General features: G+C 71.9%; 47 protein-coding genes and 2 tRNA genes (1 of these 49 cut by a window edge). 8 read left to right on the forward strand and 41 right to left on the reverse strand.

The window, feature by feature from the left end; genetic code table 11:
• The 10 genes from AB0927_RS17085 to AB0927_RS17130 form a co-directional block, all read right to left on the reverse strand.
• On the reverse strand, positions 1–404 hold the 5' end (the start) of the coding sequence (locus AB0927_RS17085) for an AAA family ATPase (protein ID WP_366668392.1). Its footprint begins 589 nt before the window's first position; only the first 404 of its 993 coding nucleotides appear in the window; its start codon is at positions 402–404; its stop codon lies off the left edge, out of view.
• A 161-nt stretch (positions 405–565) separates the two neighbouring features.
• Positions 566–1657, reverse strand: coding sequence for a 3-dehydroquinate synthase (aroB, locus tag AB0927_RS17090; RefSeq protein WP_366668393.1), 1092 nt, complete (start codon positions 1655–1657; stop codon positions 566–568).
• Positions 1654–2169 (reverse strand): shikimate kinase, encoded by a 516-nt coding sequence (locus tag AB0927_RS17095; RefSeq protein WP_366668394.1) that lies wholly within the window; start codon positions 2167–2169, stop codon positions 1654–1656. The genes aroB and AB0927_RS17095 overlap by 4 nt, the downstream gene beginning before the upstream one ends.
• The gene (gene aroC, locus AB0927_RS17100; protein WP_366668395.1) at positions 2166–3350 is read right to left on the reverse strand and encodes a chorismate synthase; all 1185 of its coding nucleotides are present in this window, start codon (positions 3348–3350) and stop codon (positions 2166–2168) included. Before aroC ends, AB0927_RS17095 begins: the two co-directional genes overlap by 4 nt.
• Before the next feature lie 184 nt (positions 3351–3534).
• On the reverse strand, positions 3535–4374 hold the full coding sequence (locus AB0927_RS17105) for a shikimate dehydrogenase (protein ID WP_366668396.1): 840 nt from the start codon (positions 4372–4374) through the stop codon (positions 3535–3537).
• A complete protein-coding gene (gene mltG, locus AB0927_RS17110) occupies positions 4355–6064 on the reverse strand; it encodes an endolytic transglycosylase MltG (protein ID WP_366668397.1) in 1710 nt (569 codons plus the stop codon). Before mltG ends, AB0927_RS17105 begins: the two co-directional genes overlap by 20 nt.
• Positions 6065–6185: 121 nt before the next feature.
• Positions 6186–6650 carry a Holliday junction resolvase RuvX gene (gene ruvX / locus AB0927_RS17115; RefSeq protein WP_366668398.1) on the reverse strand — a complete coding sequence of 155 codons (465 nt, stop codon included), beginning with the start codon at positions 6648–6650 and terminating at the stop codon, positions 6186–6188.
• Positions 6651–6675: 25 nt separating this feature from the next.
• Positions 6676–9348 (reverse strand): alanine--tRNA ligase, encoded by a 2673-nt coding sequence (alaS, locus tag AB0927_RS17120; RefSeq protein WP_366668399.1) that lies wholly within the window; start codon positions 9346–9348, stop codon positions 6676–6678.
• Complete coding sequence (locus AB0927_RS17125; protein WP_366668400.1) at positions 9348–9710, reverse strand: hypothetical protein; 363 nt, start codon at positions 9708–9710, stop codon at positions 9348–9350. Before AB0927_RS17125 ends, alaS begins: the two co-directional genes overlap by 1 nt.
• A 9-nt stretch (positions 9711–9719) precedes the next feature.
• Positions 9720–10175, reverse strand: coding sequence for a DUF948 domain-containing protein (locus AB0927_RS17130; RefSeq protein ID WP_366668438.1), 456 nt, complete (start codon positions 10173–10175; stop codon positions 9720–9722).
• 161 nt (positions 10176–10336) lie between these two features.
• Here AB0927_RS17130 and AB0927_RS17135 point away from each other — a divergent pair, with 161 nt between their 5' ends.
• Positions 10337–12472 (forward strand): AAA family ATPase, encoded by a 2136-nt coding sequence (locus AB0927_RS17135; protein ID WP_366668401.1) that lies wholly within the window; start codon positions 10337–10339, stop codon positions 12470–12472.
• Between the two features lie 102 nt (positions 12473–12574).
• On the opposite strand, the gene rpsD is transcribed toward AB0927_RS17135, so the two are convergent.
• The 5 genes from rpsD to AB0927_RS17160 form a co-directional block, all read right to left on the reverse strand.
• Positions 12575–13189, reverse strand: a complete 615-nt coding sequence (gene rpsD / locus AB0927_RS17140; protein WP_366668402.1) for a 30S ribosomal protein S4 — start codon at positions 13187–13189, stop codon at positions 12575–12577.
• 305 nt (positions 13190–13494) lie between these two features.
• Entirely contained in the window at positions 13495–14850 is a 1356-nt protein-coding gene (locus AB0927_RS17145; protein ID WP_366668403.1) for a replication-associated recombination protein A, read from the reverse strand.
• Between the two features lie 107 nt (positions 14851–14957).
• The gene (locus AB0927_RS17150) at positions 14958–15611 is read right to left on the reverse strand and encodes a vitamin K epoxide reductase family protein (protein WP_366668404.1); all 654 of its coding nucleotides are present in this window, start codon (positions 15609–15611) and stop codon (positions 14958–14960) included.
• 169 nt (positions 15612–15780) lie between these two features.
• Complete coding sequence (gene hisS, locus AB0927_RS17155) at positions 15781–17043, reverse strand: histidine--tRNA ligase (protein ID WP_366668405.1); 1263 nt, start codon at positions 17041–17043, stop codon at positions 15781–15783.
• Positions 17044–17056: 13 nt separating this feature from the next.
• The gene (locus AB0927_RS17160) at positions 17057–17764 is read right to left on the reverse strand and encodes an MBL fold metallo-hydrolase (RefSeq protein ID WP_366668406.1); all 708 of its coding nucleotides are present in this window, start codon (positions 17762–17764) and stop codon (positions 17057–17059) included.
• A gap of 181 nt (positions 17765–17945) precedes the next feature.
• Between AB0927_RS17160 and AB0927_RS17165 the strand changes: the two genes are divergently transcribed.
• Together AB0927_RS17165 and AB0927_RS17170 are read left to right on the forward strand one after the other, a co-directional pair.
• Positions 17946–18770, forward strand: a complete 825-nt coding sequence (locus AB0927_RS17165; protein WP_366668407.1) for a peptidylprolyl isomerase — start codon at positions 17946–17948, stop codon at positions 18768–18770.
• Positions 18771–18913: 143 nt separating this feature from the next.
• On the forward strand, positions 18914–20143 hold the full coding sequence (locus AB0927_RS17170) for a DUF349 domain-containing protein (RefSeq protein WP_366668408.1): 1230 nt from the start codon (positions 18914–18916) through the stop codon (positions 20141–20143).
• Positions 20144–20218: 75 nt separating this feature from the next.
• Here the strand turns inward: AB0927_RS17170 and AB0927_RS17175 are convergent, their stop codons facing one another.
• The 15 genes from AB0927_RS17175 to pgsA form a co-directional block, all read right to left on the reverse strand.
• Positions 20219–22756, reverse strand: coding sequence for a bifunctional (p)ppGpp synthetase/guanosine-3',5'-bis(diphosphate) 3'-pyrophosphohydrolase (locus AB0927_RS17175; RefSeq protein WP_366668409.1), 2538 nt, complete (start codon positions 22754–22756; stop codon positions 20219–20221).
• A 1027-nt stretch (positions 22757–23783) separates the two neighbouring features.
• Positions 23784–24323, reverse strand: a complete 540-nt coding sequence (locus AB0927_RS17180) for an adenine phosphoribosyltransferase (RefSeq protein ID WP_366668410.1) — start codon at positions 24321–24323, stop codon at positions 23784–23786.
• A complete protein-coding gene (gene secF, locus AB0927_RS17185; protein ID WP_366668411.1) occupies positions 24320–25417 on the reverse strand; it encodes a protein translocase subunit SecF in 1098 nt (365 codons plus the stop codon). Before secF ends, AB0927_RS17180 begins: the two co-directional genes overlap by 4 nt.
• Before the next feature lie 3 nt (positions 25418–25420).
• Positions 25421–27214, reverse strand: coding sequence for a protein translocase subunit SecD (gene secD / locus AB0927_RS17190; RefSeq protein ID WP_366668412.1), 1794 nt, complete (start codon positions 27212–27214; stop codon positions 25421–25423).
• A gap of 142 nt (positions 27215–27356) precedes the next feature.
• Positions 27357–27854 (reverse strand): preprotein translocase subunit YajC, encoded by a 498-nt coding sequence (yajC, locus tag AB0927_RS17195; RefSeq protein WP_366668413.1) that lies wholly within the window; start codon positions 27852–27854, stop codon positions 27357–27359.
• 192 nt (positions 27855–28046) lie between these two features.
• Positions 28047–29117: a Holliday junction branch migration DNA helicase RuvB gene (ruvB, locus tag AB0927_RS17200; RefSeq protein WP_366668414.1), complete on the reverse strand. Its 1071-nt coding sequence runs from the start codon at positions 29115–29117 to the stop codon at positions 28047–28049.
• 25 nt (positions 29118–29142) lie between these two features.
• Positions 29143–29751 (reverse strand): Holliday junction branch migration protein RuvA, encoded by a 609-nt coding sequence (gene ruvA / locus AB0927_RS17205; protein WP_366668415.1) that lies wholly within the window; start codon positions 29749–29751, stop codon positions 29143–29145.
• On the reverse strand, positions 29748–30287 hold the full coding sequence (ruvC, locus tag AB0927_RS17210; protein WP_366668416.1) for a crossover junction endodeoxyribonuclease RuvC: 540 nt from the start codon (positions 30285–30287) through the stop codon (positions 29748–29750). Before ruvC ends, ruvA begins: the two co-directional genes overlap by 4 nt.
• Before the next feature lie 190 nt (positions 30288–30477).
• Positions 30478–31230, reverse strand: a complete 753-nt coding sequence (locus AB0927_RS17215; RefSeq protein WP_145483963.1) for a YebC/PmpR family DNA-binding transcriptional regulator — start codon at positions 31228–31230, stop codon at positions 30478–30480.
• A 48-nt stretch (positions 31231–31278) separates the two neighbouring features.
• On the reverse strand, positions 31279–31884 hold the full coding sequence (gene pdxT, locus AB0927_RS17220; RefSeq protein ID WP_366668417.1) for a pyridoxal 5'-phosphate synthase glutaminase subunit PdxT: 606 nt from the start codon (positions 31882–31884) through the stop codon (positions 31279–31281).
• 27 nt (positions 31885–31911) lie between these two features.
• Complete coding sequence (pdxS, locus tag AB0927_RS17225; protein ID WP_037651067.1) at positions 31912–32817, reverse strand: pyridoxal 5'-phosphate synthase lyase subunit PdxS; 906 nt, start codon at positions 32815–32817, stop codon at positions 31912–31914.
• A gap of 125 nt (positions 32818–32942) precedes the next feature.
• Positions 32943–33485, reverse strand: coding sequence for a hypothetical protein (locus AB0927_RS17230; RefSeq protein ID WP_366668418.1), 543 nt, complete (start codon positions 33483–33485; stop codon positions 32943–32945).
• Between the two features lie 65 nt (positions 33486–33550).
• Positions 33551–34714: a glycosyltransferase family 4 protein gene (locus AB0927_RS17235; protein WP_366668419.1), complete on the reverse strand. Its 1164-nt coding sequence runs from the start codon at positions 34712–34714 to the stop codon at positions 33551–33553.
• On the reverse strand, positions 34711–35619 hold the full coding sequence (locus tag AB0927_RS17240; protein ID WP_366668420.1) for a phosphatidylinositol mannoside acyltransferase: 909 nt from the start codon (positions 35617–35619) through the stop codon (positions 34711–34713). The genes AB0927_RS17235 and AB0927_RS17240 overlap by 4 nt, the downstream gene beginning before the upstream one ends.
• Positions 35616–36332, reverse strand: coding sequence for a phosphatidylinositol phosphate synthase (pgsA, locus tag AB0927_RS17245; protein ID WP_366668439.1), 717 nt, complete (start codon positions 36330–36332; stop codon positions 35616–35618). Before pgsA ends, AB0927_RS17240 begins: the two co-directional genes overlap by 4 nt.
• A 261-nt stretch (positions 36333–36593) precedes the next feature.
• Between pgsA and AB0927_RS17250 the strand changes: the two genes are divergently transcribed.
• Both AB0927_RS17250 and AB0927_RS17255 read left to right on the forward strand, forming a co-directional pair.
• A complete protein-coding gene (locus AB0927_RS17250) occupies positions 36594–38792 on the forward strand; it encodes an elongation factor G-like protein EF-G2 (protein ID WP_366668421.1) in 2199 nt (732 codons plus the stop codon).
• Between the two features lie 189 nt (positions 38793–38981).
• Positions 38982–40628 carry a hypothetical protein gene (locus AB0927_RS17255; RefSeq protein WP_366668422.1) on the forward strand — a complete coding sequence of 549 codons (1647 nt, stop codon included), beginning with the start codon at positions 38982–38984 and terminating at the stop codon, positions 40626–40628.
• A gap of 62 nt (positions 40629–40690) precedes the next feature.
• Here AB0927_RS17255 and AB0927_RS17260 read toward each other — a convergent pair whose 3' ends face one another.
• From AB0927_RS17260 to AB0927_RS17275, 4 genes are all read right to left on the reverse strand, one after another.
• On the reverse strand, positions 40691–41248 hold the full coding sequence (locus AB0927_RS17260; protein ID WP_366668423.1) for an HIT domain-containing protein: 558 nt from the start codon (positions 41246–41248) through the stop codon (positions 40691–40693).
• A gap of 72 nt (positions 41249–41320) precedes the next feature.
• On the reverse strand, positions 41321–43297 hold the full coding sequence (gene thrS, locus AB0927_RS17265) for a threonine--tRNA ligase (RefSeq protein ID WP_366668424.1): 1977 nt from the start codon (positions 43295–43297) through the stop codon (positions 41321–41323).
• Positions 43298–43410: 113 nt separating this feature from the next.
• Positions 43411–44622, reverse strand: coding sequence for a hypothetical protein (locus AB0927_RS17270; RefSeq protein WP_366668425.1), 1212 nt, complete (start codon positions 44620–44622; stop codon positions 43411–43413).
• Positions 44619–45185, reverse strand: coding sequence for a DUF4365 domain-containing protein (locus AB0927_RS17275; protein ID WP_366668426.1), 567 nt, complete (start codon positions 45183–45185; stop codon positions 44619–44621). The genes AB0927_RS17270 and AB0927_RS17275 overlap by 4 nt, the downstream gene beginning before the upstream one ends.
• Before the next feature lie 168 nt (positions 45186–45353).
• On the opposite strand from AB0927_RS17275, the gene AB0927_RS17280 reads away from it, so the two are divergent.
• Positions 45354–46079 carry a 3'-5' exonuclease gene (locus AB0927_RS17280; RefSeq protein ID WP_366668427.1) on the forward strand — a complete coding sequence of 242 codons (726 nt, stop codon included), beginning with the start codon at positions 45354–45356 and terminating at the stop codon, positions 46077–46079.
• Between the two features lie 35 nt (positions 46080–46114).
• On the opposite strand, the gene AB0927_RS17285 is transcribed toward AB0927_RS17280, so the two are convergent.
• The 5 genes from AB0927_RS17285 to AB0927_RS17305 form a co-directional block, all read right to left on the reverse strand.
• Positions 46115–47920, reverse strand: a complete 1806-nt coding sequence (locus AB0927_RS17285; RefSeq protein ID WP_366668428.1) for a DUF2207 domain-containing protein — start codon at positions 47918–47920, stop codon at positions 46115–46117.
• A 57-nt stretch (positions 47921–47977) separates the two neighbouring features.
• Positions 47978–48049, reverse strand: a tRNA-Val gene (locus tag AB0927_RS17290).
• A gap of 39 nt (positions 48050–48088) precedes the next feature.
• Positions 48089–48535 (reverse strand): SRPBCC family protein, encoded by a 447-nt coding sequence (locus AB0927_RS17295; RefSeq protein ID WP_366668429.1) that lies wholly within the window; start codon positions 48533–48535, stop codon positions 48089–48091.
• Positions 48536–48803: 268 nt separating this feature from the next.
• A tRNA-Val gene (locus tag AB0927_RS17300) sits at positions 48804–48875 on the reverse strand.
• 84 nt (positions 48876–48959) lie between these two features.
• The gene (locus AB0927_RS17305) at positions 48960–49355 is read right to left on the reverse strand and encodes a TIGR02611 family protein (RefSeq protein WP_366668430.1); all 396 of its coding nucleotides are present in this window, start codon (positions 49353–49355) and stop codon (positions 48960–48962) included.
• Between the two features lie 190 nt (positions 49356–49545).
• Here AB0927_RS17305 and AB0927_RS17310 point away from each other — a divergent pair, with 190 nt between their 5' ends.
• Entirely contained in the window at positions 49546–49959 is a 414-nt protein-coding gene (locus AB0927_RS17310) for an SsgA family sporulation/cell division regulator (RefSeq protein ID WP_004002642.1), read from the forward strand.
• A gap of 302 nt (positions 49960–50261) precedes the next feature.
• A complete protein-coding gene (locus AB0927_RS17315) occupies positions 50262–50822 on the forward strand; it encodes a CGNR zinc finger domain-containing protein (protein WP_366668431.1) in 561 nt (186 codons plus the stop codon).
• Positions 50823–50913: 91 nt separating this feature from the next.
• On the opposite strand, the gene AB0927_RS17320 is transcribed toward AB0927_RS17315, so the two are convergent.
• On the reverse strand, positions 50914–51084 hold the full coding sequence (locus tag AB0927_RS17320) for a hypothetical protein (RefSeq protein ID WP_366668432.1): 171 nt from the start codon (positions 51082–51084) through the stop codon (positions 50914–50916).
• Between the two features lie 164 nt (positions 51085–51248).
• The gene (locus AB0927_RS17325; RefSeq protein ID WP_366668433.1) at positions 51249–51683 is read right to left on the reverse strand and encodes a hypothetical protein; all 435 of its coding nucleotides are present in this window, start codon (positions 51681–51683) and stop codon (positions 51249–51251) included.
• Between the last annotated feature and the right edge of the window lie 308 nt (positions 51684–51991).

The following is a 51991-nucleotide window of genomic DNA, read 5'->3' on the forward strand; positions in this document are numbered from 1 at the left end:
GTCGGCACACCGAACGGTCCGCCGGGCGGCAGGTGCACATGGCCGGTGCTGTCGGGGGCCGCGGGCGCGGGCATCCGCTGCCGGACGGGCACCTGCGGCGGCATCGGCCCGGAGGGAGCGGGCGGCTGCGGATGCCCCGGCGGCACGGGGCCCGTGGGAGCGGGCGGACGCGCGGGGCCGGAACCGGCCGGCGGACGCGGGTGCCCCGACGGCGCCGGGGCGGGCGGGGCCGGTGGCCGCGGCTGCCCCGGAGGGACGGGCGGGAAGGCCGGCGGCGGGGAAGCGGAGCCCTGGGCGGGGCCCGGTCGGCCGCCCGGTTGGGGGGCGGCCGGCGGCCAGCCGGTGTGCGGCCGGTGCCCCGGCTGGTGGGGCGGCGGCAGCGGAGAACCCACTGCGTGCTGCATCCTTTGCCACTCCGTCTCGTACAGGCAGTTGGGGGTGCAGGCGGGCGGGGGTGGACCCCGCTCCTTCCCGAACGGTACCGTCCCCGGTCGTCGTCCGGTGAAACGGCCGGGGGCGGCCCGAAGTGCCCGACACGCCGGGAGGACGCCGCGGCCCGCGGAGACTACTCGCCGACTTCCCCGTAGGCGGCCAGCAGGACGGCCGGGTCGGGGCCCTCCAGGACCGTCGGCTTGGCCAGGCCGTCGAGGACGATGAAGCGCAGCAGGTCGCCGCGGGACTTCTTGTCGACCTTCATGTTCTCGACCAGCTTGGGCCACTGGTCGTAGCGGTAGTGCAGCGGCAGACCCACGGATTCGAGGATCGCCCGGTGCCGGTCGGCCGTCGCGTCGTCCAACCGGCCCGCGAGGCGGCCGAGTTCGGCGGCGAAGTGCATGCCGACCGCGACCGCGGCGCCGTGCCGCCACTTGTAGCGCTCGTTCTTCTCGATGGCGTGGCCGAGCGTGTGGCCGTAGTTCAGGATCTCGCGGCGGCCGGACTCCTTCAGGTCCGAGGAGACGACCTCGGCCTTCACCCGGATCGAGCGCTCGATCAGCTCGGCCGTGTGCGGTCCCCGCGGGCTGCGCGCGGCCTCGGCGTCGGCCTCGATCAGGTCGAGGATCACCGGGTCGGCGACGAAGCCGGCCTTGATGATCTCGGCGAGCCCGGAGACGTAGTCGTTGACCGGCAGGGAGTCCAGCGCGGCCAGGTCGCACAGCACGCCGGCCGGCGGGTGGAAGGCGCCCACCAGGTTCTTGCCCTCGGCCGTGTTGATGCCGGTCTTGCCGCCGACCGCGGCGTCCACCATGGCGAGCACCGTGGTCGGTACGGCGATCCAGCGCACCCCGCGCAGCCAGGTCGCGGCCACGAAGCCGGCCAGGTCCGTGGTCGCGCCGCCGCCCACGCCGACGATGACGTCGGTGCGGGTGAAGTTCGACTGGCCGAGTGCCTTCCAGCAGTAGGCGGCGACCTCGGCGGTCTTGGCCTCCTCGGCGTTGGGCACCTGGATGGCGATCGCCTCGTAGCCCTGCTCGGCCAGGTCGGCGCGGAGCGCGTCCCCGGTCTCGGCCAGCGCCTCGGGGTGGATCACCGCCACGCGCTTGGTCTTCGGGCCGACCAGCCCGGCCAGTTCGCCCAGGAGCTGACGGCCGACCAGCACCTCGTACGGGTCGGTGCCCGCGGTGCCCGCGACCTGGATCCGGGTGACTGCCTCGCTCATGCCTTCTTCAACTCCAGTGCGTCCAACGCTGCTTGGGTGACCTCTTCGGGGGTGCGGCCGTCGGTGGCGACGACGGCGGTGGCGACCTCCTCGTACAGATGGCGCCGGGCCTCCATCAGCTCCCGCCACTGCTTGCGCGGGTTGACCGTGAGCAGCGGGCGGGCCACGTTCAGGCCGGTGCGCCGGACCGCCTCGTCCACGTCCATGGAGAGGTAGACGACCGGGTGCCGCGCGAGCAGCGCGCGGGTGTCCGCGTCGAGGACCGCGCCGCCGCCGAGGGCGAGGACGCCCTCGTGCTCGGCGAGCGCGGCGGCCACGGCCGCCTTCTCCAGCGCCCGGAAGTGCTCCTCGCCGTCGTCCACGAAGATCTCGGAGATCTCCCGGCCCTCGGCGGCCACGATGTCGTCGTCGGTGTCCCGGTAGCCGGTGCCCAACCGCTCGGCCAGCAGCCGGCCCACGGTGGACTTGCCGACGCCCATGGGGCCGACGAGGACGAGACGCGGCCCGCTCATCGGATGCGGAGGTTGTCGAGGTACGACCGCACGTTACGGCGGGTCTCGTCCACCGAGTCGCCGCCGAACTTCTCCGCGACCGCGTCCGCCAGCACCAGCGCGACCATGGCCTCGGCCACGATGCCCGCGGCCGGCACGGCCGACACGTCGGAGCGCTGGTGGTGGGCCTGCGCGGCCTCACCGGTGGTCACGTCCACGGTCCGCAGGGCGCGCGGCACGGTCGCGATCGGCTTCATCGCGGCCCGCACCCGCAGCAGCTCACCGGTGGACAGACCGCCCTCGGTGCCGCCCGCGCGGCCGGAGACGCGCCGGATGCCCTCCGGGGTGCTCACGATCTCGTCGTGCGCCTGGGAACCGGGCACCCGGGCCAGCTCGAAGCCGTCACCGATCTCCACGCCCTTGATCGCCTGGATGCCCATCAGCGCGCCGGCGAGCCGCGCGTCCAGCTTGCGGTCCCAGTGCACATGAGAGCCCAGGCCGACCGGGACGCCGTACGCCAGCACCTCGACCACGCCGCCGAGGGTGTCGCCGTCCTTGTGGGCCTGGTCGACCTCCGCGACCATCGCCTTCGACGCGTCCGCGTCCAGACAGCGCAGCGGGTCCGCGTCCAGCCTCTCCACGTCGGCCGGCGTCGGGTACACCCCGGCCGGGGCCTTGACCGAGCACAGCTCGACCACGTGCGAGACGATCTCGATGCCGGCCGTCTCCTTCAGGTACGACCGGGCCACCGCGCCCAGCGCCACCCGGGCGGCCGTCTCACGGGCGGAGGCGCGCTCCAGGATCGGGCGGGCCTCGTCGAAGCCGTACTTCTGCATGCCCGCGAGGTCCGCGTGGCCGGGCCGCGGCCGGGTCAGCGGCGCGTTGCGGGCGAGCCCGTCGAGGATCTCGGCGTCGACCGGGTCGGCCGACATGACCTGCTCCCACTTCGGCCACTCGGTGTTGCCCACCATGACCGCGACCGGGGAGCCGAGGGTCAGTCCGTGCCGGACACCACCCAGAAAGGTGACCTCGTCCCGCTCGAACTTCATCCGCGCACCGCGGCCATAGCCGAGCCGCCGCCGCGCGAGGTGGTCCGCCACCATCTCCGTGGTGATCGGCACGCCGGCGGGAAGGCCCTCCAGCGTCGCCACAAGTGCGGGACCGTGGGACTCCCCAGCGGTCAGCCAACGCAGCCTGCTCAACGGTGCTCCTCAGTGTTCGCGCCCGGTACCGCCCGGCGCACGCGTGTCCTCGCGGGCGCCGACGGCGCGACCGGATGCGCGGCGCCGGTCCGCCACCTCCGATCCTCCCACGTCCGGGGCGGGTGCCCGGTGCCCGGTCCAGCAAGCGGACGGGGCGTGGACGGCGGCGGACGCGGCGCGGCGGTCAGCGGACGGCGAGCGCCTGTTCCCCGGCCCGGCGCATGGCCTCCAGCGGTGCGGGCGCCCGGCCGGTCATCTGTTCGACCTGGAGGACGGCCTGGTGGACCAGCAGGTCGAGGCCGCTGACGACGGCGCCGCCGTACATGGACCAGCGGGCCGCCAGCTCGGTGGGCCAGGGCTCGTAGAGCACGTCGAAGAGGGTGGCGGGGCGTTCGGGCACGGCGGCGGCGAGGGCGTCGGTGGTGCCGGCCGGGGTGGTGGCGATCACCAGCGGGGCGCGCAGGGCCTCGGCCGCGTCCGCCCAGTCGGCGGTGCGGACGTCCACGTCGAGGCGGCGGCCCCACTGGCGCATCTCCTCGGCGCGGGGCTCGCTGCGCACATAGGCGACGACCTCGCCGGTGCAGACGCGGGAGAGGGCGGCGAGCGCGGAGGAGGCGGTGGCACCGGCACCGAGGATCGCGGCGGACTCCACCTGTTCGATGCCGTGTTCGCGCAGCGCGGCCACCATGCCCGGGATATCGGTGTTGTCCCCGCGCTTGCGGCCGTCCGCGCCGAACACGACCGTGTTGACCGCGTCCACGGCGGCGGCCGTCTCGCTGATCTCGTCCAGCAGCGGGATGACCGCCCGCTTCAGCGGCATGGTCAGCGACAGGCCCGCCCACTCGGGTCCGAGCCGCTCGAAGAAGCCGGGCAGGGCCGCCTCGTCGACCTCGAAGCGGTCGTACGACCAGCCGGTGAGCCCGAGTCCGGCGTAGGCGGCCTCGTGCAGTACCGGGGAGAGCGAGTGGGCGATGGGCTTTCCGAGCACGGCGGCCCGGCGGGCGTCAGTTGCCCGAACTGGCATTGAACTTGTCCTTGAGCTGCTTGAATTCTTCGTAGGTACGGGCGAATTCGGTATTGGTCGTACCGTCGGTCGCCACGAAATAGATCCAGCCGTCGTGGGTCGGGTTCAGCGCCGCCTTGAGTGCGTCCTCGCCGGGGTTGCCGATCGGACCGGGCGGAAGGCCCTTGTGGGTGTACGTGTTGTACGGGCTCTGATTGCTGTTGATCTCCTTCTCGGAGATATGGATGTTGCTGGTGCCCTTGGCGTAGTTGTACGTCGAGTCGAACTGCAGAAGCTGGTTCGTCTCGGTGTTGGTGGGCTTCAGGCGGTTGTAGACCACTTCCGCCATCTTGCGGAAGTCGTCGTGCGTCTTGCCCTCCGCCTGGACCAGGCTCGCGACCGTGACCAGCTCGAACGCGTCGTGCAGACCCAGCGACTTCGCCTTAGCGTCCAGTCCGTAGGCGGCGTACCGCTCCTTGGCCTGGGCCACCATCTGCTTGAGGATCGCGTCCGGCTTCATGCCCTTGGCAGCCGGGTACGTGCCGGGGAAGAGGAAGCCCTCCAGCGGGTCCTTCATCTCCGTGCTGCTCTTCACCCAGGTCGGCATACCGAGGTCCCGGTATTCCTTGTTCGCGATCTTCTGGGTGCTGCCCGCGGAAATGCCGAGTTTCTTGTCGATGGCCTGATAAACGGCGACATTGCGCTCGCCCGGCGTCACGATCACATTGTTCTGGCTCTTCGGGTCGAGCATCATGCGCACGGCGCTGGCGGCGGACATCTCCTTCTTCAGGAGATAGGCGCCGGCCTGGATCGAGTCGCCGCCCGGTGTCGTGCCCTGCGCGTGCACGAAGGCCTCGGCGCTCTTGACGACCCCGGCCTCCTTCAGACGCCGCCCGATGTCCCAGCCGCCGGCGCCCTTGGGGATCTCGACGGTCACCGTCTCACCGGTGCCCTCCCCCGCGTAGTCCGGGGCCGGGGCGAAACGATTTTGGTAGAACTTGTAGCCGTAGTAGCCGACTCCGGCGAGACCGCCGCCGAAGACCAGGACGACGACCATGCAGGCGCAGCCGGTGCGCTTCTTCTTGCCCTTGACGGGTTTTCTGCCCTTGCCGCCGCGCCGCTCCCGGCGGCCGACCCGCTCGTGCTCCTCGTCGCCCTCGTCGTCATCGCCGCCGCCCGCGAAGAAGGCGTGTTCCTCCTCCTCGTCGGCCGGGCCGGCCGGCTCGGGTTCGGCCTCGGGGCGCCGGTGGCCGGGCGGCTCCGGCGGCGGATAGGCGTCCTCGGTGCCGTAGAGGTCGGGCTGCTGGGCGCCGTACGCCACGGGCTGCTGGCCGTAGGGGTCGCCCGGGTCGGCGGCGTAGGGCACCTGTCCGTGGGTGCCGGTCGCGTCCCAGCCGCCCTGGTGACCGGGATGGCCCGGCTGCTGGGGGTGCTGCGGGTGCTGCGGATGCTGGCCCTGGTACCGGGGGTCGTACTGAGGCTGGCCCTGGTCGCCGTAGTACGGGTACTGCTGGCCCTCGTACCCGGGCTGCTGCTGGCCCTGCGACCAGTCGCCGTACTGCGGCTCCTGCGGGTACTGCTGCTGCGACCGGCCGCCGTAGGCAGCTTGGTGCGCGGCGTACGCCTGCTGCCCTTCCCATCCGCCGTCCCCGTACAACGGGTCCTGCGGATGCCACGGTTCGGAGCCTGGGCCCCGGCCATACTCAGTCATCGATCCCCTAGAGCCGCGAGGCCGGCGGTCGCACGGCCCGGGGCCGGTTTCCGCTCCGCCTCTTGCTGTGCGGCGGCTGTTCGAACGCCGCCGCATCGCGCGGAACGTTACCGTATCGCGATCAGATGACCACTTCGACGCCCTCGCCGGGTGCTTTACCTGACACCCGTTCGGATTCCAGGGCCTGCTGCAGGATGATGACGGCCGCGGCCTGGTCGATGACGGCCCGGCCCTTCTTGGACTTCACGCCCGAGGCCCGCAGTCCCTGCGTGGCCGTCACGGTCGTCATCCGCTCGTCCACGAGACGGACCGGCACCGGCCCGATGCCCTTGGCGAGCTCCTGGGCGAAGGCGCGGACCTTGACGGCGGCCGGGCCCTCGCCCCCCTTGAGGGAGCGAGGGAGGCCGACGACCACCTCGATCGGCTCATACTCCGCCACCAGTTGACGCAACCGGCGGTGGGCGGCGGGGATGTCCCGGCCGGGGACCGTCTCCACCGGAGTGGCGAGGATCCCGTCGGGGTCGCACGAGGCGACCCCGATCCGGGCGTCCCCGACGTCGATCGAAAGCCGACGTCCTCTGCGCATTTCCGACCGTTTCCTTACTTGGCTATCACTTGGCGGTCTCGGTGACGAGCCGCTCGACGGCCTCGGTGGCCTCGCCGACGGCGGCCGGGTTCTGGCCGCCGCCCTGGGCGACGTCCGGCTTGCCGCCACCGCCGCCGCCGAGGGTCTTGGCGGCCGTCCGCACCAGGTCGCCGGCCTTCAGGCCGCGCTCGCGCGCGGCCTCGTTGGTGGCGATGACCGTCAGCGGCTTGCCGTTGTTCACCGTGAACAGGGCGACCACGGCGGCCCGGCCGCCCTGGATGCGGCCGCGCACGTCGAGGACCAGCTTGCGCAGGTCGTCCGGCGTGGTGCCGTCCGGCACCTGGCCCGTGACCAGGGCGATGCCCCGCACGTCCTTGGCCGAGTCGGCGAGCGGGCCGGCGGCCTGGAGCACCTTCTCGGCGCGGAACTTCTCGATCTCCTTCTCGGCGTCCTTCAGCTTGCCGAGCATGGCGGAGACCTTCTCCGGCAGCTCCTCCGAGCGGCCCTTGAGCAGTTCGGTGAGCTGGTTGACGACCGTGTGCTCACGGGCGAGGAAGTTGTAGGCGTCCACGCCGACCAGGGCCTCGATACGACGCACACCCGAGCCGATGGAGGACTCGCCGAGCAGCTTCACCAGACCCAGCTGGGCGGTGTTGTGCACGTGGGTGCCGCCGCACAGCTCCTTGGAGAAGTCGCCGATGGTCACCACGCGGACCCGCTCGCCGTACTTCTCGCCGAACTCGGCGATGGCGCCCTGCTTCTTGGCCTCGTCGATGCCCATGACCTCGGCGTGCACGTCGAGGTCGCGGGCCAGCACCTCGTTGATCTTCTGCTCGACGTCGGTCATCACGGCCGTCGGCACGGCGGACGGCGAGCCGAAGTCGAAGCGGAAGCGGCCCGGCTGGTTCTCGGAGCCGGCCTGGGCGGCCGTCGGGCCGAGGGCGTCGCGCAGCGCCTGGTGGGTGAGGTGGGTGGCGGAGTGGGCGCGGGCGATGGCCTTGCGGCGGCGCACGTCGATGGAGGCCTGGGCCTTGGCGCCGACCGTCACCTCGCCGACCTGGACGACGCCCTTGTGGACGTAGACGCCCGGGACCGGCTTCTGGCAGTCGCGGATCTCGATCACGGCACCGGAGTCGGCCCTGATCCGGCCGGTGTCGCCGATCTGGCCGCCGCCCTCGGCGTAGAACGGGGTGCGGTCCAGGACGACCTCGACCTCGTCGCCCTCGGTGGCGGCCGGCGAGGAGACACCGTCGACCAGGAGGCCCACGATGGTGGACTCGCCCTCGGTGTCGGCGTACCCGATGAAGTCGGTGGCGCCGGCGCTGTCGGCGATCTCGCGGTAGGCACCGAGATCGGCGTGGCCGGTCTTCTTGGCCTGGGCGTCGGCCTTGGCGCGCTCCCGCTGCTCCTTCATCAGGCGGCGGAAGCCGTCCTCGTCCACGGACAGGCCCTGCTCGGCGGCCATCTCCAGGGTGAGGTCGATCGGGAAGCCCCAGGTGTCGTGGAGCAGGAAGGCCTTGTCGCCGGAGAGGATGGTGCCACCGGACTGCTTGGTCTCGGTGACGGCGGTGTCCAGGATGTTGGTGCCGGCCTTCAGCGTCTTCAGGAAGGCGTTCTCCTCGGCGACGGCGACCTTCTCGATGCGCTCGCGGTCGGTGACCAGCTCCGGGTACTGCTGGCCCATCATGGCGATCACGGTGTCGATCAGGTCCTTGACGACCGGACCCGTGGCACCCAGCAGGCGCATGTTGCGGATGGCGCGGCGCATGATGCGGCGCAGCACGTAGCCGCGGCCCTCGTTGCCCGGGGTGACGCCGTCGCCGATGAGCATCACGGACGTGCGCATGTGGTCGGTGACCACGCGCAGGGAGACGTCCGAGTCGTGGGCGTCGCCGTAGCGGACGCCGGTCAGCTCGGTGGCCTTCTCGATGACGGCCATGGAGGTGTCGATCTCGTACATGTTCTGCACGCCCTGCAGAATCATGGCGAGGCGCTCCAGGCCGAGGCCGGTGTCGATGTTCTTGCTGGGCAGGTCGCCGAGGATCTCGAAGTCGTCCTTGCCGGTGCCCTCGCCCCGCTCGAACTGCATGAAGACGAGGTTCCAGATCTCCACGTACCGCTCGTCGTTGACGGCCGGGCCGCCCTCGACGCCGAACTCGGGGCCGCGGTCGTAGTTGATCTCGGAGCAGGGGCCGCAGGGGCCGGGGACGCCCATGGACCAGAAGTTGTCCTTCTTGCCCAGGCGCTGGATGCGCTCCTTGGGCACGCCGACGACCTCGTGCCAGATCTGCTCGGCCTCGTCGTCGTCCTGGTAGACGGTGATCCACAGGCGCTCGGGGTCGAGGCCGTAACCGCCCTTGTCCTGGGGGCTGGTGAGCAGCTCCCAGGCGTACTTGATGGCGCCTTCCTTGAAGTAGTCGCCGAAGGAGAAGTTGCCGCACATCTGGAAGAACGTGCCGTGGCGGGTGGTCTTGCCGACCTCTTCGATGTCGGGCGTGCGCACGCACTTCTGCACGCTGGTGGCGCGCGGGGACGGCGGCTTGACCTCGCCCAGGAAGTAGGGCTTGAAGGGCACCATGCCGGCGGGGACGAGGAGCAGAGTCGGGTCGTCCGCGATGAGCGACGCCGAAGGGACGACGGTGTGCCCGCGCTCCTCGAAGAAGCTCAGCCAGCGGCGGCGAATCTCGGCCGACTCCATCAGTGGTCCTCATTCCGGTTGGACGGGTGCCTCGTGGGAGGCACCGCGTCGGTGTACTTCGGGTTGGTGCGGTCGGTGCTGTACTCGATGGCGGCGAGCCGCCGGGGGGCGGGGAGCCCGGGGGCCTCCTGGATGCCGAGGGCCTCCTGGAGTTCGTTCTCCCGCCGGGCCATGTTGTCGCGGACGTCGAGCGCGAAGCCGACCGCGCGGTCCTTCAGGCGCTGTCCGGTCTCCAGGGCCTTGTCGGCCGCGGTGACGGCCAGGCTCTCGGGGGTGAGCTGCCTCAGCTTGCGGTTGACCTTGGTGGTGGCCCAGACGCCGGCGGCGACGCCGGTGGTGAACCAGAACGAACGGCGGAACATGGCTCGGTCTCAGTCCCTCTTCCCGCGGAGGTTGCGCTTGCGCCGTGCGGCGGGGACCGTGCGGCCCACGATCACGGTACGCCGGGGCGACTTCTCGGGCACCTGTCCCTCCGGTGCCTCCTTGCGGCCGCCGAGCGCCCTGCGGACGCCGTAGCCGAAGGCGGCGACCTTGACCAGCGGGCCGCCGAAGGTGGAGGCGACGGTGGTCGACAGGGCGGAGGCGTTCGAGGTGACCTCCTGGACGTCGGTGGCGATCGCGTCGACCCGGTCGATCTGGGTCTGCGCGGAGCGCACCGCCTGGGAGGCGTCCGCGAGCAGCGGGACGGCCTGGTCGGTCACGTCCGCCACGAGCTTGGTGGTCGCCTTGAGCGTCTGGGCCAGCCTCGCGAGGGCCACCGCGAGGAAGGAGACCAGGATCGCCCAGAAGACGGCCACCAGGATCCCGGCCACCTCGCCACCGGACACTGTGCGCACCCGCTCCCTGAAACGTGCCTGAGCATCGGAAAAGTCGTGTCCCGAGCCTATCGCGCCGGGGCGGACGCTCCGTACCCGATTACCGGCGTACGCGGTGGGGTCACGGGAAGCGATTGTACGGAATGAACACGGTTCAGTACGCTCCGTGTCCCATGCGAGGTCCTCAGTGCCCAGAACCTTTCGGCGACGGCGAGCCGCCCCTTGAACTGACCGGATTCGTCGGACGCGCGGCGGAGGTGGAGGGGCTCGCCGCGGCGCTGCGGTCGGCCCGGCTGGTGACGGTGACCGGGGCCGGCGGCGTGGGCAAGTCCCGGCTGGCCGCGCGGGTCGTGGCGGGCTGGGAGACGGCGCACGGCTGGGTGGAGCTGGCGCCGGCGCACGACCCGGAGTTCGTGGAGTACGAGGTGGCCGAGGCCCTCGGGCTGACCGACCACACCACCCGGGCGCCGCGCGAGGCGGTACTGGAACAGCTGGCCGGCCGCCCGGCGCTGCTGGTCCTCGACGGGTTCGAGCATCTGGTGGCGGCCACGGCCGAGCTGGTCGGCGAGCTGCTGCGGAAGCTGCCGGAGCTGCGGGTGCTGGCGGTGGGCCGGCGTCCGCTGGGCCTCGCGGGCGAGCGGCTGTTCCCGCTGGCGCCGCTCGGCGCGGACGAGGCGGTGGAGCTGTTCACGGACCGGGCCCGGCAGCAGGGGGTCACGGTGTCCGACGGCCCCGAGGTGCGGGAGCTGTGCCGGCGGCTGGACGGCATCCCGCTGGCGCTCGAACTGGCGGCGGGGCGGCTGCGGGCCCTGTCCCCCGCGCAGCTCCTGGACCGCCTGGACGACCGGTTCCGGCTGCTGACCGGCCGCGACCGCGATGTGCTGCCCCGGCACCAGACGCTGCGCACGGCGATCGGCTGGAGCCACGAGCTGTGCACCCCGCCCGAGCGGCTGCTGTGGGCGCGGCTCACGGTGTTCGCCGGGACCTTCGACCTGGAGGCGGTGGAGTACGTGTGCAGCGGGGCCGGGCTGCCCGACACCGAGATCCTCGACGTGCTCTCGGAGCTGCTGGCCCAGTCGGTGATCGCCCGCGAGGAGACCCCGGCGGGGTCGCGCTACCGGATGCTGGACAGCGTGCGGGCCTACGGCGCCGGCTGGCTGGAGGCGACCGGGGACGCGGCCCGGCTGCGCCGGCGGCACCGGGACTGGTACCTGGGCCTGGCGACCTGGTGCGAGCTGGAGTGGTTCTCGCCCCGGCAGCGGGAGGTGGCCGCGCGGGTGGCGGTGGAGCTGCCCAGTCTGCGGGCCGCGCTGGAGTTCTGTCTGACCGAGCCCCGGGAGGCGCATCTGGGCCAGTACCTGGCGGGATCGCTGTGGTACTGCTGGGTGGGCTGCGGGCGGCTGGCGGAGGGGCGGCGCTGGCTGGAGCGGAGCGTCGCGCTGGAGTCGGGCTACGAGCTCTCCCGGCTGAAGGCGCTGTGGGTGCTCGGCTATGTGGCGGTGCTCCAGGGCGACAGCGGGCCTGCGCTGGAGGCGCTGCGCGTGTGCCGGGAGCGGGCGGAGCGGTCGGGGGACGCGTCGGCGGTGGCGTACGCGGAGCACCGCACCGGTTGTCTGGCGCTGGTCACGGACGATCTGCCGCGTGCAGAAACGCTGCTGCGCTCGGCGCTGGCGCGCTACGGGGAGATCGGCGAGCTGAACAGCAACGTGCTCATGGGGCGGGTCGAGCTGGCGATGACGCGCGCCTTCCAGGGCGACCTGCCGGACGCGGTGCGGCTGTGCGAGGACGTGCGCCGGGTGTGCGAGGAGCACGGGGAGCGCTGGGCACGGTCGTACGCGCTGTACGTGCTGGCGTACGCGGCCTGGGCGGAGGGCGCGCCGGGGCGGGCGCGGGAGCTGCTGACCGAGTGCCTGCGCCATGTCCACGCCTTCGACGACCTGCTCGGCTCGGTCCTCGCCCTCGAACTCCTCGCCCTGGTGACGGCGGCCGAGGGCGATCCCGCCGAGGCCGCCGTCCTCCAGGGCGCGGCCGCCCGTTTATGGCCCTCGGTGGGCCTTCCCCTCTTCGGCTCGGCGCACTACAACGCCCCGCACGCCCGGTGCGAGACGGCCGCCCGCGGGGCGCTCGGCGATGCCGGGTACGAGGAGTGCGTACGCCGCGGGGCGCGCCTGGACCGGGAGGCGGCGGTGAGCCGGGCGCTGGAGCGGGAGGGTGCGGGGCCGTCGGCCTCGGTGCCCGCTCCGCGCGGGGCGGGCCGGCGGGACGCGGTGCGCACGGGCGGCGGCCACGAGGCCGGGAAATGCCGGTAGGCCGGGACGCGCGGGTAGCCGGGAAAACGCGGACCCGCCGCCCCCTGCCCGGAAGGGCGGGGAGACGGCGGGCCGGAGTGCGGTGCTACGCCGGGGCTGGGGTCAGCGGGCGTAGTACTCGACGACGAGCTGCTCGTCGCAGATCACCGGGATCTCCTTGCGGTTCGGCTCGCGGTCCAGGCGGAACGCCAGGGCCTTGAGGTTCACCTGGAGGTAGCGCGGGGTCTCGCCGTCCGCGGCGAAGCCACCCTCGCGGGCGATCTGGAAGAGCGTCTTGTCCTTGGAGCGGTCGCGGACCTGCACGACGTCGTCCGGACGGACACGGAAGGACGGCTTGTCGACCTTCTGGCCGTTGACCTGGATGTGGCCGTGGACGACCATCTGGCGGGCCTGGTAGATGGTGCGGGCGAGACCCGAACGCAGGACCAGCGCGTCGAGGCGGCGCTCCAGCTCGATGATCAGGGCCTCACCGGTCTTGCCCTGAACCTTGGAGGCACGCTCGTAGGCGCGGACGAGCTGGCGCTCGGACACGTCGTACTGCGCGCGCAGACGCTGCTTCTCCAGCAGACGGACCTTGTAGTCCGAGTTCTGCTTGCGGCCGCGGCCGTGCTCACCCGGCGGGTAGGGGCGGGCCTCGAAGTACTTGACGGCCTTCGGGGTCAGCGCGATGCCGAGGGCACGCGACTTCTTGACCTTGGGGCGGGACTGGTTCGCCACTGTCTCAATCTCGTTTCGTAGTGTTCGGCTTGCCAGGGTTTCGGGAGGTCGCATCCGCAGCCGGGAAAACCCGCTGGTCCGCGAGGGACCTGCCGGGCAGCCGTTTCCCTGGTCTGGGCACATACGTGCAGCACGCGAGTGGCCCACCGACCGCTCCCGGGCTCCGGGTGGTGGTGGGCTGCCCGCGACACCGTTCGACGGTGCGCGACGCTCCTGGAGTCCGTCCCCGGGGGGACGGGAGCTCCGGCCCGCTGTCCCGCTCTGACGGCACGGGACTGGGCGCTTCGGAGCATTCTACAGGCTGCTCAGGGCCGCCTGCGACCGAGGTGCCTGCGGGTCCAGTCGACCGCGTCGGCGTAGCGCGCCTCGGCGCCGTGCCGGCTCGGCGCGTAGTACTCGCGGTCCTTGAGCGCGTCCGGGGCGTACTGCTGCTCGGCGATGCCCTCGGGCAGGTCGTGCGGGTACACGTACCCCTGCGCGTGGCCGAGCTTGGCGGCGCCCTTGTAGTGGCCGTCGCGCAGATGCGGGGGCACCGCGCCCGCCAGGCCCTTGCGGACGTCCTCCAGGGCGGCGCCTATCGCGGTCGTCGCGGAGTTGGACTTGGGGGCGAGCGCGAGGGCGATGGTGGCGTGGCTGAGGGTCAGGGCCGCCTCGGGGAAGCCGATCATGGCGACGGCCTGGGCGGCGGCGACCGCGATGGGCAGCGCGTTCGGGTCGGCCAGGCCGATGTCCTCGCTGGCGGAGATCATCAGGCGCCGCGCGATGAACCGGGGGTCCTCGCCGGCCTCGATCATGCGGGCGAGGTAGTGCAGGGCCGCGTCCACGTCGGAGCCGCGGATGGACTTGATGAGGGCGCTGGCTACGTCGTAGTGCTGGTCGCCGTCGCGGTCGTAGGTGACCGCCGCGCGGTCCACGGTCTGTTCCAGCGTGGCGAGGGAGATCTCGCTCTCGTGCTGGTCGAGGGCGGCCCCGGCGGCGGCCTCCAGGGCGGTCAGGGCGCGGCGGGCGTCGCCGCCCGCGATGCGCAGCAGGTGGTCCTCGGTGTCCTCGGGGAGGGTGACCGCGCCCTTCAGGCCGCGCTCGGCGTCCAGCGCGCGTCTGAGCAGGCCGCGGATGTCGTCGTCGGTGAGGGGTTCGAGGGTGAGCAGCAGGGAGCGGGACAGCAGCGGGGAGATCACCGAGAAGTAGGGGTTCTCGGTGGTGGCCGCGATCAGGGTCACCCAGCGGTTCTCGACCGCGGGGAGCAGGGAGTCCTGCTGGGCCTTGCTGAAGCGGTGGATCTCGTCCAGGAAGAGGACGGTCTCGGTGCCGAAGCCGCCGGCGGCGCGGCGGGCGCCGTCGATGACCGCGCGCACCTCCTTGACGCCCGCGGTGATCGCGGACAGCTCCACGAAGCGCTTGTTGGTGGCCTTGGAGACGACGTACGCGAGGGTGGTCTTGCCGGTGCCGGGCGGGCCCCACAGGATCACCGAGGACGGTCCGGCGGGGCCGCCCGAGCCCTCGCCGACCAGGCGGCGCAGGGGCGAGCCGGGCTTGAGCAGGTGCTGCTGGCCCACGACCTCGTCGAGCGTGCGCGGGCGCATGCGCACCGCCAGGGGGCTGGCCGCCGGGTCCTTCTCCTGGCGTTCTTCTGCTGCGGCGGTGAAGAGGTCGGGTTCCACGCTGAAACCCTAAGACACGGCACCGACAATGCGGCCCGGCCCCCGGCCGGGGCCGGGCGCCGGGCCGGGGCCGGGCGCCGGGCCGGGGCCGGGCGCCGGGCCGGGGCTCAGGCCCAGAGCTGGCTGCCCCAGCGGGTCAGGATCAGCATGGCGATGATGCCGCAGTGGGTGACCGGCAGCACCCAGGTGAACTCGCCGAAGAAGGAGCGCAGCCAGCGCGGGGCGGGCAGGAACTCGTTGCGGACGTTGGACGAGGTGACGTACCAGAACATGGTGATCGTGGCGACCCAGGCCAGGGAGCACCACAGGCACAGCGCGTTGATCCGGTACAGGGACTCGAACTGGAGCCAGGTGACGAAGCAGACACCGAAGAGGGTGCCGAAGTTGAACGTCAGCCAGTACCAGCGCGGGAAGCGGGCGCGGGTCAGCAGGCTCATGCCGACGCAGATCACGATGCCGTAGCAGACCAGGCCCAGCATCGGGTTGGGGAAGCCGAAGACGGCGGCCTGCTTGCTCTCCATGACGCTGCCGCAGGAGACCACCGGGTTCACGCTGCACCCGGGGGTGAAGGTCTTCCCGGCGACCTTGTATTCGAGGATCTTGAACTTGTCGAGCGTGATCACCCAGGCGGCCAGGACTCCGGCCGCGCCGGTGATGACCAGCAGCAGGGCGAAGGCGCGGCTGCCGCCCACCGTGCGGGCGTCGGCGGGGCGGCCGGGACCGGGCACCGCGGAGACGTCGTTGACTGTCGTCTTGCTCATCACGCCGATTCCGTCACTTGGGAGTGGGACCAACTTCGGGCACCGGCCATTGTGCCGCACCCTTCTGTGTATCCACCGCCGGAATCGTCTGGCAGGGACAATCGGCGCCCACCGGGTTGACGACCGCCGAGACGGGGGCCGGACGGCACACGGCCGTCCGGCCCCTCGCTCAGCCGAGCCGGGACTCCAGCTCCGCCACGATCTCGTTGACGCCGATCGCGGTCTGCTCGCCGGACTCCATGTCCTTGAGCTGGACGATGCCCTCGGCGAGGTCGCGCTCACCGGCGACCAGGGTGTACCGCGCACCACTCCTGTTGGCGTTCTTCATGGCCCCCTTGAGGCCCTTGCCGCCGTACGCGAGGTCCGCCGCGATGCCCACCTTGCGCAGCTCGGTGACCTTGGCGAACAGCAGGCGTCGGGCCTCCTCGCCGAGCGGGACCGCGTAGACGGAGGTGGTGGACGGGAGGTCCAGCTCCACACCCTCGGCCTCCAGCGCGAGGACCGTGCGGTCGACGCCGAGGGCCCAGCCGACCGACGGCAGCGCGGGGCCGCCGATCATCTCGGACAGGCCGTCGTAACGCCCGCCGCCGCCCACCGCGGACTGCGAGCCGAGACCGTCGTGCACGAACTCGAAGGTGGTGCGGGTGTAGTAGTCCAGGCCGCGGACCAGCTTCGGGTCGTCCTCGAAGGCCACGCCCGCCGCGGTGATCAGCTCGCGGACCTCCTCGTGGTACGCCTTGCACGCGTCGCACAGGTAGTCGCGCAGCAGCGGAGCGCCGGTGAGCTGCTTCTGGACCGACTCGCGCTTGTCGTCCAGGACGCGCAGCGGGTTGATCTCGGCGCGCCGGCGCGTGTCCTCGTCGATGTCCAGGCCGCGCAGGAAGTCCTGGAGCGCGGCCCGGTACACCGGCCGGCACTCCTTGTCGCCCAGGCTGTTGAGCAGGATGCGGAAGTCGCGCAGGCCCAGCGAGCGGTACGCCTGGTCGGCCAGGATGATCAGCTCGGCGTCGAGCGCCGGGTCCTCGGCGCCGATCGCCTCGGCGCCGACCTGGGAGAAGTGGCGGTAACGGCCCTTCTGGGGGCGCTCGTAGCGGTAGTACGAGCCCGAGTACCAGAGCTTGACCGGGAGGTTGCCCGACTTGTGCAGGTTGGCCTCCAGGGCCGCGCGCAGCACGGAGGCCGTGCCCTCGGGCCGCAGGGCGAGCTTGTCGCCGCCCTTGGTCTCGAAGGCGTACATCTCCTTGGTCACGATGTCGGTGGACTCGCCCACCCCGCGCGCGAACAGCTCGACGCTCTCGAAACCGGGCGTCTCGATGTAGCCGTAGCCGGAGTTGCGCAGCGGGGCGGCGATGGCCTCGCGGACCGCCAGGTACTTCGCGGAGTCCGGCGGGATGAGGTCGTAGGTGCCCTTGGGGGCCTGGAAGGTGCTCACGGAAGCTCTCTCGTCACATTCCTCGTCGGGGAGCCTGGGCGGCTCCCTGGCCGGCGGCCACGTCCCGCAGGAAGGGGTTGGTGGCGCGCTCGCGGCCGATGGTCGTCTGGGGGCCGTGACCGGACAGGACCACGGTGGAGTCGTCGAGCGGCAGGCACACCCGTGCCAGCGACCCGAGGATGTCCGTCATGGATCCGCCCGGCAGGTCGGTGCGTCCGATGGAGCCGGCGAACAGCAGATCCCCGGAGAAGAACACCGACGGGATGTCGGCGCCCTCGGGCATCCGGAAGGTCACCGACCCCTTGGTATGGCCCGGCGCGTGCGCGACGGAGAACTCCAGTCCGGCCAGCTCCAGCTTCGCGCCGTCGGTCAGCTCCCTGACGTCGTCGGGCTCGCCCACGGTCAGCTCGCCCATGAGCGGCATGCCGATGGAGCGGCCGAGCGCCTTCTCCGGATCGCTCATCATGAAGCGGTCCTCGGGGTGGATCCAGGCGGGCACGTCGTGGGCGCCGCACACCGGGACGACCGAGGCCACATGGTCGATGTGGCCGTGGGTGAGGACGACGGCGACGGGCTTGAGCCGATGCTTCTTCAGTGCTTCCTCGACTCCCTCGGCGGCCTGGTGGCCCGGGTCGATGATCACGCACTCCTCACCAGCGGCGGGGGCGACGAGGTAGCAGTTCGTCCCCCAGGCCCCGGCGGGGAACCCGGCAATGAGCACGATCGTCCTTCGTTTCGTCGGTGGGCAGACGGTGACAAGGCGGCCTCGGCCGCACTCAGAGCCTACCGGCGCTGCCGTTTCCTCAGCGAACCCATATACGGTACGGGGCTACACGCAGTGGTCGGCCCACGAGGACGCACGCGTACCGCTCGACATACGACACGCATGAGGAGACAACCCGGTGGTCAGCCAGGAGCAGCGGCGGCGTCAGCTCGCCCGGGAGAAGTTCTTGCGGCAGCAGCAGCGGCGCACCGAGTCGCGGCGCAAGGCCCGCGTGCGCAACTCCGCGATCGCGTCCGTACTCGGCGTGATCGTGATCGGCAGCGTGGCGCTCTACACGACCCATGTGCTGGGGGGCGACGACAAGAAGACCGACGCCAGCGCCAAGACCACGCCGAGCGCGTCCGCGCAGCCGAGCAAGGCGCCGGACCCGTGCAAGAAGGCGGCGGCGGGCTCGGTGAAGAAGCTCAGCTGGAAGAAGGAGCCGGCGATGTCGATCGACACGTCGGCGAAGTACACGCTGGACCTCGCGACGACGTGCGGTGACATCCCCATCGCGCTGAAGACGTCGGCGGCCCCCCACACGGTCAACTCCTTCGACTTCCTCGCGGGCAAGGGCTACTTCGACCACACCAAGTGCCACCGCCTGACCACGCAGGGCATCTACGTGCTCCAGTGCGGCGACCCGCAGGGCACCGGCATGGGCGGTCCCGGCTACACGCTGCCGGACGAGAACCTGAAGGACGCGAGCCTGAAGAAGAACACCTACCCGGCGGGCACGGTGGCGATGGCCAACACCGGCCAGAAGCACACCGGCGGCAGCCAGTTCTTCCTCGTGTACAAGGACAGTCCGCTGCCGCCCCAGTACACGCCGTTCGGCACGATCAGCGCGTCCGGCATGAAGGTGCTGAACAAGATCGCGGCCGCGGGCGAGGCAACCGGTCAGGGTGACGGTGCCCCGAACGCGACCGTGGTGATCGACAAGGCGACGGTCGCCAAGTCCTGAGTCGGTCAGGGCCGTAGGCGGAATTTCGGTCGCGCTGGATGCGGACAGGGAACCCGCTGGTCGCCTATGTTGGCCGTGACGAAACTGTGGTCGATGCCCGGGGGTGCTGAGGCGCCCCGCAGGCATCATGTGGAGGAGGCGCTGTGAGCAGCGACCCGTGGGGCCGCGTCGACGAGACGGGGACCGTGTACGTGCGTACGGCCGACGGCGAGCAGGTCGTCGGATCGTGGGCGGCCGGCTCCCCTGAGGAGGCGCTGGCCTACTTCGAGCGCAAGTACGAGGGCCTGGTTGTCGAGATCGGCCTCCTCGAGAAGCGAGTGCGCACCACCGACCTGTCGGCGAAGGACGCCCAGGCGGCCATCGACCATCTGCGCGAGCAGGTGGACGCGCACCACGCGGTCGGTGATCTGGCGGCGCTGCGCGAGCGGCTGGACAAGCTGGTGCAGACGGTCGAGGCCCGCCGCGAGGAGCGCAAGGCGCAGCGGGCCAAGCAGTCCGACGAGGCCCGCAAGGCCAAGGAGGACCTGGTCGCCGAGGCGGAGCAGCTGGCTCAGTCCGACCAGTGGCGGGCCGCGGGTGAGCGGCTGCGGGCGCTGGTGGACACCTGGAAGGGGCTGCCGCGTCTGGACCGCAAGTCCGACGACGAGCTGTGGCACCGCTTCTCGCACGCCCGGTCGGCGTTCTCCAAGCGCCGCAAGGCGCACTTCGCGCAGCTCGACGCGCAGCGCGAGGACGCCCGTCGGGTCAAGGAGCGGCTGGTCGCCGAGGCCGAGGCGCTGTCCGGCTCCACGGACTGGGGTCCGACGGCGGCCCGTTACCGCGATCTGATGTCGGAGTGGAAGGCGGCCGGCCGCGCCCAGCGCGAGCACGAGGACGACCTGTGGAACCGCTTCCGCGGCGCCCAGGACCTGTTCTTCGCGGCGCGCAGCTCGGTGTTCGCCGAGCGGGACGCGGAGCAGTCGGAGAACCTGAAGCTCAAGGAGGAGCTGGCCGAGGAGGCCGAGAAGCTCCTGCCGATCGGCGATCTGAAGGCCGCCCGCGCCGCCTTCCGTTCGATCAACGAGCGCTGGGAGGCCATCGGTCACGTCCCGCGGGACGCGCGGCCGAAGGTCGAGGGCCGGATGCACGCTGTCGAGCGGGCGATCCAGGAGGCCGAGGAGGCCGAGTGGCGCCGGACGAACCCGGAGGCGCGTGCGCGTGCCGAGGGTCTGACCGGTCAGCTCCAGGCCGCCGTGGACAAGCTGGTGGCGCAGATCGAGCAGGCCCGCGCGCAGGGCAACAGCTCGAAGGCCGACAAGCTGCAGAAGGAGCTGGACGGCCGCCAGGCGCTGCTGGACCAGGCCCTGAAGGGCCTGCAGGAGTTCGGCGGCTGATTCGCCGGCAGGAAAGGGCCTCGTACGCGTGTACGGGGCCCTTTCCCGTGCGTTCTGCCACGGTTCCGCGGCGGGTTACGACCGGCTGCGTCCCGAGGTCACGCGGTAGACGTCGTACACGCCCTCCACGCCCCGTACGGCCTTCAGGACGTGGCCGAGGTGCTTGGGGTCGCCCATCTCGAAGGTGAAGCGGGAGGTGGCGACGCGGTCGCGGGAGGTCTGGACGGCGGCCGAGAGGATGTTGACGTGCTGGTCGGACAGCACGCGGGTGACGTCCGACAGCAGCCGGGAGCGGTCCAGTGCCTCGACCTGGATCGCGACCAGGAAGACCGAGGACTGGGTGGGTGCCCACTCGACGTCGAGGATGCGTTCCGGTTCCCGGGACAGCGACTCCACGTTGACGCAGTCGCTGCGGTGCACGGAGACGCCGCTGCCGCGGGTGACGAAGCCGATGATCGGATCGCCGGGTACGGGCGTGCAGCAGCGGGCCAGCTTGACCCACACGTCGTCGACGCCCTTGACCACCACGCCGGGGTCGGCGCTGGAGCGGCGCTTGCGGCCACGGCCGCGGGACGGCGGGACCGACTCGTCGATCTCCTCGGTGGCGGCCTCCTCGCCGCCGAGGGCCTGCACCAGCTTCTGCACGATGTGCGGCGCGGAGACGTGGCCCTCGCCTATCGCCGCGTACAGCGCGGAGATGTCCGAGTAGCGCATCTCGTGGGCGAGCGTGATCAGGGAGTCGCCGTTGAGGATGCGCTGGATCGGCAGGTTCTGCTTGCGCATGGCCCGCACGATGGCGTCCTTGCCCTGCTCGATCGCCTCGTCCCGGCGCTCCTTGGAGAACCAGGCGCGGATCTTGTTGCGTGCCCGGGGCGACTTGACGAAGCCGAGCCAGTCGCGGGAGGGCCCGGCGCCGGGTGCCTTGGAGGTGAAGACCTCCACCAGGTCGCCGTTGTCCAGGGTGGATTCGAGCGGTACGAGGCGGCCGTTGACCCGCGCGCCTATGGTGCGGTGGCCGACCTCGGTGTGCACGGCGTAGGCGAAGTCCACCGGGGTGGCGCCGGCCGGGAGCGCTATGACGTCGCCCTTGGGCGTGAAGACGAAGACCTCGTTGCGCGACAGGTCGAAGCGCAGGGACTCCAGGAACTCGCCCGGGTCCTCGGTCTCCTTCTGCCAGTCCAGCAACTGCCGCAGCCACGCCATGTCGTTGATGGCGTCCTTGTCCTTGCCGGCCGTCCTGGGCGCGTCGGTGCGCACCTTGGAGGCGCCGGCGACGGCCTCCTGCTTGTACTTCCAGTGCGCGGCGATGCCGTACTCGGCGCGGCGGTGCATGTCGAAGGTGCGGATCTGGAGTTCGACGGGCTTGCCGTTGGGACCGATCACCGTGGTGTGCAGCGACTGGTACATGTTGAACTTGGGCATCGCGATGTAGTCCTTGAACCGGCCGGGGACCGGGTTCCATCGCGCGTGCACGGTGCCGAGGGCGGCGTAGCAGTCGCGGACCGTGTCGACGAGGACACGGATGCCCACCAGGTCGTAGATCTCCGCGAAGTCGCGGCCGCGGACGATCATCTTCTGGTAGACGCTGTAGTAGTGCTTCGGGCGGCCGGTGACGGTCGCCTTGATGCGGGCGGCGCGCAGGTCGGACTGGACCTCGTCGGTCACTATGGCGAGGTACTCGTCGCGCTTGGGCGCCCGTTCGGCGACCAGCCGGACGATCTCGTCGTACATCTTGGGGTAGAGGATCGCGAAGGCGAGGTCCTCCAGTTCCCACTTGATGGTGTTCATGCCCAGGCGGTGGGCGAGCGGCGCGTAGATCTCCAGGGTCTCGCGCGCCTTCTTCTCCTGCTTCTCGCGCTTGAGGTAGCGCATGGTGCGCATGTTGTGCAGGCGGTCGGCGAGCTTGATGACCAGGACGCGGGGGTCCTTGGCCATGGCGACGACCATCTTGCGCACGGTCTCGGCCTGCGCGGCCTCGCCGAACTTGACCTTGTCCAGCTTGGTGACGCCGTCGACGAGGAGGGCGACGGTGTCGCCGAAGTCGCGGCGCAGCTGGTCGAGCCCGTACTCGGTGTCCTCGACGGTGTCGTGCAGCAGGCCCGCCATCAGCGTGGCCGGGTCCATGCCCAGCTCGGCGAGGATGGTGGTGACCGCGAGCGGGTGGGTGATGTACGGGTCGCCGCTCTTGCGCTTCTGGCCGCGGTGCCAGCGCTCGGCGACCTGGTAGGCGCGCTCGATCTGGCGGAGGGTGGAGTTCTCGATCTTCGGGTCGTTGCTGCGCACTATCCGCAGCAGCGGCTCCAGGACCGGGTTGTAGGGGTTGGCGCGCTGGACGCCGAGGCGGGCCAGGCGGGCGCGGACGCGGTTGGAGGAGCCGGTGCGGGGCTGCACGGAGGGCGGGCGCACGACGGGGGGCTGGGCCGGGCGCTCCACCGGGACCGCCGGTTTGGGACGCGCGGCCTCCGCGGACTTCTCGACGGGCGCGGACGGGGCGTGTTCGACCGCCCCGCGGGTGTCGTTCTTCGGGGTCGACACGTTCGGCGCGGGCTTGGCCGCGGGCGCCGAGGCGGGCTCGGGCTTGGCGGCGGCCAGTGGCTGGGCCTCGTCTGGCAAGAGGGCTCCTCGTGCACGTTCCGGGTCCCCCGGTCAGGCTCCGGAGACCCCATGGTAGCGATCCCGCCGCCGCGGATCGCCCGCAGGCGGTTCGTAGGGACCGACTACCCCCGTAACACCGGGGGCGCACGTGGGATTCCGTGAGACTGCCGGGGAGCGATTCCCGGGGCCGACGGAGGGCCGGAGGGCCTGGGTTCCGGAGGCGGGAACATCGGACGCTACGGGGCGGTACCGGGGGGGTGGTCTCTGTGCGGTGGTCCGGTCCCGGAAAGGGCGGTCCCGCACAGAAGGCGACCCAAGAGGGGGCGACCCCGGTGGCTGGTCCTTGGTGAGGGCGACTCCAGCGGACGCGGTCCCGGCCGGGGCGATTCCACCGGACGCAGCGTCGGCAGCCGCAGTCCGTCCAGGCGGGGCCCGGCGGCCGCAGTCCGCGCGGGGAACCCGGCGGAGCCCGGCTGGGGCGCTACAGGCGGGGGCTCGGCGGGGGTAGTCCTGGCGGGGAGATTCCAGCGGGCGAAGTCCCGGCGGGCGCGATCACGACGGGCCGATTCCGACGGGCCCATCCCGGGCGGGCGAGCGCAGACCATGGGGGCCCGGCGGAGGTCCGGCAGAGGGATCCCAGTGGGGCAGGCCCGGCGGAGGCCTGGCAAGGGGTGACTCCGGGGGGGGCGGCGGCTCCGGAAGGGTGGTCGTGGCCGGGGCTATTCCGGCGGGGCGCCATCCCCGCCGACAGGCCGGTCCCAGGAGGGCGTGGTTCCGGCGAGGGAAATCCGGTGGGGAACGGGGAACGCCGTACGGCCGCCTCGGTGGGGGCCGGGACGATTCCGGTGGGGCCATCCCGGCCGGAGCGGTTCCGGCGGACGCGGGGCCGGCGGGTGTCTCGGTGGGAGTAGCTCTGGCGGGGCGCCGTCACGCTGGGGCGGTCCGACCGGCGGCCGTCCGGCGCGGGGGGGTCCGGAGGGGGCCGGTGGGGAATGGCGTACGGCCGCCTCGGCGGGGAGCCGGGGCGGCCGTACGCGGTTGTTGGTCAGACCTGGAGGAGGGCCTCCAGAGGGGCGCCCGCGAGGGCCGGTTCCAGGCGGGTGCGGCCGCCGAGGAAGCCCAGCTCCATCAGGACCGCGAGGCCCGAGACCTCGGCACCGGCGCGCTGGATGAGGTGGATCGCCGCCTCGGCGGTGCCGCCGGTGGCCAGGACGTCGTCCACGATCAGGACGCGGTCGCCGGAGGTCAGGTCCTCGGCGTGCACCTCGATCTCGGCCGAGCCGTACTCCAGGTCGTAGGCCTGGCTCAGGGTGGCGCCGGGCAGCTTGCCGGCCTTGCGGACCGGGATGAAGCCCAGGCCCGCGCGGACCGCGACGGGGGCGCCGAGGATGAAGCCCCGGGCCTCCAGGCCGACGATCTTGGTGGCGCCGGTGCTCGTGGCGATGCCCGCGAGCGTGTCGGTGAGGACGGTGAACGCGGCGGGGTCCGCCAGGAGCGGGGTGATGTCCTTGAACATCACGCCCGGCTCCGGGTAGTCCGCTACGTCACGGATGCGGCTGAGCAGCAGCTCCTGGATGTCGGTCATCGGCGCTTCCCCGCCTGACGGCCGCGGCCGCGGCCACGGGTGGAGGGCTGGTTGCGCGGGCCGACCACGGCGGGCGCGGCGTCCTCGGGGTCGTCACCCCCGGTGGTCAGGTCCTCCTCCGAAGCGGCCTGGGCACGCTTGGCCATGATCCGCTTGGTGAGCGCCTTCATCGCGGGCTCGCGCTCCTTGAGGTCGGCGACGAGCGGGGTGGCGATGAAGATCGAGGAGTACGCACCGGCCGCGAGGCCGACGAACAGCGACAGCGAGATGTCGTTGAGGTCGCCGGCGCCGAGGAAGCCGCCGCCGATGAAGAGCAGACCGGCGACCGGCAGCAGGGCGACGACCGTGGTGTTGATGGAGCGGACCAGGGTGCCGTTGATCGACCGGTTGGCGATCTCGCTGTAGGTGAAGCGGGTCTGCCGGGTGATGTCCTTCGTCTGCTCCTTGAGGCTGTCGAAGACGACGACCGTGTCGTAGAGCGAGTAACCGAGGATCGTGAGCAGACCGATGATGGTGCCGGGCGAGACCTCGAAGCCGACCAGGGCGTAGATACCGGTCGTGATGGTGATGTCGTGGATCAGGGCGACCAGGGCCGCGATGGCCATGCGCCACTCGAAGGCGATGGCCAGGTAGATCACGACGAGCACCATGAAGATCGCCAGGCCCTCCCAAGCCTTGTTGGCGATCTGCTGGCCCCAGCTCGGGCCGACCAGGTCGGCGGCGAGCTTCTCGGGGTTGAGCTTCAGGTCCTTGGCGAGGTTGTCCTTGATCTTGTCCGACTCGGCGGTGTCCACGCCGGCGATCTGGATGCGCAGGCTGCCGTTGCCGAGCTTCTGCACCACGGCCTCGTGGCCGGAGGCGTCCTTGGCGTACGTCTCCGCCTGGGCCACCGAGGTGCTCATGTGGTTCGGCGTGGTGAAGACGGCACCGCCCTGGAAGTCGATGCTCATGTTCAGGCCGCGCACCGCCAGGCCGAGGATGGCCGTGATGGTGATCAGGATCGAGACGCCGTACCAGATCTTGCGCTTGCCGATGAAGTCGTAGCTGATCTCGCCGCGGTGCAGCCGGGCGCCGATGGAACCGAGTTTCGACATCGCTCACGCCTCCTTCGGGTCGACAGGGCCGGCGGCGGGGCCGGCGGGACGGCGGGTGCGGCGCAGCGGCGGCTTGCCGCCGAGGCTCTTCGGGTCGAGTCCGGACCACTTGTGGCCGTTCGCGAAGAACTTGCGGCGGGCGAGCAGGGTCATCAGCGGCTTGGTGAACAGGAAGACGACGACCACGTCGAGCACGGTGGTCAGGCCCAGCGTGAACGCGAAGCCCTGGACCTTGCCGACGGTCACGATGAACAGGACCGCGGCGGCGAGGAACGACACGAAGTCGGAGACCAGGACGGTGCGCCGGGCGCGCGGCCAGGCACGCTCGACGGCGGGGCGCAGCGAGCGGCCCTCGCGGATCTCGTCCCTTATGCGTTCGAAGTAGACGATGAACGAGTCCGCGGTGATACCGATGGCGACGATGGCGCCGCAGACGGCCGGCAGGTTCAGCGCGAAGCCGATGGTCGGGCCGAGCAGCGACATGATCACGTAGGTGAGGATCGCGGAGACCACCAGGGAGGCCATGGCGACCAGCGACAGGCCGCGGTAGTAGACCACCAGGTAGATCACGACCAGGGCCAGGCCGATGGCGCCGGCGAGCAGACCGGCGTGCAGCTGCTCACCGCCGAGCGCGGCGGTCACGGTGGTGACGGACTGCTCCTGGAAGGAGAGCGGCAGGGCGCCGTACGACAGCATGTTGGCGAGGCTCTGCGCGTCCTGCTGGGTGAAGCTGCCGGAGATCTCCGCCTGGCCGCCGGTGATGGCCTGGCTCACGTACGGGCTGGAGACGACCTCGCCGTCCAGGACGATGCCGAACTCGTTCTGCGGGGTCTGGTTCTTCGCCAGCTGGCCCGTGATGTCGGCGAACTTCTTGGCGCCCTTGGAGGTGAAGGTCATCTGGACCTGCCAGCCGGAGGCGCCCTGGGTGTCGAAGACGGCCTGGGCCTTCTTCACCTCGGTGCCGTCCACGGCGGCCGGCCCGAGCACGTACTTGTAGTAGTTCTTGCCGACCTTGCCGCAGGCGATGGTCGGGTCACTCGGCTTGGCCTTGTTGCCGGCCTTGGCGCGATCGTCGGCCTTGGAGCAGTCCAGCGCGGCGTACTCGGCCTGGAGCTTGGCGGTGTCCGCGCTGCCCGAGGGGGTCGGGGTGGGCTGCGGCGAGGAGCCGCCGGTGGGGGTCGCGCTCGGCGAGGGGCTGGAGCCCGCCTTGAGCGCGTCGGTGACCGCGCGGCCCTGGGTGGTCGCGGAGGCGGTGGGGGACGTGGTCGACGGCGAGGACGACGACGAGGAGGAGGCCTTCTGCGAGGAGGAGGCGCCCGGGGAGGGGCTGGCACCCGGCTTGGGCGAGGAGCCGCCGGTCGGGGAGCCGCTCGGCGAGGGGCTGGGCGTGACGCCGCTGGGCTCGCTCGCCAGAACCGGCCGGAAGTAGAGCTTGGCGGTGGTGCCGACCTGCTGCTGGGCCTCCTTGGAGTTGGTGCCCCGCGGGATGTTGACGATGATGTTGTCGGTTCCCTGGGTCTGCACCTCCGCTTCGGAGACGCCGAGGCCGTTGACGCGGCGGTTCATGATGTCGACCGCGGTGTCCATGTTGGCCTTGTTGACCGCGGACCCCTGGTCGGCCTTCGCCTTGAGCGTGATGCTCGTACCACCGGCGAGGTCGATGCCGAGACGCGGAGTGGTGTGCCCGGAGGCGAACATCCCTCCGGTGAGCGCCACGATGGCGATCAGGATGAAGGCCAGTGAGCGCCCTGGTTTGCTCTGGGCGCTCGCGCTCCGGCCCTTCTTAGGTGCTGCCACCTTCTCGTACTCCCTCTCGGGCCGCTCGGCGCCCGGCGGCGCTCGGCGGCCATGACTGGTGTCGGGCTCCCGTGCGGGAAACAGACGCGCCCGGTGGTGCGCGGGGCGTGATTATGCCGTCTCGCGCACCACCGGGGCGTGACTACTTCGCGTCGGAGTCGCCGTCGGTCTTCTTCGGCTGGTCCTCCGTCTTGGCCTCGGCGGCCTCGGACCCGGCGGCGGCGTCCTCGTCGGCGTCCTTCTTACCGAGGTCGATCTTGTCGTCGGAGGCGGCGGCGGATCCGTCGGTCTCGTCGGTCTCGGTGAGGGAGGAGGCGTCGTCCGGGACGATGTCGGCGTCGGACTTCAGGTCGTGCTCGATGCCGTGCACGATGCGGTTGTACTCGTCGTCGGTGAGCACGGCGCCGATCGCGTTCTTCGCGAAGAGGAGGTCGACGCCGGGGGCGGCGTCGAGGAGGACGGTGTCCTCGTTGATCTCCTTGACCGTCGCGTACATTCCCCCGATCGTGCGGACACCGGATCCGGGCTGCATCTCGTTGCGCATCTGCGCGGCCTGCTGCTGCTTCCTCTTCGCAGAGCGCGTCATCAGGAACATGGCGGCGATGAGCACGATGAACGGGAGAAGGGTATAGGGATTCACGGGACGGGATTTCCTTCGCGCGACCGCGACGGAGAGCGGCCTTTTCGGGGATGGGGGTGTGTCGGCGCCGCCCACAAGGGCGGCATCGGCGGAGTCTAAGCGAGTCCGCACACATGGAACAACGCTCAGCATGGCACCTGGGTTCCTCACTCGGCCACTGCCGAAGCGGCGGGGCGCCCGGTGCCCGTGGCGTCACGTCCCGAACAGGTCCTGTTGTCCGTTTCCCGGCGTGGCGGAGCCGGGCGGGGTGAGACCGAGGTGTGTCCAGGCGGCGGGCGTGGCGACGCGGCCGCGCGGGGTACGGGCCAGCAGGCCCTCGCGGACCAGGAAGGGTTCCGCGACCTCCTCGACGGTCTCCCGCTCCTCCCCCACCGCGACGGCCAGGGTGGACAGGCCGACGGGGCCGCCACCGAAAAGCTTCAGCAAAGCCTGCAGGACGGCGCGGTCCAGCCGGTCCAGGCCCCGCGCGTCGACCTCGTAGACGGCGAGGGCGGCCGCGGCGATCTCGCGGGTGATCACGCCGTCCGCCTTGACCTGCGCGTAGTCGCGGACGCGGCGCAGCAGGCGGTTGGCGATGCGGGGGGTGCCGCGGGAGCGGCCGGCGATCTCCGCGGCGCCGTCCGGCTCGATGCCGACGTCCAGGAGCTGCGCGGAGCGGTGCACGACGCGCTCCAGTTCGCGGGGCTCGTAGAACTCCATGTGCGCGGTGAAGCCGAAGCGGTCGCGCAGCGGGGGCGGCAGCAGTCCGGCCCGGGTGGTGGCGCCGACCAGGGTGAACGGGGGCAGTTCGAGGGGGATGGCGGTGGCGCCGGGGCCCTTGCCGACGATGACGTCGACCCGGAAGTCCTCCATCGCCATGTAGAGCATCTCCTCGGCGGGCCGGGACATGCGGTGGATCTCGTCGAGGAAGAGGACCTCGCCCTCCTGGAGGGAGGAGAGGATCGCGGCGAGGTCGCCGGCGTGCTGGATGGCCGGTCCCGAGGTGATGCGGATGGGGGCGCCCATCTCGGCCGCGATGATCATCGACAGGGTGGTCTTGCCGAGGCCGGGGGCGCCGGAGAGCAGGACGTGGTCGGCGGTGGCGCCGCGCGCGCGGGCCGCCCGCAGCACCAGGTCGAGCTGTTCGCGGACCTTCTCCTGGCCGATGAACTCGCCGAGGTCCTTGGGGCGCAGGGCGGCCTCGACGGCCTGGTCCTCGCGGTCGGCGACGGAGTCCACCAGCCGCTCCGCGGCGGGGGTGTCGGCCGGGTCGTCCCAGTTCATGTGGTGTGCCTCAACAGGGTGGGGGTCAGCGGGCTCGGTTCAGGGTCTGCAGGGCGGCCTTCAGCAGCGGTCCGACCTGCGGGGTGCCGCCCGCCGCCTCGGCCCTGGGGGCCACGGCGGCCACGGCCTCGTCGGCCTCGCGGGGGGCGTAGCCGAGGCCGATGAGGGCCGCGTGCAGCTGGTCGCGCCAGCCCTGGGTGACGGCCGGGGCGCCGGTCACGGCGGCGCCGACGGGCGCGCCGAGGCGGTCCTTGAACTCCAGGAGCAGCTTCTGGGCACCCTTCTTGCCGATGCCGGGGACCGCGGTGAGGGCCTTCTCGTCACCGGTGGCGACGGCGCGGCGCAGCGCGTCCGGGGTGTGCACGGCGAGCATGGCCTGGGCGAGGCGGGGGCCGACGCCGCTGGCGGTCTGGAGCAGCTCGAAGACCTGGCGGGTGTCGTCGTCCGCGAAGCCGTAGAGGGTCAGCGAGTCCTCGCGCACGACCAGGGAGGTGTGCAGTTTGGCGGGCTGTCCGACGCGGAGTGTGGAGAGGGTGTCCGGGGTGCACTGGACGGCCATGCCGACGCCGCCGACCTCCACCACCGCGGCGTCGGGGGCGAGCGCGGCGACCGTGCCGCTGACGAAGGCGATCATGCCGTACGGCCTTTCGTTGCGTGGGCGGTGTGCAGGGCGACGGCCTGCTGGAGCCGGTTCTGGGCGGGGGCGCGCCAGATGTGGCAGATGGCGAGGGCGAGGGCGTCGGCGGCGTCGGCGGGTCTGGGCGGCGCGGCGAGCCGCAGGAGCCGGGTGACCATGGCGCCGACCTGGGCCTTGTCTGCGCGGCCCGAGCCGGTGACGGCGGCCTTGACCTCGCTGGGGGTGTGCAGCGCGACGGGGATGCCGCGGCGGGCGGCGCACAGCATGGCGACGGCGCTGGCCTGGGCGGTGCCCATCACGGTGCGCACGTTGTGCTGGCTGAAGACGCGCTCCACGGCGACGAACTCGGGCCGGTGCTCGTCCAGCCACTGTTCGATGCCCTGCTCGACGGCGAGCAGCCGGTGGCTGAGTTCGGCGTCCGCGGGGGTGCGTACGACGCCGACGCCGACCATGGTGAGCGGGCGCCCCGCGACCCCCTCGACCACGCCGACACCACACCGGGTCAGTCCCGGGTCCACCCCCAGCACCCGCACGGGCCCCTCCCTCCGGCCGCTCGCCGACCGCTCGATCACCTGTTTGCGCAGGCTATCGGGTGCCACTGACAACGCCGCGCACCAACGCCCGTACCGACGCCCGCCGACCCCGCGCCGGACGGCCCGGCGCCCGACAACGCGACGGGCCGACGGGGTGTGTCCCGTCGGCCCGGTCGGTCAGCCGTGCGCGTTACGCGTCGACCTTCTCCATGACCTCGTCGCTCACGTCGAAGTTGGCGAAGACGTTCTGCACGTCGTCGCTGTCCTCCAGGGCGTCGATCAGCTTGAAGATCTTCTTGGCGCCCTCCTCGTCCAGCTCGACCTGCATGGTCGGGACGAAGTTGGCCTCGGCGGAGTCGTAGTCGATGCCGGCCTCCTGGAGGGCGGTGCGGACCGCGACCAGGTCGGTGGCCTCGCTGAGCACCTCGAAGGACTCGCCGAGGTCGTTGACCTCCTCGGCACCGGCGTCCAGGACGGCACCGAGCACGTCGTCCTCGGTCAGCTCGCCCTTGGGGACGATGACGACGCCCTTGCGGTTGAAGAGGTACGACACCGAGCCCGGGTCGGCCATGTTGCCGCCGTTGCGGGTCATGGCCACGCGGACGTCGGAGGCGGCGCGGTTGCGGTTGTCGGTGAGGCACTCGATGAGCACCGCGACACCGTTCGGGCCGTAACCCTCGTACATGATCGTCTCGTAGTCGGCGCCGCCGGCCTCGAGACCGCCGCCGCGCTTGATCGCGGAGTCGATGTTCTTGTTCGGGACCGACTGCTTCTTGGCCTTCTGGACGGCGTCGTAGAGAGTCGGGTTACCCTCCAGGTCGACGCCGCCCATGCGCGCCGCGACCTCGATGTTCTTGATCAGCTTCGCGAAGAGCTTGCCGCGCTTGGCGTCGATCACGGCCTTCTTGTGCTTCGTCGTAGCCCATTTAGAGTGGCCGGACATCTGCCTGTCTCCTTCGCGTTACCCATCTATGAACGAACGCCTGAGATCCTACAAGGACTGCGCGGTGGCGTTGGCGCGCACCATGTCCACGAAGAGGGCGTGGACCCGGTGGTCCCCGGTCAGTTCCGGGTGGAACGACGTGGCGAGCGCGTTGCCCTGGCGGACGGCGACGATGTGGCCGCCGTGCTCGGCGAGCACCTCGGTGTCCGCGCCCACGGACTCGACCCAGGGGGCGCGGATGAAGACGCCCTCCACAGGATCGCCCGTGATGCCCCGCACGTCGACCGCGGCCTCGAAGGACTCGTTCTGGCGGCCGAAGGCGTTGCGGCGCACGATCATGTCGATGCCGCCGACGGTCTCCTGGCCCGAGCGCGGGTCGAGGATCTTGTCGGCCAGCATGATCATGCCGGCGCAGGTGCCGTAGACGGGCATGCCCGCGCGCACCCGGGCGCGCAGGGGCTCCATCACGCCGAAGAGCACGGCCAGCTTGGAGATGGTGGTGGATTCGCCGCCGGGCAGGACGAGGGCGTCGACCTCGGCGAGTTCCTCGGGGCGCCGCACCGGCCTGGCCACGGCGTCCGCCGCGGCCAGGGCGATGAGGTGCTCCCGTACGTCGCCCTGGAGTGCCAGGACGCCGATGACAGGAGTGTTCATGGGATTCGTGTACCTGTGGGTCCGGGCTTACCAGCCGCGGTTCGCGTAGCGCTCGGTCTCGGGGAGGGTGTCGCAGTTGATGCCGACCATGGCCTCGCCGAGGTTGCGGGACGCGTCCGCGATGATCTTCGGGTCGTCGTAGAAGGTGGTGGCCTTCACGATGGCGGCGGCGCGCTTGGCCGGGTCGCCGGACTTGAAGATGCCGGAGCCGACGAACACGCCCTCGGCGCCGAGCTGGCGCATCAGGGCCGCGTCGGCCGGGGTGGCCACGCCGCCGGCGGAGAACAGCACCACGGGGAGCTTGCCCAGCTCGGCGACCTCCTTGACCAGCTCGTAGGGGGCGCGCAGCTCCTTGGCGGCGGCGTACAGCTCGTTGTTGTCGCAGCCGCGCAGCTTGGCGATCTCGCCCTTGATCTGGCGCAGGTGGCGCACGGCCTCCACGACGTTGCCGGTGCCGGCCTCGCCCTTGGAGCGGATCATCGCGGCGCCCTCGGCGATGCGGCGCAGGGCCTCGCCCAGGTTGGTGGCGCCACACACGAACGGGGTGGTGAAGGCCCACTTGTCGGAGTGGTTGACCTCGTCGGCCGGGGTGAGCACCTCGGACTCGTCGATGTAGTCCACACCGAGGGACTGGAGGACCTGGGCCTCGACGAAGTGGCCGATGCGGGACTTGGCCATGACCGGGATCGAGACGGCGTCGATGATGCCCTCGATCATGTCCGGGTCGGACATGCGGGCCACGCCGCCGTCCTTGCGGATGTCGGCCGGGACCCGCTCCAGGGCCATGACGGCGACGGCGCCCGCGTCCTCGGCGATCTTCGCCTGCTCCGGGGTGACGACGTCCATGATGACGCCGCCCTTGAGCTGCTCGGCCATGCCGCGCTTCACGCGGGCGGTACCGGTCTCGGGAGCCTGGTTCTCGGTGGTGGACACGGGCGACCTCACTGAAGTGAAAGACGGTTTTCTGCTGCACCGAGGAAACGCGAGTCGACCAGGCCACAGCAAGGGCCAATGGAAAGCCGGTGGCTCGTTTTCGCTGTGAATTGCAGGTGAGGGCGTCAGGCCGCCCGTTCCACCAGGGCGGCGGGGGGCTCGTCGTCCATCTCGAAGGCCAGCGGGAAGGGCGCGTGGCCGGCCAGCCGGAACCAGCGGACCTTGCGGTGTTCGCGCAGCCGTCGGGCGGCGCCCACGGCGTCGTTGTGGAAGCGGCGCGCCATCGGGACCCGGCGCACGGCCTCGGCCAGCTCGTGGACCGCGTCCTCGCCGCCCGGGGCCTCGCGCAGGGCCTCCACCTGGGCGGGCTCCCCGAACACCGCCCGCAGGGCCTGGCTCAGTTCGCTCTCGGCGACCTCCCGCTGCTCCTCCTCGGCCTGCCGGGCGGCGTGCGCGGCCTCGTACAGCACGATCGAGGCGGCCGGGTCCAGCACGCCCGAGGTGGCGAGTTCCTGGGCCACGGAGGCGCGGCGCAGCAGCTGGGCGTCGAGCGCGGCGCGGGCGGCGTCCATCCGGACGTGCAGCCGGTCCAGGCGTCCTGCGGTCCAGCTCAGGTAGACGCCGATCGCGAGGAGGGCGACGAGGATCCAGATGAGGGTTGCGGTCACGCGGGAAGGCTATCGGCACCCCTTCGGCGCACCGAAAACGCGACAGGGGACCCCGGACAGAACACCTAGTCCCGCGCCAGCCCGAAGCGTGCCCGCAGGCCCGTCGCCCGCTCGTCCGCCGCGACGGCCGTCGTGCCGTCCGTGACCGTCTCGTAGACCGAGAGGATGTCCGCGCCGACCGTGGACCAGTCGAAGCGCCGTACGTGGGCGCTGCCGCGGTCCCGCAGCGCGGCCCGGCGTTCCGGGTCGGCCAGGAGCCGTACGGCGGCTTCGGCGAGCGCGTCGGCGTCCTCGTTGGCGAAGATCTCGCCCGCCCGGCCCTGGTCCAGGACCTGGACGAAGGCGTCGAGGTCGGAGGCGAGCACGGGGGCGCCCGCGGACATGGCCTCGACCAGGATGATGCCGAAGCTCTCGCCGCCGGTGTTGGGCGCCACGTACACGTCGACGCTGCGCAGCAGGCGGGCCTTGTCCTCGTCGCTGATCATGCCGAGGAACTCCACCCGGGAGCGCAGCGGCGCCGGCAGGTTCTCGACCGCGGCCTCCTCGTCGCCGCGGCCCGCGACCAGCAGCCGTGCGGTGGGCCGGGCCGCCAGGATCCGCGGCAGGGCCCGCATCAGCACGGGCAGGCCCTTGCGGGGCTCGTCGATGCGGCCGATGAAGCCGATCGTCTCCCCCTGCCACTCGGCCCTGGGCTCGGCCTTGGCGAAGAAGTCGACGTCCACGCCGTTGGGGATCACCACCGCGTCCCCGCCCAGGTGCTCGACCAGCGTGCGCCGGGCGTACTCGCTGACCGCGATCCGGGCGCTGATCTTCTCCAGGGCGGCCTGGAGGATCGAGTAGGCGGCGATCATCGCCCGCGAGCGCGGGTTGGAGGTGTGGAAGGTGGCCACGATGGGCCCCTGCGCCGCCCAGCAGGTGAGCAGGCCGAGCGAGGGCGAGGTCGGCTCGTGGATGTGGACCACGTCGAAGGCGCCGTCGTGCAGCCAGCGCCGTACCCGGGCGGCCGACAGGAAGCCGAAGTTCAGCCGGGCCACCGAGCCGTTGTACGGCACCGGGACCGCGCGGCCCGCCGAGACGACGTACGGCGGCAGCGGGGTGTCGTCGTCGGCCGGGGCGAGCACGGAGACCTCGTGGCCGAGGCGGCGGAAGTACTCGGCGAGGTCGCGGATGTGGAACTGGACGCCACCGGGCACGTCCCAGGAGTACGGGCAGACGATCCCGATTCTCACGAGGGTCCCTTCACGGGGTCGAGGTCGGCGAGCCACAGCCGCTGGAGCATGTGCCAGTCCTCCGGGTGCTCGGCGATCCCGGTGGCGAAGGCGTCGGCCAGGGCCTGTGTCATGACGGACGCCTTCTCGGCCCGGGTGCCTGACTCGGGCACCTCGATCGGCGGATGGACCCGGCCCCGCATGACGGGCGAGCCGTCGTACCAGAGGGTGACCGGCAGCAGCAGGGCGCCGGTGTGCTGGGCGAGCAGGGCGGGGCCCGCGGGCATCCGCGCCTTCTCGCCGAAGAAGTCGACCTCGACGCCGGAGGAGGACAGGTCGCGGTCGGCGACCAGGCACACCAGGCCGCCGTCGCGCAGCCGCCGGGCCAGGGTGCCGAAGGCCGAGCCGCCGCTGTGCGGCAGCACCTCCATGCCGAGGCCCTCGCGGTAGGCGACGAAGCGGTCGTAGAGCGTCTCGGGCTTGAGGCGTTCGGCGACCGTGGTGAACGGGGTGCGCAGCTCGGTGGTGACCCAGGCGCCGGCCAGGTCCCAGTTGGCCAGGTGCGGCAGGGCGAGGATCACGCCCTTGCCGGCGTCGAGGCCCCCGGTCAGGTGGTGCACGTCCTTGGGGTCGAAGCCCGCCCTGATCCGCTCGGGGCTCCAGGCGGGCAGCCGGAAGGACTCCATCCAGTAGCGCAGGTAGGAGCGCATGCCCTTGCGGGAGAGTTCCGCGAGGCGCTCGGGGGTGGCGCCGGGCACCACGCGCGCGTAGTTCGCCTCCAGGCGCAGCACGCCCTTGCCGCGCTTCTTCCAGGCGAGGTCGGCGATGGTCCGCCCGAGGCGCTGCGCGACGGGCTCGGGGAGCCTCTTGACGGTGCTCCAGCCCGCGCCGTACAGCGCGTCGCTGAGCCGGTCCGGGACGCTCACTTCGCCGCCCCGCTCGGGTCCTGCGCGGCCGCCTCCGCCTCGGCGGACTCGCGGCGCACGGTGACGACCCGCTGGATCAGCGTGACCAGGCTGCCCGCGGCCACGATCCACAGGGCGATCGGCAGCAGCCACTGGATGCCCGGCACACCGAACTTGTGCAGACCCGCGAAACCGGCCGCGACCAGCGAGATCACCAGCCGCTCGGCGCGCTCGACCAGCCCGTTGACGGCGACCGGGAGCCCGATCGACTCGCCGCGCGCCTTGGTGTACGACACCACCTGCCCGCTGGCCAGGCAGAAGATCGAGACCGCGCACAGCATGTTGTCGTCGCCCCGGCCCGCGTACCAGAGGGCGAAGCCGCCGAAGATCGCGCCGTCGGCGACCCGGTCCAGGGTGGAGTCCAGGAAGGCGCCCCAGCGGCTGGAGCGGCCCAGCTGGCGGGCCATGTTGCCGTCGACCAGGTCGGAGAAGACGAACAAGGTGATCACGACCGTGCCCCAGAAGAACTCGCCCCGGGGGTAGAAGACCAGCGCGCCCGCCACCACGCCCGCCGTGCCGATCAGCGTGACCGTGTCGGGGCTCACCCCCCGCCGGATGAGAAACGCGGCGAACGGTGTGAGGACACGCGTGAAGAATGCACGCGCGTACTTGTTCAGCATGGCCTTCCCGACGGTCGGTGTCGCCGCGGCCCTGGTGACCGCCGGCTGGCCCATCGTAGCCACGCGCGCGTACCCGTGACGGGCGGGCACCCACGGCCCGTACGCCGAGGTGGTGCGCCGGGCGCGCGCGGACCGGCCCGGGACCGGCCCGTACGAGCCCGCGCGGGGTGCCGGCGGCGGGATCGGGTCCGTCGTATGGACGCGGCGTGACGGGAGTGGAAAGCTCGAATAACCGCGGGCGTCGCCGAAGCCGCCGCAGCACGCGGTTCGCGTGTCCGCGCCCCGATGACCTCACCGTGCACGGGAGGCAGGATCATGGGCGACAAGACTCAGACACATCCCGGGGCCGCCGGCAGGGCTCTGACGGCCGACCAACCCGCGTCCATACGGAATGTGGTGCTGGTCGGCCACTCCGGATCGGGCAAGACGACCCTGGTGGAGGCCCTCGCGCTGACCGCCGGGGCGGTGAACCGGGCGGGCCGCGTGGAGGACGGCGGCTCCGTCTCCGACTACGACGAGATCGAGCACCGGCAGCAGCGCTCCGTGCAGCTGTCCGTGGTGCCGGTCGCCTGGGACGGCATCAAGATCAACGTTCTGGACACCCCCGGGTACGCCGACTTCGTCGGGGAGCTGCGGGCCGGTCTGCGCGCCGCGGACGCGGCCCTCTTCGTCGTCTCGGCCTCCGACGGGGTCGACGGCTCCACCCGCATGGTCTGGGAGGAGTGCGCGGCCGTCGGGATGCCCCGGGCGATCGTGATCACGCACCTGGAGGCGGCCCGCGCGGACTTCGAGGAGATGACCCGGATCTGCGCGCAGGCATTCGGCGGCGACGACCCGGACGCCGTGCTGCCCCTGTACCTCCCGCTGCGCGGCCCCGAGGGCCCCGACGGGCACGCGCCCGTGACCGGCCTGGTGGGACTGCTCACCCGCAAGCTGTTCGACTACTCGTCCGGCGAGCGCAAGGAGTCCGAGCCCGGCCCGGACCAGCTGCCGGACCTGGACGAGGCCCGGGGCCGGCTCATCGAGGGGATCATCGCCGAGAGCGAGGACGAGACCCTGATGGACCGCTACCTCGGCGGCGAACAGGTCGAGGTCAAGACCCTGATCCAGGACCTGGAGCGGGCCGTGGCGCGCGGCAGCTTCTTCCCGGTGCTGGCGGCCGCCCCCGCCGCGGAGGGCGCACGGCAGGGCCTCGGCACCGTGGAACTGCTCGACCTGATCACGGGCGGCTTCCCGACCCCCTTCGAGCACCCGGTGCCCGGCGTGACCACCGTCGACGGCCGGCCGCGCGAGCTGAAGCCGTGCGACACCGGCGGGCCGCTGGCCGCCGAGGTCGTCAAGACCGCCTCCGACCCCTACGTCGGCCGTATCTCCCTGGTCCGCGTCTTCTCCGGCACGCTGCGCCCCGACCAGGCGGTGCACGTCTCCGGGCACGGCCTGACCGACCGGGGCCACGAGGACCACGACGTGGACGAGAAGATCGGCGCCCTGTCGATGCCCTTCGGCAAACAGCAGCGGCCGGTCGCCCAGGCCGTCGCCGGCGATCTGGTGTGCGTGGCCAAGCTCGCCCGCGCCGAGACCGGGGACACCCTCTCCGCCAAGGACGACCCGCTGCTGATGGAGCCCTGGCAGATGCCGGACCCGCTGCTCCCCATCGCCATCCAGGCGCACAGCAAGGCCGACGAGGACAAGCTCTCGCAGGGACTGTCCCGGCTGGCCGCCGAGGACCCGACGATGCGCCTGGAGCAGAACCAGGACACCCACCAGGTGGTGCTGTGGTGCCTGGGCGAGGCGCACGCGGACGTCGCGCTGGAACGGCTGCGCGGCCGCTACGGCGTCCAGGTGGACGTCGTACCGCACAAGGTCTCCCTCCGGGAGACGTTCGCGAACAAGGCCACCGGGCGCGGCCGGCATGTCAAGCAGTCCGGCGGGCACGGCCAGTACGCCATCTGCGAGATCGAGGTCGAACCGCTGCCCGGCGGCTCGGGCATCGAGTTCGTGGACAAGGTGGTCGGCGGGGCGGTGCCGCGCCAGTTCATCCCGTCCGTCGAGAAGGGCGTCCGCGCCCAGGCCGCCAGGGGCGTCGCCGCCGGGCATCCGCTCGTCGACGTACGGGTGACGCTGCTCGACGGCAAGGCGCACTCGGTGGACTCCTCCGACGCCGCCTTCCAGACCGCGGGCGCGCTCGCCCTGCGCGAGGCCGCCGCGGACGCCAGGATCCATCTGCTGGAGCCGGTCGCCGAGGTGAGCGTCCTGGTCAACGACGACTACGTGGGCGCCGTGATGAGCGACCTGTCGGGCCGCCGCGGCCGGCTGCTCGGCACCGAACAGGTGGGCTCCGGACGCACGTTGATCCGGGCCGAGGTCCCCGAGTTCGAGATCGGCCGCTACGCCGTCGACCTGCGCTCGCTCTCCCACGGCACGGCCCGCTTCGACCGGGCGTACGCACGGCACGAGCCGATGCCGCCGCAGATCGCCGAACGCATCCGCGAACAGGCCGGGGACGACGTCTGACCGAAGGGCCGGCGGGCGGGCGGCTTCGGCCGTCTGCCCTCCGCGAGCCGGTGGCGGCGGATACGCTGATCACCTGGGCACCCCGCGCGCCCGCCGTCCGGTTTCGGTACGACGACGGGCCCAACAGGTGTGCGGAGCAGGGAAGTCGGGAAGGCCGCAGAAGCGACACCGGCGGCGATGGGGGCGGGAATGTCGTTTGGAACGGAGTGGGACGGGCCCCAGGTGCCCGTCTCCGGCGACGGCCAGCAGGCGGCGACGGCCGCGCTGGCCTCCGCGGCCTACCGGGACGACCCGGTCGACAAGATCAAGGACGCCGACAACGAGTGGCACCAGTCCACCGTCAAGCCCGGCAGGATCAAACTGTTCAAGCCCAACCTCGGCGAGGCGTACGCGCGCGCCGTCGCGGACCGCATGCTCGGCGCCGGCCGCAAACCGCTCATCCAGTCCTTCGGCTCCGAGCCGCAGTTCGTGGTCGAGCACTGCCTGGCGGCCAACAACATCCGCCGCGAGCGCGACCACCGGCTGACCCTGGTGACGGTCCTGTGCGGCCTGGTCTTCCTGCCGGGGCTGATCGCCTGGCTGCTCGTCTTCCAGCTGCGCTCGTTCGTCGCCAAGCGCGACGACAAGCGGGCCGGGACCCTGGCCACCATGCTGCTCCTCGGCGTCGGCGTGCTGGCCGTGCTGTTCCTGGTCAAGATGCCGTTCAGCGGCTTCTGGGGGTGGTACGCGCGGGCGGCCGTGGTGCTGCCGGCCGTCGGCTGGTACCTGGCCAAGCAGATCTGCGAGCGCACCGCCAAGGACCTGCGGGCCCGCTGGGACGGCCTGCTGTCGGGCAGCAACGTCGGCATCAAGGTGCCCGAGGCGGTGCCGCGCGGCCCGGACCAGACCGCGGCCGACGCGCTGCGCGAGTCCCTGGCCCGGCTCACCGCCGAACAGCAGTCCAACTCGGTCTTCTACGCGGGCCCCAAGGGGATACTCGGCATGGGCACCCGCTGGGGCGCCTGGCAGCTCGCCGAGGACCTGGTGTCCGCCGATCCCGGCCGCGAGATCCACCCGTTCCGCAGCTGGGACGTCATCCGCGCGATCCATGACCAGCTGGCCCTGCTGGAGCGCGGCCCGCTGAACACCGGGGGCTTCCCCAAGCCGTCGGTCAAGCACTGGATCGTCACCCCGATCGCGGAGAAGGCGGGGGCGGTGTCCCGGCCGGAGGGCACCGACGTGGAAGCCTTCCAGGTCAAGCCGCACGCCATACAGGAGATCTGCAACAAGCAGCAGTTCGGCAAGGGCGACCGGCACTACCTGGGCGTGCAGTGGACGCTGTGGGACGGCCAGCTGGTGCTCACCATGATGATCACGGTGACCGTGCTGCACGAGACGCTGCGCATCGAGGTCACCGGGCATGCGCTCGGCCCGGTCAACGGGCTGTTCTGGGGCAAGCCGGAGGCACCGACCAAGGAGGTCGCCAAAACCTTCAAGCCCTGGGAGACCCGCAAGATCAACCTGCCGCTGATGACCACCGACGAGGTCGTACGGCTCGCCGTGCGCGCCCCGCTGGCCTGGTACCCGCCGCTGCTCAACTGGCTCGGCGGCTCCCTCGGCCTGCCCGAGCCGTTCGGGCTGCGGCACGCCTGGGCCGACCAGCCGTGGCGGCACCGCTTCATGGCCGACGACGCGCTGCGGGCGGCCACCCCGGTGCTGCGGGTCGTGCACTCGGCCGCGATCAAGGTCCTCAAGGAGCACGGCGTCGACACGGAGAAGTTCGGCAACCGGTCGTCGTTCCTCAGCGGCCAGGTCCAGGACCCGTCACCGCGGAAGGCGGACCTGTACGACGCGTAGCGCGTCCGGGACACGAAGAGGGCGCCCCCTCGGGAAAGGGGGCGCCCTCGGCGCTTTTGGTGTTACGCCGGCCAGGCCTCCGCCAGCATCTTGCGGGTGTCGGCCAGGAGCTGCGGAAGCACCTTGGTGTGGCCGACCACCGGCATGAAGTTGGTGTCGCCGCCCCAGCGGGGCACGACGTGCTGGTGCAGGTGGGCGGCGATGCCCGCGCCCGCCACCGTGCCCTGGTTCATGCCGATGTTGAAGCCGTGCGCCCCGGACGCGGTGCGCAGGGCGGTCATCGCCTGCTTGGTCAGCTCGGCCAGCTCGGCGGTCTCCGGCCCGGTGAGGTCCGTGTAGTCGGCCACGTGCCGGTAGGGCACGGTCATCAGATGGCCGCCGTTGTACGGATACAGGTTGAGGACGGCGTAGACATGCTCGCCACGGCGGATGATCAGCCCGTCCTCGTCGGACTTGGCCGGGATCGAGCAGAAGGGGCAGCCGTCCTCGGCCCCCGGGCCGCTCGGCTTGTTCTCGCCCTGGATGTAGGCCATCCGATGAGGCGTCCACAGGCGCTGGAACGCGTCCTGCGTCCCCACGCCGATCTGCTGCTCCGGCTCACTCGTCATGCCATGCAGCATATGGCGTAAGACCCCCTCGCAGACCAGGGCCCCCGGGGACGGAAATCCGCCGGGGGCCGATCTCGGGCAGGGTCAGACCTGGGCCCGCTCCGCCACGATCTTGGCGATCTTGGCGATGGCCTCGTCGACCGGGATGCCGTTCTCCTGCGAGCCGTCGCGGTAGCGGAAGGACACCGAGCCGTTCGACATGTCCTCGTCGCCCGCGATGACCATGAAGGGCACCTTCTGCTTCTGCGCGTTGCGGATCTTCTTCTGCATGCGGTCCGAGGAGGAGTCCACCTCGACGCGCAGGCCCTGCCTGCGGGCCGCCGCCGCGAACTTCTCCAGGTACTCCACGTGCGCGTCGCCCACCGGGATGCCGACCGCCTGCACCGGGGCCAGCCACGCAGGGAACGCGCCCGCGTAGTGCTCCAGGAGCACGGCGAAGAAGCGCTCGATGGAGCCGAACAGCGCGCGGTGGATCATGACCGGACGCTGCTTGGAGCCGTCGGAGCCGGTGAACTCCAGGTTGAACCGCTCGGGCAGGTTGAAGTCGAGCTGGATGGTCGACATCTGCCAGGTGCGGCCGATGGCGTCCTTGGCCTGGACCGAGATCTTCGGGCCGTAGAACGCGGCGCCGCCCGGGTCGGGAACCAGGGGCAGGCCCTGCTTCTCGGCGACCTGGCGCAGGGTCTCGGTCGCCTCCTCCCAGACCTCGTCGGAGCCGACGAACTTCTCCGGGTCCTTGGTGGACAGCTCCAGGTAGAAGTCGGTCAGGCCGTAGTCCCGCAGCAGGCCGAGGACGAAGGTGAGCGTCTTGTCCAGCTCCTCGGACATCTGCTCACGGGTGCAGTAGATGTGCGCGTCGTCCTGCGTGAAGCCGCGGGCACGGGTCAGGCCGTGCACGACGCCCGACTTCTCGTACCGGTACACGGTCCCGAACTCGAAGAGGCGCAGCGGCAGTTCGCGGTAGGAGCGGCCGCGCGCGTCGAAGATCAGGTTGTGCATCGGGCAGTTCATGGGCTTGAGGTAGTAGTCCACGCCCTCGTCGAGCTGCATGGGCGGGTACATGCCGTCGGCGTACCAGTCCAGGTGGCCCGAGGTCTCGAAGAGCTTCCCCTTCGTCGCGTGCGGGGTGTAGACGAACTCGTAGCCCTCTTCCTCGTGGCGGCGCCGCGAGTAGTCCTCCATGGTGCGGCGGATGATGCCGCCCTTGGGGTGGAAGACGGCCAGGCCCGAGCCGATCTGCTCGGGGATGGAGAAGAGGTCGAGCTCGGCGCCGAGCTTGCGGTGGTCGCGCTTCTCGGCCTCGGCGAGGAACTCCAGGTACGCCTTCAGCTCGTCCTTGGACGGCCAGGCGGTGCCGTAGATGCGCTGGAGCATCGGGTTCTTCTCGCTGCCGCGCCAGTAGGCGGCCGCGTTGCGCATCAGCTTGAACGCCGGGATGAGGCGGGTGGAGGGCAGGTGGGGACCGCGGCAGAGGTCCTTCCAGCACAGCTCGCCGGTCTTGGCGTCCAGGTTGTCGTAGATCGTCAGCTCGCCGGCGCCGACCTCGACGTCCGCGCCGTCGTCGTGCGACGCGGAGCCCTTGAGGCCGATCAGCTCCAGCTTGTACGGCTCGTCCGCCAGCTCCTCGCGGGCGGCCTCGTCGGTGACGACGCGGCGGGCGAACTTCTGCCCGCGCTTCTGGATCTCCTGCATCTTCTTCTCGATGGCCTTGAGATCCTCGGGCGTGAACGGCTTCTCGACGTCGAAGTCGTAGTAGAAGCCGTCCTTGACCGGCGGGCCGATGCCCAGCTTGGCCTCGGGGAACAGTTCCTGCACGGCCTGCGCCATGACGTGCGCGGTGGAGTGGCGCAGGATGTTCAGGCCGTCCTCGGAGGCGATCTCGACGGCCTCGACCTCGTCGCCGTCGGCCGGCTCGTACGCGAGGTCCTTCAGCTCGCCGCCCACGCGCGCGGCGATGACCGAGCGCTCGCCCGCGAAGAGGTCGGCGGCCGTAGTGCCCGTCGTCACCACGCGTTCTTCCCGCTCCGAATCGCGTTGGATGATCACACGGACGTCTGACACCGGTCTCTCCTGACTGAAGGTGGGTGCGGCGCCATACCAGGAGCGCGCGCACAGGCGATCGTACCGACCCGAGGGCACCGACCGCGAAACGATTACCCTCGGTCCCCGGCCGCTCACGCCTCCCCGCAGGCCTCCCCGAAGAAGTCCAGGTGCTCCTGGAGGGACTTCATCAGCCGGTCCCGCTCGGCCTCGTCCACCTGCACGGGTACGACCCCGGCGGCGCCGGTGAGCCGGCGGAAGCCGCCGCGCCGCTCCAGCCGGCCGTGCACGCGCACCGGGAGGCCGACGAGGTGGGCGTGGCCGGCGATGCGGTAGTCCTCCTCGTCCAGGGTGACGCGGACGTGCGGCACCTCGGCGCCCGCGAGCACGCGCAGCCGTACGGTGCCCTCGCCGCGGGGGCCCGAGCGGCGCATGCGCACGACCGCTCCGGTGATCCGCACCGGCACGGAGGGTTCCGCGTGCAGATAGCGGGCCGCGGCCTCCCGCAGCACGGGCAGGTCGCCGGGGGAGAACTCGACGGGCTCGGCGCCGGGGGCGCAGCCGTCGGGGACGCCGGCGGCGGGCGCCCAGGCGACGGCGACCCTGGCCCCCTCGGTGCCCCGCACCAGCGCGCCGAGCGCCTCGGTCAGCTCGCGACTGACGCCGGCCTCGACGGCGCCGTCGAAGGCGTCCATGCCGCCGGTGGCCCGCCGGTAGTCGATGGCCTCGCGGGCGGCGTGCAGCGCCTGGTGGAGGCGGACGGCGAGGGGGCGGGCGGCGGACACGGGCGCGAAGGCGGTCAGCCGGCCGTCCGCGGCGGCGGGTCCGACGAGCACGCCGTCCAGGAGCGCGGTGGCGGCGCGGCGGTGGCGGGCGCCGTGGTATCCGGTCCGCGCACGGGTGGCGAGCGCGGCTGCGAGCAGCAACTGCCGCCCAGCGCCGCGCAGTTGTTCCTCGCGGCCCCAGGAGGCGGCGCCTACCGGGCCACTCGGGGCGTCGCGCCACCAGCGGATCTCGTCGCTGGGTACGGCGAGGCAGATCAGCACCTCGCGGGCGGCGGGGGTGTCGCTGCGGGCGAGGGCGTCCAGGGCCTCGGCGAGGAGGTCGTCGCTGTCGGGAAAGGCGCGGCTCTCGGGCACCAACAGGCTGGTGGCGCCGCCCTCGCCGGGCGGGGTCCAGCGGCCGTAGCGTCCGGCGGCCCCGCCGCGCCGCCGCCAGCCGTGCCGGCGCAGCAGGACGCCGAGCACCGCGGGGTCGACGTCGGCGGCGTCCGGCGGGCGGTGCCACGGGAGGGCGCCGGGGTACGCCCGCTGCGGCACCGGCTCCTCGTGGGGACGGATCCTCATGGTCTGCCTCCCGTCCCGACGCGGGTCATGATCTCGCACAGCGCCCGGTCGTCGAAGATGCGTGTGGTCGGTATCCGCACGGTGGTCCGGTGCCGGCCGGTGATGGGGTGGCCGGCCAGGTTGACCCAGTAGCAGCAGTGCCGCAGGTCGAGCCGGTCGTGGCCGGCGCGCAGCCAGTCGCCCTGGGCGCGCGGGACCAGCATCACGACGAGGATCTTGTGCACCGAGACGGGTGTGCGGGCGAGCTTGCGCAGATGGTCGTTGTCCAGGGTGAAGGAGAAGGTGCGGCCCGGGGGGTGCGGCGGTATCTGGTACGTGGCCTTCAACTGGACCTTGATGGTGACCTCGTCGTCGACGGTGTGGCCCGGCGCGCTGTGGCTGACGTGCCAGTCGATGCCGTTGTCCGGGAAGGGCTGGGACAGCGAGCAGCCGGCCGCGGCGGCGACCGCGTGCAGGTAGCCGACCTGGAGCGTCTCCATGCAGGCGGTGGTGGCGAGCGTGCCGCGGACGGTGTCCGTGTCCTCGGGCAGCAGCCCGCCCCGCTCGGGCTGCAGAGTGGCCATGACCAACAGCCTCCCAAGCCAAGGGTTTCCCCGCTGCGGGCTGCTGAACTGCAAAGACCCGTACTCCTGTTGTCTCCTCACGGCGTACGGCGCAAACGGCCCGGGTATCACCAAACAGGCAGAAGACGGGACGTCATCTGCCGTGGGTGAGCGAGGAGTTGGGTTGGCATGACGTACTGGTACGAGGGGCCGCTGGCCGCCTTCGACACGGAGACCACGGGTGTGGACGTCGAGACCGACCGGATCGTGTCGGCCGCCGTCGTCGTCCAGGACGCGCCGGAGACCCTGCCGCGGGTCTCGCGCTGGCTGGTGAACCCGGGGGTGCCGGTGCCGGCCGAGGCGACGGCGGTGCACGGGCTGACGGAGGAGCACCTCCAGCGCGACGGGCGCTGGCCGGCGCCGGTGATGCTGGAGATAGCCGAGCAGTTGGCGGAGCACGCGGCGCGGGGGCGCCCGCTGGTGGTGATGAACGCGCCGTTCGATCTGACGCTGCTGGACCGGGAGTTGCGCCGGCACCGGGCGTCGTCGCTGGAGCGGTGGTTCCCTTCGGTGCCGCTGCGGGTGCTGGATCCGCGGGTGCTGGACAAGCACCTGGACCGCTACCGCAAGGGCCGCCGCACGCTGACGGACCTGTGCGCGCACTACGACGTGGCACTGGAGGGGGCGCACGACGCGGCGGCGGACGCGCTGGCCGCCCTGGAGGTCGTCCGCTCGCTGGGCCGCCGCTTCGCCGCCCGTCTCGAACGCCTCTCCCCCGCCGACCTGCACGCCCTCCAGGCCAACTGGCACGCCGCGCAGGCCCGCGGCCTCCAGTCCTGGTTCGCCCGCAACGGCTCGGACGAGACGGTCAACACGGAGTGGCCGCTGCGTCCGGAGATGCCGGCGGCGGCGTAGGGCCTTTCCTCAGGATCTTGTCGGCGGTCACGGGGTCACCACGAGCCGCCCCCGCCGCCGCCCGCGCCGCCGCCGACGTCCGAGGAGGAGCCGCCGCCCGAACCGCCGCCGGAGCCACCGCCGCTGGACGGGGATGCGGCGGAGGCCACCGTGGCCGTGACGAGGGCGACGGCGAGGGCCGGGCCCAGGCGAGGGGTGCGGGAGGAGGGCGTGCGGGTGGGGACCGCGGAGGTCTCCATGGCGTGGCGCCAGGTGGTGGCGAGGTCCAGGGCGACGGCCCAGGCGGTGCAGTGGCGTACCTGGTCGTCGTCGAGGGGCTGCGTGCCGGGGAACGCGGCCGGGTCGGCGAGGTAGCGCCGGAACGCCTCGACCCGCCGCAACCGGGCGCTGCCCTCGGAGGTGCGCCGCTGGAGTTCCCAGGCGCGCCGGGCCAGGGCGAGGCCGGCCCCGAAGACGACCGCGCCCACGACGAGCGCGGGGCCGCCCACCGGATGACGGCCGCCGCCGAGGGCCGCGCCCACCGCGGCGACGGCGAAGCCGAGCAGACACGCCGCGATGCCCGCGCGCCGTCCGGTGCGGGCCCGGCGCAGCAAGGCCGGGTCCCACAGACCGGAGTCGGCCTGCCACCGGGTCAGGTGGCCGGCCAGCGCCTCCCAGGCCGCCTGGAAGGACGGGTCGTACGCCCCCAGGACGATCTCTCGGCGCCCGGCGAAGACGCGCTGGAGGACGTCCGCGGTGACCGGGTCGTCCGAGCCGGCGTCCGGGTCGCGGCGGCGCAGCGTCGGCGCGTGTTCCTCGCCGTCGAGGACGAGGTGGCCGTCGGCGACGGCGCCGAGCAGCCAGGCGGTCCGGTGCCGGGCCTCGACCCGCTCGTCGGCCAACAGCCCGCCCTGGGCGGCGCTGAGGCCCGGCGGCGGTGTGGGGCCCGGTGTCGCCGACGGCTCGTCGATGTCCTGCGGTGCGGGCCGGTCGCGGCCGGCGAGGCGCAGCAGCCCGATCGTGGCCAGCGCGGTGGCGAGGGCGAGGCCGAGGGCGAGGAGGGCGTTCAGCAGCGGGTGCGTCACCGTGGTGCCGACGGCCTTCCCGGCGGGCGGCGCGGGCAGTTCGGCCGCGGCCCCGAAGGCGCCGTGTCCGTGTCCGGCGTAGAGGGTGACCCCTTCCTTTTCCTTCCCCTTGAGCCGGTCCAGCCTGACGGTCAGCTCCCCGGGGCCGGGGTGCCCCACCGCGCAGGCCCGCCCGGAGCCGTCGGTGCCGTGCACACAGCGCGGGGCGTCGAGCGGGTACGGGGTGACGACGTGGATCTCGACGCGGGACCGGTCGACCCGCCAGCCGGTGCCGACCGCGTCCCAGGCCAGCCTGCCGTTCTTCACGACGTCCTGGAGGGTGTACTGGACGCGGTAGCGGTGCACCCCGGTGACGGCCCGGTCCGGGTCGCCGACCTGGATGCGGGTGGCGGTCTCCCGCCCGCCGTCCGGCCGGGTGTAGTCGTCGCCCACCGTCAGTTCCCAGGGGACGCGGTGGCCGTCCATGGTGGCGGTGACGTGGGCCAGGTCCTCGTCGTAGGGCAGGTCCGGCAGGTCGCGGTAGATGCCGTGCCGTTCGGTGTGCGGGTAGCCGAAGTCGTAGTCGACGACCTCGGTGATCCGTGCGCTGCCGTCGGCGGCGATCCGCGCCCCGACCCACATCGTGGTGACGCGTTCGGTGTTGAAGGTGACCCTGGCCAGCGCCACGACGACGCCCAGCAGCAGCACGAGGAAGAAGATCCTGACCAGGCTCCGGATCCGCACCCCGCGCACGCGTGCGCCGGGTCTCGGTCCGTCTCCGCCCTGTTCCTTGCCCATGACGCCCCCCTGGCATCAGAAGAGCCGGTCCGCTGCTGCGGACCGGCTCTCTCCCGGTGGGCGATACTGGGTTCGAACCAGTGACCTCTTCGGTGTGAACGAAGCGCTCTCCCACTGAGCTAATCGCCCGGGAACGCACTGAACAATACAGGTCCCCACACCGATCCTTCAAACCGCTCGCAGCCGGCGCAGCAGTCCACGCCGTCCGGCCCGCATCATCAGGCGGTGGTTGGCGCGCAGGACCGCGCGGCCGGGTACGGCGAGACGCCGGAGCAGGGGCTTGCGGACGTCGACCTCCTGGTCGTAGACGGCGAGCGTCCCGGTGCCCGCGGCGGTGACCGTCCAGCGGGCCCAGCCCTCGATGTCGCCGCTCATGGTGATCTCCAGGATCCCGGCGGCCGGGTCGCGGCGCCTCTCGTGCGCGGTGAAGGTCATGGCGTACGGCAGTGCCGAGCGGATGGTGAAGATGCCGGTGGAGTCGTCGAGCCGGGTCACCGAGCGGACCTGGGGCCACCAGCGGGGGTAGTCCTCGGGCCGTGCCAGCGCGGCGTAGACGGCGGCCGGCGGGGCCGGCAGGCGCCACCGGCTGCGGAAGCGGTAGTGGTTCCAGTCCATCCACCGAGCCTGCCCCGTACGCGGTCGGCCGCTCATGCCCGTCCGCTGATTCCCGCTCAGAATACGTACCGGCCCCGAGCCTTGGGGCGGCGCGGAATTCCCCGCTCCCGGCGCGGCGGCCGGAAACTCAAGGGCTTTCCGGAAAGGCCGGACAGTTTCGGCCAGTTGTGCGCGACCGGAACTCCTCCCGCCGGATGACGGTTCGTCACGGATCGGGAATACGACGACGGCCCATCCGCTCTTTCGCGGATGGGCCGTCGGTCCGGGGTGGGCGATACTGGGTTCGAACCAGTGACCTCTTCGGTGTGAACGAAGCGCTCTCCCACTGAGCTAATCGCCCGGGCGCAGGAAGAACATTACCCCATGTCAGGGAGTACCTTCGACCAGCGGCCGTCCCGGGGGGCGGAGGGCGCGGCCACGCGGCTCACTGACGCCTGATCCGCCAGGGCGGCACGAGGCCGAAGCGCCACAGGTAGATCGCCCCCAGCACCACGACGATCACCGCTCCGACCACGGTCAGCGCGATGTTGCGGCGGCGCACCTCCGGCTGCAGGGCGCGCTGTGCCGCCTCGGTGACCTTGCGTTTGGTCCAGCGGAGCACGAGCTGGGCCCAGACGAACTCGGTCGCCCAGATCGCCATGCCGGCGAAGATCACCACCCAGCCGGGTCCGGGCAGCGCGAGCATGGCGAGGCCGGCGATCACCACCGCGAGACCGATCACGAAGACACCGGCCTGCCAGCCGCGGTGCAGCAGCCGGCGCGCCCTGATGAATTCCGGCGCGCGGGACCCGAGCCCTGGCTCGTCACTCCCCGTATTCATACCGACAACGCTACCCGAGTGATTCACATCACCGGAATGGCCGCAGATCCGGTACGAGTTCTCGGCCGGAAGAGTGTCGTAAACGCACGCAAAACCCTCAGAGGGGTTTACAACGGCACCGTAGGTGGCATGTCGATTTCGCCGACGTGCGAATCCCCGAGCGCACACTGAGCGAAAGGCCCTGGCGCTTATGAACACCACGGTCAGCTGCGAGCTGCACCTGCGCCTCGTTGTGTCGAGCGAGTCATCCCTGCCTGTCCCCGCAGGCCTGCGGTACGACACGGCCGACCCCTACGCCGTGCACGCCACCTTCCACACCGGAGCCGAGGAGACCGTCGAGTGGGTGTTCGCCCGCGACCTCCTCGCCGAGGGGCTGCACCGGCCCACCGGAACCGGAGACGTCCGCGTCTGGCCGTCCCGCAGCCATGGTCAGGGCGTTGTCTGCATCGCCCTGAGCTCCCCTGAGGGGGAGGCGCTGCTGGAGGCCCCCGCGCGGGCCCTGGAGTCCTTCCTGAAGCGAACCGACGCCGCCGTGCCGCCCGGCACGGAGCACCGGCACTTCGATCTGGATCAAGAGCTCTCGCACATCCTGGCGGAAAGCTAGCCCGCCGCCCTTCGAAGCAGCCCGGCGCCGTCCACTCGGGGAGACGGCGCGGGCCAGGACAACCGCATACGGCACGGGCCGGCGCCGTCACCGTGAGCGCTCACGGAACGGCGTCGGTCCGTCGGCGTGCCCTCCCAGGGTGCCGCCACGGCGGCTCGGGGCGGCTCGGGGCGGCTTCGGGGACCACCAGGGCCCATGGCGGGGACCGGGGGCCGGACGCGGCCCATGCGGCGGGCGCGTTGTCGCTACCATCGGCCAGCATCGGCGGGCCCACGCCCGACCCCCAGGCCAGGGAGCGAAACGTGCTGATCACCCATGACACCCGGTGCGCCCTCGACACCGTGGTCGACCTGGTGAACACCGCGCCGGAGGACGAGACGGCGGCGGACGGGCTGCCCGATCTCGCGGCCCTCGCGGATTTCGTACGAAACCACGAGATCAGCGAGGTCGGAGTGGTGTCGGCGGCCGACCTCTCGGCCGTGCGGGCGGTCCGGGCGCGGTTCGCGGCGATCTTCGCGGCCCCGGACGCCGGGAGCGCCGCCGGGCTGATCAACGAGCTGATCGCGGCGGCGGGCACCACCCCCCGGCTGACCGACCACGACGGCTACGACTGGCACGTCCACTACTTCGCCCCCGGCGCCTCCGTGGCCGACCACCTCGCCGCCGACTGCGGCATGGCCCTGGCCTTCTTCGTCGTGGCCGGCGAGGAGGAGCGCCTCCGCCGCTGCGAGGCCCCGGACTGCCGGCGCGCCTTCGTGGACCTCTCCCGCAACCGCTCCCGCCGCTACTGCGACAGCCGCACCTGCGGCAACCGTCTGCATGTGGCCGCGTACCGGGCGCGCCGCAAGGAGGCGACCGGCTGAGCCGTCCGGGCGCAAGGGCGCCGTCCGGGCCGGCGGTGGTCCGTGGGCGACGTCGGTCCCGGCGGGTGGCGCCGGGACGGACGTGTACGGCTCACAGCAACAGCAGGTCGTGCAGCGCAGCCATGAGGATCAGACACCCGATCACCGCAAGGAAGATCATCAGCGGTGGCTGGGAAAGGGCGAAGAGGCACCCGCGCGGCTCGTCCGGCTCGTCGGGCTCGTCCCTCGGCGGCGCGGCCTCGCTCTGTGTCGTATCCAGCATCTCGCGGCCGATGATGGCGTACGCGGGACCCCGTAAGCGATCAAGAATCACGATCTTGCGGGAGTTCGCCGAAACCCGCGATCTCTCGTCCGGCTCGCTTCGGCTGGTGAACGATTCCGGACGTCCGCGGACGCACTGTGACGCCCCGGCGAGTCATGTGACTGTCATATGCCGTGCTTCTTGAGGATCGCCTCGATGTCGCTGAAGTCGTCGCCGGACGCCGGGCGCTTCCCCTGGCGCCGGCCCTGGTCCAGGGCCGGAGCGGACGACGTGGGCGCCGTCGGTGCCGCGCCGCCCGTCCTGGTCCCCGCGGCGTCGGCCGGTGCCCCGCGGACCGCGCCGGTCCTGCGGCGCTCCACCGCGCGGGTGCCGGCGAACAGCAGCCAGGCCGCGGCCAGCACCCCGAAGCCGGCCCAGGCGGTGGGGCTGAAGGCGGTGTCCGCGAGCCAGCCCACGACGCCCGTCATCACCAGCCCGACCGGCACCAGCGCGTAGGCCGCGATGCGGGCCGCCGACAGGAAACGCCTGCGGTAGGCCGTGACCACCGCGATGCCCAGGCCCGCCGCGGACACGGCGGAGCAGACGGTCTCGGCAATCATCCGGTCCTCCTGGCGGGCTCGGGCGGGTGGCATGTCGGCATACGGGAGACGGCACCCCGGCAGGGCCGACGTGCGGTGCTTCGTCCCTTCCATCCTGCACCGCCCGGCCCACGCGAGGCCACGCCCCGGACCGGACATCAGGGAGATCTCCGGGTCGCCTCCTCCTCGGGTGCCTGCCGGTGGTGGCCGAGGTGCGGATCGGGGTGGCCGGGATCGGCCTGGAAGACTGGGCGCATGAGCGACTCCTCCCCCGTGCGCCCCGACGCCGTCGTCCTCGACGTCTGGTGTGAACTCCAGTGCCCCGACTG

This window comes from Streptomyces sp. NPDC048106, assembly GCF_040706415.1.
Lineage (GTDB): Bacteria > Actinomycetota > Actinomycetes > Streptomycetales > Streptomycetaceae > Streptomyces.

What these genes read in the sequence shown, in the direction of transcription:
- AB0927_RS17105 (WP_366668396.1), bottom strand. Translation starts at nt 4,374, where the DNA reads ATGCCAGTTCGGGCAACTGACGCCCGCCGGGCCGCCGTGCTCGGAAAG.
- AB0927_RS17095 (WP_366668394.1), bottom strand. Translation starts at nt 2,169, where the DNA reads ATGAGCGGGCCGCGTCTCGTCCTCGTCGGCCCCATGGGCGTCGGCAAG.
- AB0927_RS17150 (WP_366668404.1), bottom strand. Translation starts at nt 15,611, where the DNA reads ATGAGCAAGACGACAGTCAACGACGTCTCCGCGGTGCCCGGTCCCGGC.
- AB0927_RS17325 (WP_366668433.1), bottom strand. Translation starts at nt 51,683, where the DNA reads ATGATTGCCGAGACCGTCTGCTCCGCCGTGTCCGCGGCGGGCCTGGGC.
- aroB (WP_366668393.1), bottom strand. Translation starts at nt 1,657, where the DNA reads ATGAGCGAGGCAGTCACCCGGATCCAGGTCGCGGGCACCGCGGGCACC.
- ruvB (WP_366668414.1), bottom strand. Translation starts at nt 29,117, where the DNA reads ATGAACTGGGACGACCCGGCCGACACCCCCGCCGCGGAGCGGCTGGTG.
- AB0927_RS17125 (WP_366668400.1), bottom strand. Translation starts at nt 9,710, where the DNA reads ATGTTCCGCCGTTCGTTCTGGTTCACCACCGGCGTCGCCGCCGGCGTC.
- AB0927_RS17135 (WP_366668401.1), top strand. Translation starts at nt 10,337, where the DNA reads ATGCGAGGTCCTCAGTGCCCAGAACCTTTCGGCGACGGCGAGCCGCCC.
- secF (WP_366668411.1), bottom strand. Translation starts at nt 25,417, where the DNA reads ATGTCGAAACTCGGTTCCATCGGCGCCCGGCTGCACCGCGGCGAGATC.
- AB0927_RS17305 (WP_366668430.1), bottom strand. Translation starts at nt 49,355, where the DNA reads ATGAATACGGGGAGTGACGAGCCAGGGCTCGGGTCCCGCGCGCCGGAA.
- AB0927_RS17285 (WP_366668428.1), bottom strand. Translation starts at nt 47,920, where the DNA reads ATGGGCAAGGAACAGGGCGGAGACGGACCGAGACCCGGCGCACGCGTG.
- AB0927_RS17250 (WP_366668421.1), top strand. Translation starts at nt 36,594, where the DNA reads ATGGGCGACAAGACTCAGACACATCCCGGGGCCGCCGGCAGGGCTCTG.
- AB0927_RS17255 (WP_366668422.1), top strand. Translation starts at nt 38,982, where the DNA reads ATGTCGTTTGGAACGGAGTGGGACGGGCCCCAGGTGCCCGTCTCCGGC.
- ruvA (WP_366668415.1), bottom strand. Translation starts at nt 29,751, where the DNA reads ATGATCGCCTTCGTCAGCGGCACGGTCGCCGCGCTCGCCCCCGACGCC.
- AB0927_RS17180 (WP_366668410.1), bottom strand. Translation starts at nt 24,323, where the DNA reads ATGACCGACATCCAGGAGCTGCTGCTCAGCCGCATCCGTGACGTAGCG.
- AB0927_RS17270 (WP_366668425.1), bottom strand. Translation starts at nt 44,622, where the DNA reads ATGAGGATCCGTCCCCACGAGGAGCCGGTGCCGCAGCGGGCGTACCCC.
- AB0927_RS17215 (WP_145483963.1), bottom strand. Translation starts at nt 31,230, where the DNA reads ATGTCCGGCCACTCTAAATGGGCTACGACGAAGCACAAGAAGGCCGTG.
- AB0927_RS17295 (WP_366668429.1), bottom strand. Translation starts at nt 48,535, where the DNA reads ATGGACTGGAACCACTACCGCTTCCGCAGCCGGTGGCGCCTGCCGGCC.
- AB0927_RS17260 (WP_366668423.1), bottom strand. Translation starts at nt 41,248, where the DNA reads ATGCTGCATGGCATGACGAGTGAGCCGGAGCAGCAGATCGGCGTGGGG.
- AB0927_RS17320 (WP_366668432.1), bottom strand. Translation starts at nt 51,084, where the DNA reads ATGCTGGATACGACACAGAGCGAGGCCGCGCCGCCGAGGGACGAGCCC.
- AB0927_RS17275 (WP_366668426.1), bottom strand. Translation starts at nt 45,185, where the DNA reads ATGGCCACTCTGCAGCCCGAGCGGGGCGGGCTGCTGCCCGAGGACACG.
- ruvX (WP_366668398.1), bottom strand. Translation starts at nt 6,650, where the DNA reads ATGCGCAGAGGACGTCGGCTTTCGATCGACGTCGGGGACGCCCGGATC.
- AB0927_RS17280 (WP_366668427.1), top strand. Translation starts at nt 45,354, where the DNA reads ATGACGTACTGGTACGAGGGGCCGCTGGCCGCCTTCGACACGGAGACC.
- mltG (WP_366668397.1), bottom strand. Translation starts at nt 6,064, where the DNA reads ATGACTGAGTATGGCCGGGGCCCAGGCTCCGAACCGTGGCATCCGCAG.
- alaS (WP_366668399.1), bottom strand. Translation starts at nt 9,348, where the DNA reads ATGGAGTCGGCCGAGATTCGCCGCCGCTGGCTGAGCTTCTTCGAGGAG.
- pgsA (WP_366668439.1), bottom strand. Translation starts at nt 36,332, where the DNA reads ATGGGCCAGCCGGCGGTCACCAGGGCCGCGGCGACACCGACCGTCGGG.
- AB0927_RS17310 (WP_004002642.1), top strand. Translation starts at nt 49,546, where the DNA reads ATGAACACCACGGTCAGCTGCGAGCTGCACCTGCGCCTCGTTGTGTCG.
- pdxT (WP_366668417.1), bottom strand. Translation starts at nt 31,884, where the DNA reads ATGAACACTCCTGTCATCGGCGTCCTGGCACTCCAGGGCGACGTACGG.